We start from the raw sequence: 54,767 nt of genomic DNA on the forward strand, positions 1-54,767 counted from the left end.
GAGGATGAGCTACGCGCGATCCTTGCTTCGCCAACCTACCCTGCCGCCACACGGTGAAACCTCGCCCGGCTCGCTTGAGCGGCGGGCCGGGCCTTTCCGAACAACCGCCTTGTGTCGAAACGAACATCGCCTCATCATCATGGTAGGCAATGGAGCACACGCATGACGAAACCCATTTGGAAGCGTCGCGCCACGTTAGTCCAATTGGCAGAAAACGGCAAAATTGTGCAGCCCGGAGAGCTGAACGAGTTGCTGGACAACGCAGTCGCACTTATCGGAAGGGGTGTGGATATCGAGATCCGGCTTCGCGGCCACGCCGCGATAAAGGGCGAGGAACTGATAGCGCTAGCGAACGCCCCCGAGCGTCCGCAAACTATGATGTCCAAGCTCAAAGCGATGAAAGCAGCCGGTCGCTTCTAATCCCCTGTGCCGACGAACTGAGACCGCGCATCGTCAAAGATGCGGTTCAACGCGTCGATCATCGCTTCAGCTTCCAAATCCGTGGCTGAGTTGATCGGCCGATCTTCCGTCTGGACTGTTAACAGCGAAAACTTTCGAGCCTGATCGATTTGGTCAGCAGGGTTATCGGGGCCGGAACGCCCCGCCCACTCCGTAAGCATGACGGTCATCAACTGCTCTACAGCGCGCAATCGACCCGACAGGCGTAGTAGCCTAATTTCGCGATTGTCCATGTCCCGCCCCTCTTAGAAACAAGCCGAGTGGGTGTTACCCGAGACGTTACCCGGCGGCCACATCAAAGAACCCGAAAAAGCAGAAACCCCGCCAAGCTGTTGAGCTTAGCGGGGTTTTTGGTGCACCCGGAGCGATTCGAACGCCCGACCCTCAGATTCGTAGTCTGATGCTCTATCCAGCTGAGCTACGGGTGCGTGGGAGGTCGCCTTTAGATGGGGTTTTTCGGGTGCGCAAGTGCGTTGCGCGATTCTTTTGCCCGGCATAGAGCGATTTCCATGAAAAACCGCCGCGCCCTCGCCGTTCCCGCCCTTTTGCTGGCCACTTCGCTGGCGGGCGGTTGCGCCGAACAGACCGTCTCGCGCTATCCCTCGCTTCAACCGCGCGCGATCGAGCGGCGGAGCGATGCGGAAGCGGCCGCAGCCGCCCCCGCCCCACCCGCGCCCGACCCCGCGCTCGACGCCACGCTCGCCACGACCGCGAAGACATTGGCCGATACCGATGCCGCGTTCGGCCCGGCGGCGGACGGCGCGGAGCGCGCCGCTCGGGCGGCACGTGGCGGCGGGGTCGGCAGCGATCGCTGGATCGCCGCGCAGACCGCACTCGCCAAGCTCGATGCGTTCCGCGCGACCACGTCGGCCAGCGTCACCGATCTTGACGAGCTTGCGATCGGCCGTGCGCGCGACGCCAAGCCACCCTACCCCGCGCTCGAATCGCTGAAGGCGCGCGGCGACGCGCAACTCACCGCCGAGATCAACCGGATCGCGGCGATCCAGGCGCTGCTGCCGGCCGCCTGATCGCATATACGATGGCGTCCTCGGACGCGCCGGCGCGGCGGAAGTCGAGGTCTGGGCGGCGCGTCATGCCGAGGCGCTCCATCAGCCGCCATGACGCGACGTTGCCGATCGTGGTCCAGGCGCCGATCTCGGGCGCGTCGGTATTCGCCCAGGCCCAGGCGATGCTCGCTTCCGCCGCCTCGCGCGCATAGCCGCGCCCCCAATGCGAATCGGCGATCCGCCAGCCGGCTTCGTGCATGCCGTAAACCGGCGCATCGGGATAATTGCTGGCGATCCGCACCCCGCACGTACCGACCAGCGCGCCGCCGTCGCGCTCCTCGACCGCCCAATAGGAAAAGCCATGCCGCGCCTGATCGGCCAGCCGCTTGTCGATCAGCGCGTCGATTTCGGCCTGCGTCTTCACCCCGCCCAGATGCGCCATCATCGCCGGGGTGTTGAGGATCGTGGCGAAGGCGGCTTTGTCCGCCGCGCGGCAGGGCCGCAGCCGCAGCCGTGCGGTTTCGATCATGCCCGCTCGATCGCGTAGCTGACCGTCTCCCGAAGCGGATCGTCGACCGCGAAGTTCGGGTGATCGAAACCGCCGAGCCGCACCATGCCGAGCCGTTCCATCAGCGCGCGGCTGGCGGCATTCTGCGCGGCGGTGATCGCGACGATGCGCGGCGCCGCGCTGTTCGCCCAGCCCCAGGCGAGGCTCGCCTCGGCGGCCTCGCGCGCGAAGCCCTGCCGCCAGTGCGCCGCCGCCAGCATCCAGCCGACCTCGACCTCGCCCGCGATCGGCGTGTTCTCCGCGCCCGGTTTGAGACCGCAGAAGCCGATCACGGTGCCGTCCTCGCGCAGCGCGACCGTCCAGAAGCCGAGCCCGTGCGACTGGCGATAGCCCTCATGCCGGGCGATCGTCGCCGCGCTCTGCTCCCGCGTCTTGAGCGGGCCGAGATCGGCCATCACGCGCGGGTCACTCCACATCGCATGCAGCGGCGCGAGATCGGCCGCGACCGGTCGCCGCAGCACCAGCCGCGCGGTTTCGATCATGCGCCCAGCAGGCGCGCCGCGTGCAGCGCGTGGTAGGTCAGCACGCCCGAGCAGCCGGCGCGCTTGAACGCCATCAGCGTCTCCAGCACCACCGCGTCACGCTCGGCCACGCCGGCCGCGACCGCCGCCTCGATCATCGCATATTCGCCCGAAACTTGATAGGCGAATACAGGGACTTGGAACTCGGTCTTCACGCGCAGGATGATGTCGAGATAGGGCAGGCCCGGCTTGACCATCACGCTGTCGGCGCCCTCGGCGAGGTCGAGCGCGACCTCGCGCAGCGCCTCCTCGGCATTGGCCGAGTCCATCTGATAGGTCTTCTTGTCGCCCTTGAGCAGCCCGCGCGAGCCGACCGCGTCGCGGAACGGGCCGTAGAAGCCGCTCGCATATTTGGCGGCATAGGACATGATCTGGACGTTAACCCGCCCCTCACCTTCCAGCGCGTCGCGGATCTGGCCGATGCGGCCGTCCATCATGTCGCTCGGCGCGATGATGTCCGCCCCCGCCGCCGCCTGGTTGAGCGCCTGCCCGACCAGCATCTCCGCCGTCGTGTCGTTCACCACGTAGCCGGCTTCGTCGATCAGCCCGTCGTGCCCGTGCGCGGTATAGGGGTCGAGCGCGACATCGGTCAGCACGCCGACCTCGGGCACCGCATCCTTGAGCGCGCGCGTGGCGCGGCACATCAGATTGTCGGGGTTGAGCGCCTCGCGCCCGTCCTCGCTGCGCAGATGCGGCGGCGTGTTGGGGAACAGCGCGACGCACGGAATGCCGGCGTCGCGCGCTTCCTTCGCCCGCGCGACGATGCCGTCGACCGACCAGCGCGAGACGCCCGGCAACGTCGCGATCGGTTCCTCGATGCCCTGGCCTTCGGCGATGAACAGTGGCCAGATCAGGTCGGCGGGGGTCAGCACCGTCTCGGCATGGAGGCGGCGGCTCCACGGCGTCGAACGGGTGCGGCGGAGGCGAAGCGCTGGATAGTGACTCATGCTCGCCCAGATGCGCCCTCAGCCGTTCGGGTGCAACCGTCCGGTGGGTTCGGCGGTGGCGCGCGCGCCCTCCTTCGCTTCCTCGACGTGCGAGGAGACGGCGAGCACCGCGTCGCGCCACCTGCCGTAGCGGAAATACAGGCTCGCCAGGACCAACGACACGATCGAACTGAGCGGGAACGCCCACCACAACGCATCCGCGCCGAGCAGCGGCTTGCCGAGCATTGCGATGCCGATGCGGAACGGGATCAGCGCGGTGACGAGGATCAGCAGCGGCGCCAGTGTCGCGCCATTGGCGCGCACCGTGCCGAAGATCACCATCGTCGCGCCGAACATCAGGAAGGTCCAGCTCGAGATCAACTGGATGTGCCGCGCGATCGGGATCGCCGGGCTGTGGCTGTCGATGAACAGCCCCATCACCGGCCGGTCGAACAGGATGATCGCGGCGATCACGACGAGCGTGATGACGGTATTGGAGACGATCCCCGCGCGGGTGATCTTGCCGACCCGGTCCCACAGCCCGGCGCCGATGTTCTGCGCGGCCATGCTGCTCACCGCGGCGCCGATCGCCATCGCCGGCATCTGGATATAGTTCCAGAGCTGCTGCGACACCGCATAGGCCGCCGCCGTCTCGACCCCCAGCCGGTTGACCAGCCCGATCATCGTCAGCCCCGATGCCGACATCACCAGCATCTGCGCGGCCATCGGCACGCCCTTGGCGACGATCACCCGCACCAGCGCGGGATCGGGGATCAGCCAGCGCAGTTCCGCGCCGCGCAGCCGGATCGGCAGGTCGCGCGCATAGACGTAGATCACGAGCCCGACCGCCGACACCGCCGACGCGATCAACGTGGCGGTCGCCGAGCCGGCGATGCCCATGTGCGGAAACGGCCCGATGCCGCGGATCAGCAACGGGTTGAGGCCGGCATCGATGATCGCGCTCAGCACCATGAACCACATCGGCGTGAGCGCGTCGCCGGTGCCGCGCAGCCCCATCTGGATCAGCAGGCTCAGCATCGAAAGCGGCAGCCCGAGGAAGATCACGCGCAGATAGACCAACGCCAGCGGCTGCGCGTCCCCCGGCGTCGCCATCAGTCGCAGGATATCGGGCGCGAAGACATAGCCCAACACCGCGATCCCCGCCGCTGCGGCGACCACCAGGCCCACCGCCGACCCGAACGCGCGCCGCGCCGCCTCGATGTCGCGCCGCCCGATCGACTGGCCGATCAGGATCGACGCGGCCATGCCGAACCCGAACACCGCGCCGAAGCTGAGGAACATCACGATCGTAGCGTTCGAGGTCGCCGCCAGCGCGCTCTCGCCGAGAAACCGCCCGACCCAGATCGAATTGATCGACCCGTTGAGCGTCTGGAGGATGTTCGACGCGAGCGTGGGCAGCGCGAACGCGAGCAGCGTCCACCCGATCGGCCCGGTCGTCAGATCCCTGCCACGGCCCCTCGGCGGCTGTGCCACGCGCGCATCCCCTCTTTGCTGAAGGTGGCGATAGGCGAGGTGGCGGGATTCGCAAAGCGCTCGATCCGACCGTCGCCCCGGCGCAGGCCGGGGCCGCTGTGTAACTTGACGAGCGGATCGAACAAAACGCAGCGGCCCCGGCCTGCACCGGGGCGACGGACTAGCCCAACCGCGCCAGCGCCGCCGCGAGCCGCTCCGCCTCGGCGGTCTTCTCGGCATGATCCGCCCGCGCCTTTTCGACAGCCTCGGGCTTGGCGCGCTCGACGAAGCTCGCGTTGCCGAGCCGCCCGGCGAGCGCGTCACGCTCCTTCTCCGCCGCCGCGATGCCCTTGGTGAGCCGCGCGCGCTCGGCGTCGAGGTCGATCACGCCAGCGAGCGGCAGCACGAAGGTCGCCTCGTCGATCACCACCTGCGCCGCGCCGCCGGCGGGCGCCTCGCCCTCGGCGATGTCGATGCGGGCGAGCCGCGCGATCACCGCCTGCTGCCGCGCGATCCGCGCCTGCGTCTCCGCGCCCGCATCGCGGACGTGGCACGGCATCCGCGTGCCCGGCGCGATGTTGAGTTCGGTACGCGCGGCGCGCACCTCGCTCACCAGCCGGATCAGCCAGTCGATCTCCTTGCTCGCCTCCGGGTCGATCGACCGCGCATCCGCCATCGGCCATTTCGCGACGATCAGCTCGCTCGCGCGCGCGCCGGTCTTCGACCACAATTCCTCGGTGATGAACGGCATGAACGGGTGGAGCAGCACGAGGATCTGGTCGAGCACCCAGCCCGCCACGGCGCGCGTCTCGTCCGCCTCCGGCCCGGTCGCTGGCGCATCCATCTGGCCGAGCAGCGGCTTGATGAGCTCGATATACCAGTCGCAGAAGCGACTCCACGCGAACTGGTAGATCGCGTTCGCCGCGCCATCGAAACGATAGTCGGCAAGCGCGAGATCGACCGCCTGCACCGTCTGGATCGTCTCGGCGATGATCCACTTGTTGACGGCCAGGTCCGCGCGCGGCGCCTCCAGCGTGGTCGAGGCGGTGATGCCGTTCGCCTGGCAGAAGCGCGCCGCGTTCCACAACTTGGTCGCGAAATTGCGATAGCCCTCGACGCGCTTCTCATCCATCTTGATGTCGCGGCCCTGGCTTTCCATCGCCGCCATGAAGAAACGAAGCGCGTCCGCACCGTATGTATCGATCAGCCCGAGCGGGTTGACGACATTGCCCTTCGACTTGGACATCTTCTGCCCGTCCGCCGCGCGGACGAGGCCGTGCAGGTAGAGCGTGCGGAACGGCACGTCCTTCATGAAGTGCAGCCCCTGCATCATCATCCGCGCATCCCAGAAGAACAGGATGTCGAAGCCGGAGATGAGCACGTCGTTGGGGTAGCGTCCGTGGAGTTGCGGGCGCGACGCACCACCCTCCCCGTTCGTGCTGAGCGAAGTCGAAGCACGTGCCCCGGGCGATGCGTTCTTGGCATGTCCTTCGACTTCGCTCAGGACGAACGGCGCTTTTTGAAGCGCCGCGCCCTCTCCGTTCGTGTCGAGCGAAGTCGAGACACCCTGCGCAGCGTTCGAGGCGTGTCCCTCGACTTCGCTCGGGACGAACGGCGGCTGGTCTTCGGGCCAGCCGAGCGTTGCGAAGGGCCACAGCGCCGAGGAGAACCACGTGTCGAGGACATCGTCGTCACGCTTTAGAGTAACCGAGTCGGCATTCTCTCCAATATACGATCCCTCAACAATCGCCTTTTGCGAGCCGTAAAACTCAGTTGCGAGAATACGCGCATCTGCCCAGGTTTCTGCGACAAATGGCACATTGTCACCGGGGCCAACGATGTAAGACCCATCTGCTTGAAACTGAGGCACATAATCGGTGACAAGTCCGTGTTCGTCTTTCTTAGGCCCAAACCAAGCCGGTATCCGGTGCCCCCACCACAATTGGCGCGACACGCACCAAGGCTGGATATTCTCCATCCAGTTGAAGAACGTCTTCTCCCACGTCTTCGGCACGATCTTGATCTTGCCCGTCCGCACCGCCTCGATCGCTGGCTTCGCCAGCGTCGCGGCATCGACATACCATTGGTCGGTGAGCCACGGCTCGATCACCACGCCCGAGCGGTCGCCATAGGGCGTCTGGATCGTGCGGTCCTCGACGCGCTCGAGCACGCCGTCCTCTTCGAGCAGCTTGACGATCCGCTGGCGCGCCTCGAACCGGTCGAGCCCGAGCAGGTCGGCGGGGATATCCCCTAGCGACGTCTGCGTCACCTGCGCCTTGGCGTCGAGCATGTTGAGCATGTCGCGCGCTTCGATGCCAGCGCGCCGGCCGACTTCGAAATCGTTGAAGTCATGCCCCGGCGTGATCTTCACCGCGCCCGAGCCAAGTTCGGGATCGGCATGCTCATCCGCCACGATCGGGATCAGCCGCCCGGTGATCGGCAAGCGCACCTGCTTGCCGATCAGCGCCTGATAGCGCTCGTCCGCCGGGTTCACCGCCACCGCCATATCCGCGAGCATCGTCTCGGGGCGCGTCGTCGCGACCGAGATGAACCCCGATCCATCGGCGAGCGGGTAGCGCAGATGCCAGAACTTGCCGGCGATCTCGCGCGTCTCGACCTCAAGATCGCTGATCGCGGTGCCGAGGCCCGGATCCCAGTTCACCAGCCGCTTGTCGCGGTACAACAGCCCCTCGTTATAGAGATCGACGAACACCTTGAGGACGGCCTTGGAAAAGCCCTCATCCATCGTGAAGCGTTCGTTCTTCCAATCCATCGAGCAGCCGAGCCGCCGCAACTGCTGGGTGATCTCGCCGCCGCTCTCGGCCTTCCACGCCCACACCTTCTCGACGAACTGCTCGCGCGTGAAGTCGGTGCGCTTCTGCTGGTGGAGGCCCATCTGCCGCTCGACCACCATCTGCGTGGCGATGCCGGCATGGTCCGTGCCGACCACCCACAGCGCATCCTTGCCCTTCAGCCGGGCGTGGCGCGCGAGGATATCCTGCAACGTATTGTCGAGCGCATGGCCAATGTGCAGCGAGCCGGTGACGTTGGGCGGCGGGTTGACGATCGTCCACGGCTCGGCGCCGGGGCGATCGGGGCGGAACAGCCCGTTCGCCTCCCAATGCGCATACCAGCGCTGTTCGATTTCGGCGGGGTCGAAGGTTTTCGGAAGTTCGCTCATCCGGTGAGCGTTTAGCCGCCCCCGGCCAAAATAAAAGGCGCCGCGTGACGGAAGCGACGCGCGCGCAACCTGTACCTAAGACTACAGACACATTCAGCATCGATACGATTCGCGCGCCCTAAAACGCCGATACCGATCAACGGACAGAGGATGGTTCGATGAAAAGCTTCAAGATCGCCGCCGCGCTCGGACTGATGGTTGCGGGCCTGGGTGTCAGCACCGGCGCTTCCGCCCAGGATTATCGCCGCGATCATCACGGCTATGACCGCCGCGACTATCGCGGTGACCATCGCGGCTGGCGCGGAGACCGCCACGACTGGCGTGGCGACCGCCGCGGCTATTACGGCCCGCACCGCGGCTATTATGGGCCGCATCGCGGCTATGGCTATGGCAACGGCTGGGGCCGCGGCGGTCGCGATTGCCGGGTAACCTGGCGCCATCATCGGCGCGTGACGGTCTGCTACCGCTAAGATCAGACCTGAAATCAGACAAGGGCGGCGGAGCGATCCGCCGCCCTTGTCGCATCAATCGCCGGTCAGGATGCGATCGACCAGTTCCTTCACGGTCGGCACGAAGCCGTTCGAATAGAACGGGTCACGCTTGAACTGATACGCGCCGTGTCCGGCGAACATCAAATTCTGCTCGACATCGCCGCCATGCGCGATGTCCTGCAAGGTCTTCTGGATGCAGAAGCTGCGCGGATCGGCCAGCCGCCCTGTCGAGTTGGTTTCGCTATCCGCCCAGGACGAGAAAGCGCACTGGCTGAGGCAGCCCATGCAATCGGCCTGGTCCTTGCGGATCACCGCCTTTTCCTCGGGCGTGACGAACACGAGCGTGTTGTCAGGCGTCTTCAGCGCATCGGTGAAGCCCGCGCCGAACCACTGCCGCGCGCGCAGCAGATCGTTGCGCGTCACCCAGAAGTTCTTGCCCTTAACGCCGACATCGAGCTGGAAGACATGGTCGCCCGCTTCCTGCGTCGAGAAGGCGATCTGCCGCTCGGAGCGTTCCTCCAGATTGCGCAGGAACGGGTTGCGCACCGCGCTCGAATAGAATCCGGTCGGCGAGAAGCGGTGGAGCAGCACCTCGCCTTCCTCGATATTGGTGAGCCGCGCCTTCCACGCCTCGGGGATCGGGCTTTCCTTCGTCAGCAGCGGGCGCGTGCCGAACTGGAAGGCGATCGTGCCGAGTTCGGGATTGTCGATCCAGTCGCTCCAGTCCCGCAGATACCAGACGCCGCCCGCCATCACGATCGGCACCTCGTCGGAGATACCGCCCTCGCGCATCGTGTCGCGCAGCGCCTTCACGCGCGGATAGGGGTCTTCGGGCTTGCGCGGGTCTTCGGCGTTGGACAGGCCGTTATGCCCACCCGCCAGCCACGGATCTTCATAAACCACCGCCGACAGCCACTGCGACGCCTTCGAATAGGCGCGCTTCCACAGCGCGCGGAAGGCGCGGCCCGAGCTGACGATCGGCAGATAGCTGACGTCGTAGGACGAGGCGATTTCGGACAGTTTGTACGGCATGCCCGCGCCGCAGGTCACGCCGGCGACGAGGCCGCGCGTGCGCTCGAGCACGCCGTGCAGGATGCGCTGCGCGCCGCCCATCTCCCACAGCACGTTGATGTTGATCGCGCCCTTGCCGCCGGCGATGTCGAACGCGCGGCGAACCTGCTGGACGGCGCCCTCGATCGCATATTCGATCAGTTCCTCGTGCCGCTCGCGGCGGGTGAGCGAGCGATAGACCTGCGGGATGATCTTGCCTTCGGGATCGTAACTGTCGGCGTTGACGGCGGAAACGGTACCGATGCCGCCCGCCGCCGCCCAGGCGCCCGCGCTCGCATGGTTGGTCGCCGCCACGCCTTTTCCGCCCTCCACCAACGGCCATACTTCGCGGCCGTTATAGATGATGGGCTTCAAACCTTTGAACACCGATATCTCCCGATAGAAAACTGGCCGAAACAATCCTGGCTCGTGATATAGCGGATCGGCAACGCTTGACGAGACAATTAGGACTCAGCCCAGACAACCGGGCCTTCCGAGTGCCCCGGAATAGAGCGCCGCATAGCGCGCGATCATCGTCCCCTCGTCATATTCGGCGACCGCTTTGGCCCGGTTCTGCTCGCCCAGCCAGCGGCGCGCGGCCGGCTCGGCCCCGGCGATCGCCTGCAACGCATCGCGGATGCGAACTTCGTCGATGGCGTTCTCGATATAGGGAAGGTTGCCGGGCGCGACCATGTTGGGAATGTCCCCGACCGGCGGCGCAACGATCGGCAACCCCGCCGCCATCCCCTCGATGATCGAGATCGGCGCCTGTTCGCTTCGCGACGACAGCGCCATGATGTCGAACAGCCCGACATATCGGTGCGGCTCGGGCAGGAAGCCGGGCATGACGAGTTGGTCTGCCAGCCCCATCGCCTCGGCCGCGTCGCGGATCGCCTCACGCTCCGGCCCCTCGCCGACGATGACCAGCCGCGCGCGCGAGGCCATGCCGCCGACCGCACGGACCAGCAGCGGCAGGTTCTTGACCGGACGCAAGCCCGCGAGCGTGCCGATCACGATCTCGCCGGGTTTGCGGCGGAAACCGGGGATCGCATCGGGCGCGGGCTTCACCGCGTAACGCGCGGTGGCGATGCCGTTGCCGATGCGGTGGACGCGTTCGGCGGGCTGCTTCCACGTCTTGAGCGCGATCGTCTCCAGCGTGGCCGAGGGGACCGCGAGCGCGTGCGCGGCGGTGAGCGCGATCCGGCGGTAGATGTTGCGCTGCGGCTTGAGGCCCTGCGCCTCGTCCTCGTTGAAGCCGTCCTCGTGGTGGACCACCGGCGGCCCCTTCATCCCCGCGACACGGCGCGCCATCACGCCGTCTATGCCACCCCAATTATAGGTCAGCACCAGGTCGAAGCGGCGCATGTAGCGGGCGATCGCCTCATATCGCGCGACCGACGGGCGGCCGGTCAGCGACGGCGGGTTCTGCGCGATCTCATAGGCGATGCCGGGCGCGATGGCATCGCGCGCGCCATATTGGTCGGGCATCGCCGAGACGATCGTGTGGCGCGCGCGCTCGCCGAACGCGTTCATCAGCCGCACCGCGCGCGCTTCCTTGCCGCCGAGGCTGAAGCTGGAGTGGAGGTGGAGGATGTTCACCGCGGGCATCCCTCGCCCCTGCCCGGTTTCGCACCCGGCTTTCAAGGCTCAGGCCGAAAATATCGCCTTGGACACATGCGTGATCCGGCAGGCGAGATCGGCCTCGCCGCTCGCCACGACATAATGGTCACCCGCGTCGGCGATGCCGGTGGTGAACACGACATTGTCGAGGTACATCAAATCCTTGATCGGCTCGGTCAGCTCGGGCGCGGGTTCCAGAACGGCGGTGTCGCTGGTCGCGACCACCACCGACGGATCGTCGCGGTCGAGGATCGACCAATAGGTGCGATAGATGCCAACCACGCCCGATGGCTCGACACCGTGCCACAAGGTCAGCCAGCCGCGTTCGGTCAGCACCGGCGGCGCGCCGCCACCCATCCGCGCGGTGGCGAGCGTCTTGGCGTGCGGGCGGATGCCGGGCTTGTCATACGGCTTCCAGTGGATCGCGTCGGGTGAAGAGGCGAGATTGATCGACGGCCCCGCGCGCCACTCGCTGCCGGGTGGATAGGCGAAATAGAGATCGCCGAGCGGGCGCGTCTGCGCGAAATATTTGCCGCCGATCCGGCCTTCGAAGATCAGCATGTCCTTGTTCTGATGATCGAGCACGATGCCTTCGAGGCGCCAATCGAGCGCGTCGTCCGACGTGTAGAGCGTGGTCGAATGCCGCTCGGGGCTGACCGAGCAGGTCGTCATCAGATAGCGCTCGCCGACCCTGGTGATCCGCGCATCCTCGACGCCGTAGCATTGATAGGGCGCGCGCGGCGCGATCGCGCGGTCATAATGCACCGCGACGACGCTGGTGCCGTCGGCGGACAGTTCGACCGGCAATAGCCATGACAGCGAGGTCAGCGCCATCACCTTCCAGCCGCCGCCGCGCATCATGAACTTGCGCGGATCGGCGGTGTCGACGTGCTCCAGCGGCCACGGATCGAGCACATAACCGCCGTCGTCCCAGCGGATCGCATGGATGTGCTGATCGACGATCGGTTGCTTGAGCGCCTCGGCGACGCGGACCATCAGCAGCAAATTGCCGTTCGGCAGCCGCGTCATGCCGGGGTTGAACGCGCCCAGCACATAGGTCTCGGCGCCGAGCTTGCCGGCGAGCGGCGAGCGCGCGAGATCGACATCGCGCGGATCGAACACGATTGCGTCGAACGCCACGGTCACTCCCCTTCGCTCAGGCGCGGCGCGACGACGATCTGCTGCACCACCGCGCGGCGCGGCTGGGTCAGCGCGTAATGCACCGCCACCGCGATATCCTCCGATCGTAGCATCTTCTCCTCGCGCACCATGGTCTTCTGCTTTTCGGCGTCGATGTCCGGATAGTGCATGTCGGACTGGGTCAGCGCCGGCTCGACCAAGGTCACGCGGATGTTCTTCGGCCCGAGTTCCTTGCGCAGCGCCTCGGCGAAACCGGCGATGCCCGCCTTGATGCCAGCGTAAACGGTCGATCCCGGCCCGAGCACGTGCGCGGACACCGAGCCGATCAGCACGATATCGCCACCCGCCGCGCCCATCGCCTCGGCGGCGGCATGAGCGCTGGTGAGATAGGCGGTGAAATCGACGGCGATGGCATAGCGCAGTTCGCTGTCGCTCATGTCGGTCAGGCCCTCGGCGGGGATCGCCGCATTGATGACCGCCACGTCGAGCCCGCCCAGCCATTCGCTCGCCGCCTTGACGTAGCGCTCGGGGGCGCCCGGCTCGCCGAGATCGACGTTGAGGCCGGCTCCGGTGCCGACCTCGCTGATCCGCCCGACCGCGTCGGCGAGATGCTCGGGCGTGCGGCCGCAGACGTGCAGCCGCGCCCCTTCGCTCGCCAGCAGCACCGCGATGGCCCGACCGATGCCGGTGGTACCGCCGGTGACGAGGATGCGTTTGCCGGAAAGGGTTGAAACGGCGGTATGCGCGTCGGCGAGATCAAGCATGCAAAACTCCCGTTCGGTGGTACGGGAGAGACGGTTCAGGCCGCCACCGGTTCCCCTATCCGCGCCAGCAGCCGGTCGATCGCCGCCACCGCGACCGGCTCGGAAAGGGTCGGCGCGTGCCCGGTTTGCGGCACGGTGACGAGCTCGGCCAGATCGAGCGTCTCGGCCATCCGCGTCGCGGTCGCATCGGACAGCAGATCGGAAAGCGCGCCGCGGACGATCAGCGTCGGCACGCCCTCCAGCCGGGCGAGCGCGCGCCACATATCGGGGCCGGCCTCGTTGCCCGGAACGCGGAACGGCTCGGCGATCTTCATGTCGTAATCGAGCACGATGCGGCCGGCGCTGTTCACCCGGTACAGCCGCTTCGCCATCACCAGCCAATCCTCGATCGTGTAGTCGGGGAAAGCGTCGGCATTGCTTTCCGCCACCGCGCGCGCGGCGTGCATCCAGGTCGGCCAGGTGTTCGACTTGCCGACATAGCCGCGAATGCGCAGGATGCCCGCCGGCTCGATCTCCGGCCCGACGTCGTTGATGAGCGCCCCCGCCAGCCGCTCGCGCGCGGCGCCCGCCAGCAGCATCGTCAGGATGCCGCCGAGCGACGTGCCGAACGCGATGAAGCTCGAAACGCCGAGTTCGGCGAGCAGCGCCTCGATGTCCTGGACATAGGTCATCGGCACGTAGCTCATCGGATCCTTGGCATAGGCGCTTTCACCCCGCCCGCGCAGATCGAGCGCGATCACCCGCCATTCGCCGGCGAGGCGCGGGGCGAGATCCTCGAAATCGCGCGCGTTGCGCGTCAGCCCCGGAATGCAGATGATCGGCGGTCGATCCTCGCGGCCGGGATAGGCGCGATAATGCAGCCGCAGCCCATCGTTCGACCACCAGTATCGGTTTTCATAGGCGGGCATGGTTGCGTCCTCGGCTGTGGCGCACCCATATCGCGGCATGAACGAAACCCCGCAAGCATATCGCCCCGATCCGCGCATCCTCGAACTGGGCGATGCCGTGTACGACGTTGTTGAAGCCGCGAACTTCCCGGAAACCCGGCTGCGCTTCCGCAACGATCGCGCCGCCGACGAGGTCGGGCTGGCCGCACTCAGCGACGCCGAATGGACGCGGCATTTCGGCCGCTTCGCGCCGCTGCCGGACAATCTGCCGCGACCGCTCGCGTTGCGCTATCACGGCCATCAGTTCCGCTCGTACAATCCCGACATCGGTGACGGGCGCGGCTTCCTGTTCGCGCAGATGCGCGACCACGGCGGCCGCCTGATGGACCTCGGCACCAAGGGCAGCGGCCAGACGCCGTGGAGCCGTTTCGGCGACGGCCGCCTCACCCTCAAGGGCGGGGTGCGCGAGGTGCTCGCGACCGAAATGCTCGAAGCGCTCGGCGTGGGGACCTCGCGCAGCTTCTCGCTGATCGAAACCGGCGAAGCGCTCGAGCGCAACGACGAACCCTCGCCCACCCGCTCGGCGGTGCTGGTTCGGCTCAGCCACAGCCATATCCGCATCGGCACCTTCCAGCGGCTCGCCTATCTGCGCGATGACGAGACGATGACGCGGCTGATCGGCTACGTGCTGCGCAACCTGTACGGCGAGGAGCCCGGCGACGAACCGGCGACCCGGCTGCTCGATCTGGTGGTGCGGCGCACCGCCCGGCTCGCCGCCAGCTACATGGCGGCGGGGTTCGTCCATGGCGTGCTCAACACCGACAACATCAACGTCACCGGTGAGAGTTTCGATTATGGCCCGTGGCGGTTCCTGCCGACCTGGGATCCGGCTTTCACCGCCGCCTATTTCGACCATGCCGGTCTCTATGCGTTCGGCCGCCAGCCCGAGGCGATCCACTGGAACGCGATGCAGCTCGCGGTATCGCTGCGCACGGTAAGCGAGGCGGCGCCGCTGATCGCGGTGCTCGAGACGTTCGGCGATCATTATCAAACCGCCGTGAGCGAGGCGATCCTGTGGCGGCTCGGCCTCGTCCCGCGCGGCGCCGAGGAGGACGCCGCGCTGGTCGGCGCGGTCGAACGCGGCTTGCGCGCCGAAATGCTGCCGGTCGACCGCTTCTTCTTCGATGCCTTTGCCGGCCACTTGCCCGACGGCGACGCCTTCGCCGAAGCCCGCGCGCGCGTCGCGCCTTATGCTGCGCGCAAAGCCCGCGACCACCTTTATTGGCGCGACGACACGCCCTGCGCGATGGTGATCGGCGAGGTCGAGGCGATCTGGTCGGCGATCGCCGACCGCGACGACTGGTCGCTGTTCGCGAGCAAGATCACCGCGATCCGCGAGATGGGCGCGGCGCTGGCGTGATGCGGATGCGGTGGATTTCGGTGCCGAATTCGGGCAAGGGCACGCGCCATGTCCGCGTATGAACTGATCTCCTTCGAACCGGCGACGAACGCCGAACTGTGGCGTGGCCAATCCGGCGATGTCGATGCCGAGGTCGCCATCGCCCGCGAAAGCTGGGCGAACTGGGCGTCACGTCCGCTCGCCTACCGCACCGAGGCGCTGCGCCGCTTCGCCAACGTCGTGCGCGGCCGCGCCGATGCCTTCGCCGATCTGATCGCGCGCGAAACCGGCAAGCCGCTGTGGGAGGCGCATACCGAGGTCGAAACGGTCATCGCCAAGGTCGACATCTCGATCAAAGCCTATGCGGAGCGCACCGCGCAGCGCCGCCTCGACGCGCCGATGGGCAGTCGGATCGCTCTGCGCCACAAGCCGCACGGCGTCCTCGCGGTGTTGGGGCCGTATAATTTTCCCGCGCACCTGCCCAACGGCCATATCGTTCCCGCGCTGCTCGCCGGCAACGCGGTGGTGTTCAAACCGTCCGAGAAGACGCCGGCGGTCGGCGCGTTCCTCGTCTCCTGCTTCCATGAAAGCGGCGTGCCCGAGGGGTGCGTGCGGCTGCTGCTCGGCGGCCCGGACGAGGGCAAGGCGCTCGCCGCGCACGAGGGCATCGACGGGCTGCTGTTCACCGGCTCGGCGCGCACGGGCATCGCGCTCAACCGCGCCTTCGCCAGCCGGCCGGAGAAGATCCTCGCGCTCGAAATGGGCGGCAACAACCCGATCGTGGTGTGGGAATCGCCCGATGTCCACGCGGCGGCGGTCATCATCGCGCAGTCGGCGTTCATGAGCGCGGGCCAACGCTGCACTGCCGCGCGCCGGCTGATCGTCGATGAACGCGTTCACGATGACCTGATCGACGCGGTGTGTGCGCTCGTCGGCCGCATGATCGTCGATGCGCCGCACGCCAAGCCCGCCCCGTTCATGGGTCCGGTGATCGACAACGAATCGGCCGATCTGCTGAGCGAGAGCTTCCTCGAACTGATGATGCGCGGCGGCCGCCCGATCCGTCATCTCGAGCGCCCCCGGGCGGGCTTGCCGTTCCTCTCCCCCGCGATGATCGACACCACCGACATGGCCGAGCGCCCCGACGTCGAGTTGTTCGGCCCGATCCTGCAGGTGATCCGGGCCAAAACGTTCGAGGATGCGATCGTCGAGGCGAACAATACCCGTTACGGCCTGTCGGCGACGCTGCTCAGCCAGAATCCGGCGCTTTACGATCAGTTCTGGGCGAACGCGCGCGCCGGCATCGTCAACTGGAACAAGCCGACCAGTGGCGCCTCGTCCGCCGCGCCGTTCGGCGGCATCGGCTGGTCGGGCAACCACCGGCCGAGCGCCTATTATGCGGCGGATTATTGCGCCTATCCGGTGGTTTCGAGCGAGGCCGAACAGGCCCGCGCGAGCATCGGCGTCGGCCTGCGCGACGCCTGAGCACGGCTCGTCGCATCGCTTCGGCGGGCTGCGACGAGCCGCGGAACCTCCCTGTCGGATAAGCGATTGAGCGACCGTGACGACCGAAACACCAGACTCGACCCGCTCTCCGCGTTCCAACAAGCTCCGCCAGCAGGCCAGCAACTGTCTGTCGATCGCCGTCCGCGAAAAGGCGCCCGACTTCGCCGCCGAACTGATCGACGAGGCGATCCGCCTCGCCCAGCGCGCGCGCGAACTGGACATGCCCAAGCGCTGAGCGACGCACGATTCTCGCCCTTTGGGCGCGCGTTCGAACCCGGGCGGTCCACCGTTCGGCGTCTCGACTGAAGGACCGACGCAAAGTTTCCCTACCCGCCGCAAAAGCAGGCATCGGTTGTACGGCCCGGCCAATTCGCGCATCGGGCGCACATGGCTACGCTGCTAGATCCCCACGCGCGCGGGCGCGTCATCCTCGTCGGCGCGGGTCCGGGCGATCCCGGCCTGCTCACCGTGCGCGCCGTCGAGGCGCTCAGATCGGCCGACATCGTCGTCCACGACGGGTTGATCGATCCGCGCGTGCTCGATCTCGCGCCCGCTGCGGCACAGCGCATCTCGGTCGCCAAGCGCCGCGCGCGGCACACGCTGCCGCAGGAGTCGATCAACGCGCTGATCGTCGCGCATGTGAAGACCGGTGCGATCGTGGTGCGGCTGAAGGGTGGCGATCCGTTCATCTTCGGGCGCGGCGGCGAGGAGGTCGAGGCGGTGCGCGCCGCCGGGCTGCCGGTCGAGGTCATCCCCGGCGTGTCGGCCGCCCTCGGCTGCGCGGCGGAGGCGATGCTGCCGCTTACCCACCGCGACTATTCGAGCGCGGTCAGCTTCGTCGCCGGGCAATGCAAGGGGCTCGCCGATCAGGATTGGTCGGGGCTCGCCGGCAAGGGCCGCACGCTCGTCATCTACATGGGCGTCGCGACCGCAGCCGACATCGCCGACAAATTGATGCGCGATGGGGTCGCCCCCGACATGCCGGTCGCCACGCTCGAACGCGGCACGCTCGCCGGCGCGCGTGCGCTGCGCACGCTGCTCGCCGATCTCGGTGCGATGGTGGAGCGCGAAAAGGTGGCGAGCCCGGCCATCATCGTTGTAGGCGAGGTCGTCGATCTGTCCGACGCCCACGAGCGGCTCGGACGCTGGGCGACGGTTGCCGAGGGGACGTTCGCGTGAAGCTGCTGACGGGGAATGATTTGCCGACCGGGGACGTGATCTGGTGGACCGGCTCGGGCTGGTCGCGCCATGTCGCCGACGCCGCCGATGTCGCCAGCGAGGGCGAGGCGCTCGGCAAGCTCGAGGAGGCCGCGCGCCGCGTCAACGGCCCCTATGTGATCGAGGCGACGCTCACCCCCGACGGCCCCCGCCCCGCCCACATCAAGGACCGCGTCCGCGCGCTCGGCCCGACCGTGCGGATGGACCTGACGCTCGCGCCGGAGGCGTCGCCACAGGTGGTGCTGTGATGGTTCACGCGGAGGCGCGGAGGCGCGGAGTAGAAGGCGTGTTCGCGCAGAGGCGCGGAGGACGCAGAGGCGTCAGCGCAACGGTGCGGACGGAAGACTTCCCAGCGGCCGAGGGAAAAATAAGCGCGCTGCCGCCCGCGATTCGCTCTTTGCGCCCTCTGCGCCTCTGCGCGAACCCATTCTCTTTCTTCTCAGCGCCTCCGCGCCTCCGCGTGCCAAAAGTCAGGGCTTTCTGATGTACCAGTACGACACTTACGACCAGTCGATCGTCGATGCCCGCGTCGAGGAATTCCGCGATCAGGTGAAGCGCCGCCTGTCGGGCGAGATCACCGAGGACCAGTTCAAGCCGCTGCGGCTGATGAACGGCCTGTATCTCCAGCTTCACGCCTATATGCTGCGCGTGGCTGTGCCCTATGGCACGCTGTCGGGCAAGCAGATGCACATGCTCGCGCATGTCGCGCGCAAATATGATCGCGGCTATGGCCATTTCACCACGCGGCAGAACATCCAGTTTAACTGGATCAAGCTCGATCAGGCGCCCGACATCCTCGCCGAACTGGCGACGGTCGAGATGCACGCGATCCAGACGTCTGGCAATTGCATCCGCAACATCTCGTCGGACCAGTTCGCCGGCGCCGCCGCCGACGAGGTCACCGATCCGCGCCCCTGGGCCGAATTGCTGCGCCAGTGGAGCACCTTCCACCCGGAGTTCACCTATCTGCCGCGCAAGTTCAAGATCGCGGTGATCGGCGCCGATGAGGATCGCGCGGCGATGCGGCTGCATGACATCGGCATCCAGTTGCTCACGCGCGACGGCCGGCTCGGCGCGAAGATCTATGTCGGCGGCGGCATGGGGCGCACCCCGTTCGTCGCGCCCGAGATCAAGGATTTCGTCACCGCCGACGATCTGATGAGCTATCTCGAAGCGTGCCTGCGCGTGTACAATCGCTACGGCCGGCGCGACAACATCTACAAGGCGCGGATCAAGATCCTGATCCACGAGATCGGCGCGGCCGAATATGCGCGGCAGGTCGAGGAAGAGTTCGCGCATGTGAAGACGCTGGGCATCGACCCGCCGCTCGCCGAGTTGGAACGGATCAGCGCCTTCTTCGCCCCCCCCGCGTTCGACGCCGACGCGCCCGACACGATTGACCGCAGCGATCCCGATTTCGCGGTGTGGGTCGATCAGAACGTGCGCCCTCACAAGCAGCCCGGCTATGCGATTGTCACGATCAGCCTCAAACCGACTGAGGGCATCCCCGGCGACGCCTCGGCGGACCAGCTCGATGTGATGGCCGATCTCGGCACGCGCTACTCGTTCGACGAGCTTCGCGTGACTCATGCGCAGAACATCGTGCTGCCGCACGTCCGCAAGGCCGATCTCTACGCGGTCTGGCAGGCGCTCGACGCCGCCGGCCTCGCCACCGCCAACCTCGATCTGATCGGCGACATCATCGCCTGCCCCGGCCTCGATTATTGCGCGCTCGCCAATGCGCGCTCGATCCCCGTCGCGCAGAAGATCGCCAGTCGCTTCGCCGATCTCGGCCGCCAGCGCGAACTGGGCGAACTGAAGCTCAAGATCAGCGGCTGCATCAACGCCTGCGGACACCACCACGCCGGGCACATCGGCATCCTCGGCGTCGATAAGAAGGGCATCGAGAACTACCAATTGTCGCTTGGCGGATCGGGCGCGGAGGACGCCAGCATCGCCAAGATCACCGGGCCTGGCTTCGACGAGGACGGCATCGTCGATGCGGTCGAGACGGTGACCAACGTGTATCTGGAGCGGCGCGAGGCGGGTGAGCGGTTCCTCGATACCTATCGGCGCGTCGGAATGGAGCCGTTCAAGGTGGCGCTCTATGGGTGATCCCCAGACCGTCGCCCCAGCGCACGCTGGGGTCTCCCGCGGCTCCTGCCGTGCCCTCCCCAACAAGACCCCAGCTTCCGCTGGGGTGACGGATCGTTGCCAATGACCGACTCCCCCCTCCGCTTCCGCGACGACGCCCCGCACGAGGAGCCCGCCGTAACGCTCGACGCCTTCCTCGGCCAGACCAACGCGACCGCCGTCCGCATCGAACCGGGTGACGACGTCCGTGCGCTGCTCCCGCACCTCGGCCAGCTCGCGCTGGTCGAAGTGGCGTTCCCGGCCTTCCGCGACGGGCGCGGCTATTCGGCGGCGCGTATCCTGCGCGAGGCGGGCTACACCGGCGAATTGCGCGCCGAGGGCGACGTGCTGGTCGATCAGATCGTGCCGATGCGGCGGTGTGGCTTCGATAGTTTTGCTCCCCGCACTGAAATCGATTCTGCCACGCTGCACGCCTCGTTGTCGCGCTACGAGCACGTATATCAGGGGGCGGCTGACGGTGCCGTGCCTGTTTGGAAACTGCGTCATGGCCAGCCCCGCTCGTAAGCTCGACATCATCGACACGCGCCCCGCCTTCACCCAGGCCGATGCCGACGCGCTCAACGCGCGGTTCGCGGGCGTCGATGCGCAGACGATGCTGACGACGCTGTTCGCGGAAGGGCTGCTCGGGCGCGTCGCGGTGGTGTCGTCGTTCGGCACCGAAAGCGCGGTGCTGCTCGATCTCGTCGCCAAGGCCGATCCGAGCGTGCCGGTGATCTTCGTCGATACGCTCAAGATGTTCCCCGAGACGCTCGCCTATCGCGACACGCTGGTGAAGCGGCTCGGCCTACGCACATCCTGGTCGGTCGAACCTGACCCGGCCGTGATCGCCGCGAAGGATGAAAAGGGGCTGCGCTGGTCCTACGATCCCGATGGCTGCTGCGAAATCCGCAAGGTCGAGCCGCTCAAGCGCGCCAAGCAGGATCTCGATAGCTGGATTTCAGGCCGCAAGGCGTTCCAGTCGAGCACGCGCCAGAACATCGCGCGTTTCGAGATCGAGGACGGCCGGCTCAAGATCAACCCGCTCGGCGACTGGGTGAAGGCCGATCTCGAGGCCTATTTCACCGCGCACGACCTGCCGCGTCACCCGCTCGAAGCCGATGGCTATCTGTCGGTCGGCTGCCAGCCTTGCACTAGCAAGGTGCTCCCCGGCGAAGACCCGCGCGCGGGCCGCTGGCGTGGATGGGAAAAGGTCGAATGCGGCATCCACGTCGCCGAGAAGCCCGGCGAAGAACCGGTGTTCTGAGCGCGAGATCGAACGCAACCTACCCGTTCGTGCCGAGCGAAGTCGAAGCACGTGTCACGCGCGCCGCGCTTCAGGCACGTGCTTCGACTTCGCTCAGCACGAACGGATGAAAGGCGGCCGAGGACGCGAACCGCCCCCTGATCCCATCAGACCCTAAACTCACCTCCGCAGAGCTCAATACCCCACATAATCGCTGAACCGGGTGAACATCGGCTCGAACTTGAGGATCACCTTGCCGGTCGCGCCGTGGCGCTGCTTGGCGACGATGAACTCGGCGAGACCGAACACGCGCTCCATCTCGCTCGCCCATTGCGCGTGATCCTCGAAGATCTTGGCGCTGTCCCCCTCGACCGGGCGCTTCGGCTCCTTGGCGGCGACATAATAATCCTCGCGGAACACGAACATCACCATGTCCGCGTCCTGCTCGATCGACCCCGATTCGCGCAGATCCGAAAGCTGCGGACGTTTGTCCTCGCGCTGCTCGACCTGGCGGCTGAGCTGCGACAGCGCGATCACCGGCACGTTCATATCCTTGGCGAGCGTTTTCAGCCCGCGCGAAATCTCCGAGATTTCCTGAACGCGCCCGTCGCCCGACGCCTTGGCCGATCCGGTCAGGAGCTGGAGGTAATCGACCACCACCAGCCCGATCTCATTGTTGTGCCGGCGCTGGAGCCGCCGCATCCGCGTGTGCAGCGCGGCGATCGACAAACCGGCGGTGTCGTCGATGAACAAAGGCAAATTCTCCAGCTCGGCGGCGGCGGCGGCAAGCTGGTTGAACTCGGTCTTGCTGATCTTGCCCATGCGCAGCGCCTCGCCGCTGATCCGCGCCTGCTCGGCGAGGATACGCGTGGCGAGCTGATCGGCCGACATTTCGAGGCTGAAGAACGCGACCTTGGCGCCGACCGATTCGCTGTGTGGCAGCCCGTCGGCCCGGTCGCGCATGTAGCGCTGCGCGGCGTTGAACGCGATGTTGGTGGCGAGCGCGGTCTTGCCCATGCCCGGTCGCCCGGCAAGGATCATCAAGTCGCTATGGTGCATGCCGCCGATCTTGCCGTTGATCGAATCGAACCCGGTGGTGATACCCGAAAGGTTACCGCCCGAGTTGAGCGCGCGCTGCGCCATCTTCACCGCGAGCGTGGTCGCCTGCGCGAAGCTTTTGACCGCGCTCTCGCTGCCGCCGTCGGCGGCGACTTTGAACAGCTCCTCTTCCGCCAGTTCGATCTGCGCGCGCGGATTGACCTCCTCGGAGGTATCGAGCGCGCGATCGACCAGGCTGCGCCCGACCGTCACGAGCGTCCGCAGCATCGCCAGATCATAGATCTGCTGCGCGAACTGGCGCGCGCCGATCAGCCCGGCGCCGCTGCCGGTCAATTGCGCGAGATAGCCGGGGCCGCCCAGTTCCTTCATGCCGGGGTCGGCATCGAACAGCGGCCGCAGCGTCACCGGCGTGGCCAGCATGTCGGTGCCGCGCAGCTTGCGAATCGCCGCGAAGATGCGGCCGTGCAGCGGCTCGAAGAAATGCTCGGGCTCGAGCTTGTCGATCAGATCGTCGGCGAGCCGGTTGTCGATCATCATCGCGCCGAGCATCGCCGCCTCGGCCTCGACGTTCTGCGGAAGGACGGGTGCCTCGGGGGCGGACGGTACGGGGGTTGCGAATGCGGTAGCCATCGCCGCTCTCTAGCCCGCCCGCCCGCGCGCTCAAACCCGCTTGCGCCGGATCGGACGTGCAAGGTGTGGATAAGCTGGTGATTGTCGGGCGGCGACTTCCCCGATAGGGCCGCTGGGATGGCGGACCCGCGCATCATCCACGTCTCGCTCGACGAGGCCACGATCCTGTGGCGCTCGGCCGATATCGAGCAAGAACGGCGGATCGCGATCTTCGATCTGATCGAGGAGAATTATTTCGCGCCCCAGCGCGCCTATGCGGACGGCTATGCCGGGCCGTACCGGATCGAGCTGGCGGTCGAGGAAGGCCGGCTCGGCATCGCCATCCACCGCGAGGACGGCACGCATCTCGAAACCTATGTGCTGGCGATGGGGCGCTTCCGGCGGTCGATCAAAGACTATTTCGCGATCTGTGACAGCTATTACCAGGCGATCCGCAACGCCACGCCGCAGCAGATCGAGACGATCGACATGGCGCGGCGCGGGCTGCACGACGAAGCCGCCGCGCTGCTCAAGGAGCGGCTGGCCGGCAAGATCGAGATCGACTTCGCCACCGCGCGGCGGCTGTTCACGCTGATCTGCGTACTTCACATCCGGAATTGACGGCGATGCGGCTCAACACCTGGGCGAAGCGGCTCGCCGCGATGGGCGTGGTGGCAGTGCTGCTGATCGCGCTCGCCTGCGCCGCCTGGGCGCTCGCGCTGCAATGGCGGCCTGGCGTGAAATACCCGATCCAGGGCGTCGACGTGTCCGACGCGCAAGGTGAGATCGAATGGTGGTCGGTCCACGGCGCCGGCGCCGATTTCGCCTATGTCCGCGCGACCAGCGGCGCCGCCGGCCGCGATATGAGGTTCGCCGCCAATTGGGATGCCGTCCCCAAGACCGGCATGCGGCGCGGCGCGATGCACCGCTATTCGCTGTGTCATCTCGCGGTGGATCAGGCGAACAATTTCAACACCACCGTTCCGCGCACGCTGGACGCCTTGCCCGCTGCGGTCGAACTCGGTTTCACCGACGATTGCGCCGCGCGGCCCGATGCGCCGGCGGTGATCGCCGAGCTGCGCCGCTTCCTGACGATGGTCGAGGCACACACCGGCAAGCCGGTGCTGCTCAAGATCAGCCGGCCGTTCGACGCCGCCTATCGCGTGACTGCGGCGTTCGACCGCCCGGTGTGGGCGACCGGCAACTTCTTCCCGCCCGATTATGCCGCCCGGCCGTGGCGGATGTGGCAAGCGAACGACATGCGCCGGATCGACGGCATCGAAGGCCCGGTCAATTGGGATGTAGTACGACCATGAATGAACCCCCCGTTCTCGACGACATGATGCGCGACCGGCTGATCGTTGCGGCGCGCGCGGCGGCGCGCAACGCGCACGCGCCCTATTCGCGGTTCGGGGTCGGCGCGGCGGTGCTGCTCGCGGACGGCGGCGTCGTGACCGGCGCGAATTTCGAGAACGCCAGCTACGGCCTGTCGCTGTGCGCCGAGACGGTCGCGCTGGCGACCGCGAGCAGCGCCGGGCGGCTACGCGATGTCGTCGCGGTCGCGGTGATCGGCGGGGCGATGGACACAGGCGGTGTGCCGCGCGGGGTGGCGGTGGTCGGGCCGTGCGGGCGCTGCCGCCAGGTCATCAACGAAGCCGCGCAGATAGGCGGCCGCGACGTGACGATCTGGTGCGCGGCGGCGGAAGGCGACGCGGTCGAGCGCTATGCCCTGTCGGAGCTTTTGCCGCATGCCTTCGGCCCGGCCGATCTCGGCATCGGCGGCTGATGGCGAAGGCGGATCGTCTCGCGCGTCTTGATGACCGGCGCATCGAACTGGAAACCGACTATCGCGAGGCGCTGATCGCCGTGCTGCGGGTGACAGCGGCCGGGAAATGGGGCTTGTTCGGTCACACCAGCGACCGCGGGACGCGCGCGGCCGCCGCCCCCATCCTCGCCGAACTGGCCGAGATCGGCGAGACCATCGACAAGGCTCGCGCGCAGCTCGGTATGCCACCGTTCGCGCTTCAGCAGGAATTCCTCGCATCGCGCGGCCGGGTCTCGCCGCAGGCGCCGGGCGAGCCGAAGCAAGCCCAGGCGTGGCTCGACCGGTTGGCGTAGCGCCGACGGGTCTTGCCCTGCCCCGCCTTTCCGGCGAAAGCGTGCGCCCCAACAGGAGCGCTCAATGTCCGTGATGTCAGACCGCTGGATTCGCGAGCAGGCGCTTACGACCGGCATGATCGAACCGTTCGTCGATGGGCAGAAGCGCGACGGCTGCATCTCCTACGGGCTGTCATCCTATGGCTATGACGCGCGCGTTTCGGACGAGTTCAAGATCTTCACCAACATCGACAGCGTGATCGTCGATCCCAAGGATTTCGCGGCGAACAGCTTCGTCGATCGCAAGACCGACGTGTGCGTGATCCCGCCGAACAGCTTCGCGCTGGCGCGGACGGTCGAATATTTCCGGGTGCCGCGCGACGTGCTGGTGATCTGCCTCGGCAAATCGACCTATGCGCGCTGCGGCATCATCGTCAACGTGACCCCGCTCGAACCCGGCTGGGAGGGGCATGTCACGCTCGAATTCTCCAATACCACCCCGCTCCCCGCCAAGATCTACGCGAACGAGGGCGCATGCCAGTTCCTGTTCCTGCAGGGCAACGAGCCGTGCGAGACGAGCTATGCGGACCGCGCGGGCAAATATATGGGGCAGCGCGGCGTGACCTTGCCGCGCCTCTGACGGCGCAGCCAGCGGGATCGTCCGCACCGCCTCCCAGCAGCTCAACAAAAAAGGCGGCCCCGAAGAGCCGCCTTTGGAACCTGGAAGTTACGCCGGAACGATCAGAAATCGTTGCGATACTGCTCGTTGCCGATGAAGCCGAGCTTCGAGACGCCCGACCGCTTGATGACGGCGAGGACGGTATCGACCTTCTCGTACTTCGCATCCGGATTGGGCTGGAAGTGCAGCTCCGGCTCCGGGTTCATCGTCTTGGTCTGCTCGAGATACTGCTGGAGCGTCACAAGATCGACCGGGCTGCCGTTCCACTGCACCACGCCGGCGGAATCGACGATCACCTTGTTCTTGGTGGCGTCGATCGGATTGGCCGGGTGATTGCTGTTGATGGGCAGATCGACCTTCACCGCATGCGTCTGCGGCGGGATGGTGATGATGAACATGATGAGCAGAACCAACATGACGTCGATCAACGGCGTCGTGTTGATGTCCATCATGGGATCGCCTTCACCGCGACCAGAACTCATTGCCATATCGAAAATTCCCTAAAACCGCGGTCCCAAAAAGACGACGTGGTGATCATTCGCCGGGGACGACGTTGGGCGGCGGCTGCGAAATGAAGCCCACCTTCGCGAAGCCCGCCATCTGCATCGTGTAGATCGCGCCACCGATGCACTTGTAGGGCACGTTCACATCGCCGCGGATGTGCGCCTCGGGCAGATCGTCCGGGGTCAGGTTGGCAGCGCCGCCGAGCCGCTTGACTTCGGCTTCGAGCTTGTCGACCGCGCGCTTCAGCAGTTCCTCATGCGTCACCCGCGTGAGGTTCCAATAGACCGCGCAATTGCCGCTGCCGTCTTCGATCACGGACAGGCTGACGTTTTCGGGCTTGGTCGTCGTCGGATCGTATTTCACGTCCGGCAACTTCAGCTTGATGTTCTGAACCACCACCGGAACGGTGATCAGAAAGATGATGAGGAGCACCAACATGACGTCCACGAGCGGCGTCGTGTTGATGTCCGACATCGGCGTATCGCTGTCAGTTGGTGCGCCAGTGCTCATCGCCATGGACGGCTATCCTATTCTCAACAGTCGTAGCGCCGGAGCATTCTCCGGCAGCGGAGGGTGGGAGCCGCCGCATGAACGGCTCCCATATGCTGCTTACTTGGTAACGGTGGTCGCAGGCTTGGCCGGAGCCACCGGAGCCTTGCGCGCGGCGATCGTCGGCTTCACCGCGCCGTCCGACGCGATATAGCCGAGCACGTCGTTCGAGAACGCGCTGAGGTTCTCGGCGATCGCCTTGTTGCGGCGCTGCAGGTAGTTGAACGCGAGCACCGCCGGAACCGCGACGACCAGACCGAAGGCGGTCATGATGAGCGCTTCACCGACCGGACCGGCGACCTTGTCGATCGACGCCTGGCCAGCCTGGCCGATCTTGATGAGCGCGCGGTAGATACCGAGCACCGTACCGAACAGACCGATGAACGGCGCGGTCGAACCGACCGTGGCGAGGAAGGCGAGACCGCCGCCGAGCTGCGAGTTGATCGCGGCTTCCGAACGGGCGAGCGAACCATGGACCCAGTCGTGCGCTTCGACCGGATCGGTCAGGCGGCCGTGCTGCTCCTGCGCGGTCAGGCCGTCATCGACGATCTGACGGTAGGCCGAGTTCTTCTCGAGCTTCGCCGCGCCTTCGCGCAGGCTGTTGGCGGTCCAGAACGAGGCGCCGACGCGCTTGCCCTGGTTGATGACCTTCTGCTGCTCGAACAGCTTGGTGAACAGGATGTAGAGCGTGAAGAAGAGGAAGATGGTCAGAATGATCGCGACGGTCCAGGTGACCGGGCCGCCTTCGTTCAGCGAGTTCATCAGGCCGAAGTTGTTCTCGGGCGGCGTCGCCCCGGCAGCGAGAATGGTGGTGAGCATGCGGTAACTTCCCTCTCAATAAACCCCCGGCGCCCAATCGCAGGTGCGCCGGGGAAGATGATTATTCAGGCAAAACCCATTTGACCGGCAGCGTCGTCGTCGAAACGATCGGCGTGCCCGAGGCATCCATCGCGGGCGAATACCGCACGCGACGCTTGGCGATGCTGCACGTGGTCGAATCGAGGTCGGAGTTTCCGCTCGACGTCGTCACTTGGCAGTCGGTCACGCGGCCATCCGTGCCGACCGTGAGCCTCGCCACGACCCGACCCTGAGCTTCGGCGCGCAGCGCCGCGGCGGGATATGCGTCGGGACCGAAGAACTGGCCCGGGTTGCCCTTGAGGCCGGCGGCCTTCGACACGACCGGCGGCGCGGGCGGCGCTGGCGGTGCCGGCGGAGCGGCGCGCGGCGTGATCTGGATTGCCGGCGGCGGGGTCTGTACCGTCTGGATCACCGGCGGCGGCGTCTGGACCTGCACGATCGGCGGCGGCGACACCACGGGCGGCGGCTGCACCTGCGGCTGATCTGGCGGCGGCGGGGGCGGCGGTTTATCCGGCGGCGGCGGTGGCGGGGGCGCCACGTCGAACGTATTGAGCTTCTCTTGCGCCTTCTTGATGTATTTGAAGGCAAGCCCGTTCACGAATGCCCACCCGAATGCCGCGACCACGATCGAAACGATCACGATCGAGACAATACGGCTGCCACTTGTATCTCGATCAGCGTAAGCCATTCAGTAACGAAACTCCTCTGTATACGACGGCGGCGCTTTGTACCGTGCCGTAATGCCCGCTCGTAACTGCCCTTGCGTGGGCTAGTGTATCCTGGACAGGCCAAACCTGTATCGCGGCGAAAACCGCGAAGCAAACGCTTTGTCCCCGCAAAAAGCCCTAGCGCGCCTCCGTGGCAGAATTATTTCTGTATCCAGACGAAACGATCGGCTAACCAGCAAGAATGGCGAAGATTCCCACAATCGCACTTTTTTGCGCGGTCGCAGCATTGTCTTGCCCTCCCGCGGGCGCCCAGCAGCCTGTCGAGCGTGCCGATCCGGCGCCGATGGCGACTTTGTCCTATACCCGATTCGCGGACCTGATTGTTAACGCTCCCACGATTGTCGACGCGGCCATCCGCAGCGTCGCGCCGATCAAGGGCCCCGCCGCGGCGGATGTCCGCCCCGGCTATGCGCGCGTCTATATAGAGGCGGATGTCGCGGCGCTGATCCGCGCGCCGGGCGCGCTACCACCGACGATCGGCTATGTCGCCGATGTGCCGCTCGACGCGCGCGGGCGGATGCCCAAATTGCGCAAGCTGCGTGTCTTGCTGTTCGCCCGCCCGGCGCGACAGCCCGGCCAGATCCAGCTCGTCGCGCTCGACGGGCAGCGCGACTGGTCGCCCGAGGCGGACGCGCTCACCCGCAGGATCGCCACCGAAGTGGTCGCAGCGGGCGCGCCGCCCGCGATCACCGGGGTCGGTCATGCGTTCCACACCCCCGGCGCGCTGCCGGGCGAAGGCGAGACGCAGATCTTCCTGACCACCGCCGATGGCAGCCCGGTCTCGCTCAATATCGTGCGCAAGCAGGGCGAGCCGCCGCATTGGTCGGCGTCGATTGGCGACCTCGCCGATCCAAATGCCGCCGCGCCGCAGCACGACACCTTGCTGTGGTATCGCCTCGCCTGCGGGCTGCCGACGGCGCTCCCCGACAGCAGCACCGCCGGGATCGACCCGTCCGAGGCGGACATCGCGCGCGAGGATTACAAGGTCGTGCTGGACTCGCTCGGCCGCTGCGACCGGTAAGACCAGTTTCGGCCGCGCGTCAGCGGCGGTGGCGAACCAGCGTGATTCCGATCGATTCCCCCGCCTCGGCGATGGCGAGCTTGACGATCTTCACCTGAACCCGCCGCACCCGCTGGTCCTGCAGGAACAAGGTGTCGGCGATATGGTCCGCCACCGCCTCGATCAGCGTGAAGTGGACCCCGGCGGGCAGCGCGGTCGTCGCGGCGCGCTTGAGATCGAGATAGTTCTTGGACATGCCGAGCGGATCGTCGGGCGCGAAATGCGCCGGGCAGTCGAGATCGACCGAGAGCGAGATGCGCAACGGCTGCGGCAGGTGGGTTTCTTCGGAATAGATGCCGGTCAGCACCTGTACTTCGAGATCATGTACTTCAAGGCAGAGCCGGTCGTCCAAAGCGTGCGTCCTAAAAGGTCGAATTTCCACGCGCCATAGCAGATGCGGCGGCGGTGGGAACCGCCCCCGCATATTCGGCTTGCGTTGGCGCGCGGCGGCGCTAAAGGGCGCGGCCCCGGCCGCCCGTTGCCGGCCACGCTGCGGACGATGCCTGTGATCGTTATCATTCCCCTCGCCGAGATCGAAGCCGACGCGGTCGAGCGGTTGCTGGACCGTGCGTTCGGCCCAGACCGGCACCGCCGCACCGCCTATCGGATTCGCGAGGGCACCAGCGCCGTTCCCGCGCTCAGCTTCGCCGCGGTCGAGGACGGCGCGCTCATTGGCACGATACAATGCTGGCCGGTGCGGCTGGCGCGCGACGACGGCGGCAGCGATCCGCTGGTGATGGTCGGGCCGATCGCGGTCGAGCCGGCGCGGCAGGGCGAAGGTGTCGGCCAGCGGCTGACCCGCCACGCGATCCGCGCCGCCGAGGAGTCCGGCGCGCCCCCGCTGATGCTGATCGGCGATCCGGAATATTATGGCCGCTTCTTCGGGTTCGATGCGCGCGCGACGGCGTTGTGGCGCGCGCCCGGCCCGGTCGAGCAGCGCCGCCTGCTCGCGCGCGGCACCGCGCCCGAGGGTGCCGGCATGCTCGCGCCGCGCATCCCAGCGCTCACCTGAGTCCGCGCGCCGGATTCCGGGCCCCCGACTTTACGCGACCGCCGGGCTGGCTTACCGGCTGCGCCATGCCGATGGACCCCATGCCCGATCTATCCGCGCTCTCGCTCGCCGAGATCGCGCGGCTCGCCGAAGACCAGAAACTGCCGCCGATCGAACGGTGGAACCCCACGCATTGCGGGGACAGCGAAATGCGCATCGCCCGCGACGGCACCTGGTATCATCAGGGTTCGCCGATCGGACGCGAGGCGATGGTGCGGCTGTTCTCGACGATCCTCCGGCGCGAGCCCGATGGCAGCCATGTGCTCGTCACCCCGGTCGAGAAGCTCGACATCGAAGTCGAGGACGCGCCGTTCGTCGCGGTCGAGCTGAAGGCGGACGGCGCGGGCGCGGCGCAATCGCTCGTCTTCCGGCTCAACACCGGCGATCTCGTCACCGCCGGGCCCGATCATCCGCTGCGCTTCGTCGCGGGTGAGGATGGCCCCCGTCCCTATCTCGCGGTGCGCGGCGGGATGGAGGCGCTGGTCGCGCGCCCGGTCTATTACGAACTCGCCAACCTCGCGATCGCGGGAGGCGACGAACCGCCGGGCCTGTGGAGCAAGGGCGCGTTCTTCCCGCTGGAGCCGGCCGAATGACGCTGGTCGAACGGCTGCGCCACGCGCTCGCCGCCGGCCATGCCCAGGATACCACGCTGCTGACCGGCGATCACGTCGCGGGCGAACCGATCGATACCGGCGCGGACATCGGCGCGGCGGTGCTGGTGCCGGTCACCGATCGCGACCGCCCCGGCGTCATCCTCACGCGCCGCACCGACACGCTGAAGCGCCACGCCGGGCAGGTCGCCTTTCCCGGCGGGCGGATCGATCCCGAAGACGCCGACGCGGTCGCCGCCGCGCTGCGCGAGGCGGAGGAAGAGATCGCCCTGCCCCGCGACCGCGTGACCGTCGTCGGCGAGAGCGATCCGTATCGGACGATCACCGGCTTCCGCGTCACGCCGGTGGTGGCCGTGGTCCCGCCCGATCTCGTGCTGGTGCCGAGCGCCGTCGAAGTCGCCGAGGTGTTCGAGGTGCCGCTCGATTTCCTGCTCGATTCGGGGAACCACCTCGAAGTGGCGGTCGAGTGGCAGGGCCACGACCGCCATTATTACGAGATCCTGTGGGGCGGCCAGCGCATCTGGGGCGCGACCGCGGCGATGATCGTCAACCTGTCGCGGCGGTTGCGATGGGCGGGTTGATGCTGCCCCCTGCGGCCTGGCGCGCGCGGGCGGGCCTCGATCGGCTGTGCGCGGCGCTCGGGCCGGGCGCGGCGCGCTTCGTCGGCGGCGCGGTGCGCGACACCTTGCTCGGGATCGACGTCGCCGACATCGATCTCGCCACCGAACTGCCCCCCGAGGACGTGCTCGATCGGTTGCGCGCCGCCGGCATCAAGGCGGTGCCGACCGGCCTCGCCCACGGCACGATCACCGCCGTGCTGCCGGACGGCCCGGTCGAGGTGACGACGCTGCGCCGCGACGTCGCGACCGATGGCCGCCACGCCACCGTCGCCTTCACCCAGGCGTGGGAGGAGGATGCCGCGCGCCGCGATTTCACGATCAACGCGCTCTATGCCGATCCGATCACCGGCGAGGTGTTCGATTATTTCGGCGGGGTCGCGGATCTCGCCGCGCGGCGTGTGCGCTTCATCGGTGATCCGCTTCAGCGCATCGCCGAGGATCATCTGCGTATCCTGCGCTTCTTCCGCTTCCATGCGCGCTTCGGCGAGACGGTCGACGCGGCGGGACTCGCGGCGTGCGCGGCGCGCGCCAACGATCTGATGGCGCTCTCGCGGGAGCGGATCGCGGCGGAATTGCTCAAGCTGCTGCTCGCCGACCATGCGGTGCCGACCGTCGCGCTGATGATCGGCCACGGCATCTTCCGCCCGGTGCTGCCCGAGATCGTGGCGGCGGACCGTCTCGCCCGGCTCGCCGCGCGCGAGGCCGGGAGCGGCACGGTGCCCAACCCGATCCGCCGCCTCGCCGCGCTGTTGCCCGCCGACGCGGCGATCGCGGAAGATGTCGGCGCCCGGCTGAAGCTCTCCAACCTCGATCGCCGCCGTCTCGTCAGCGCGACGCAGCCGGCCGGCGATGCCCCCGCGCGGGCGATCGCCTACACGCTCGGCCCCGATCTCGCGATCGACCGGCTGTTGCTGTCGGACCGCCCGCTCGCAGATGTCGCGGCGATCGCCGGATGGCAGCCGCCGCGCCTGCCGGTGAGCGGCGGCGCGCTGGTCGAACGCGGCGTGCGCAAGGGGCCGGAGGTCGCCCGGCTGCTTCGCGCGATCGAGGCGGAATGGGTGCGCGAGGACTTCCCCGCACAGCCCCGGCTCGACGCGATCGTTGATGACGCGCTCGATCAGTGGCGGCGGGTCTCCAGCAGCGCATAAGCGTCGGACGCCTCGAGCGGGCGCGCATAGACGAACCCCTGCGCATAGGTGCATCCCAACGCCGCGAGCGTCTGCGCGAGATCGCTCGACTCGACGCCTTCGGCGGTAGTCTGCATGCCGAGCGCTTGCGCCAGGCTGAGGATCGCACGCACGATCGCCACCTTGTCGCGATCGGCGAGCATCCCGGTCACGAAGCTGCGGTCGATCTTGAGCACGTCGATCGGCAGCTTCTGGAGATAGGCGAGGTTCGAATAGCCCGTGCCGAAATCGTCCATCGCGATCGTCGTGCCCAGCCCTTTCAGCCCGTGCATGATGCCCGCGATCCGATCGGGATCGGTGACCAGCGCGCTTTCGGTCAGTTCGAGCGTGAAGCGCGATCCCGGCAGGCCGTGCGTGCTGAGCGCACTCTCCAGCAGCGGCGTGATGCTGTCGCGCTGAAGCTGGATCGCCGACAGGTTGACCGCGATCTTCACCCCGCAATCGGCGCCGAACCGCGCGTCCCAGTCGGCCAGCGTACGCACCGATTCCTCGATCGCCCAGCGGCCGAGCGGCACGATCAGCCCCGATTCCTCGGCGACGGGGATGAAATCGGAGGGGAGAAGCTCCATCCCCGTATCGTCCTTCCAGCGCGCGAGCGCCTCGAACGACACCAGCCGACCCGAGGAGAGATCGTAGATCGGCTGGTAGTTGAGCCGCAACTGGCCGCGGTCGAGCGCGCGGCGGAGCGCCGTTTCCATGCCGAACTGTTCGCGCGCGATGTCGAACGCCTGCGGTTGATACGCTTCGGCATGGCCGCTGCTCTTGGAGCGCTTCACCGCGAATTGCGCGTGGCGGATCAACTCCTCGGGATCGTCGAGCCGCGCCGCGCCGAAGGCGACGCCGACCGAACAGGCGACGCGAATCTCGAAGCCCGACAAGCGGAACGGCGCGGCCAGCGCGCCCATGACGCGCTTGGTGACCTGCGCGACATCGCTGGCGCCGTCTTCCACGGTCATGAAGATCGCGAATTCGTCGCCGCCGCTGCGCGCGAGCACGTCATGCGCGCGCAGGACGCCCTTCAGGCGCCGCGCCACCGTGATGAGCAGTTCGTCGCCCGACGTCGAACCGAGGCAGGCGTTCACCCGGCTGAAGCGATCGAGATCGAGCATGATGACCGCGTAGCGGAATCGCGCAGGCGCCTCGTCGAGCAGATGCTCGACCCGGTCGCTGAAGCCGGCGCGGTTGGGCAGCCCGGTCAGGCTGTCGGTCAGCATCGCGCGGCGCAGAGTGTCCTCGGTGCGCAATTCGGCGGTCTGATCGACGAAGGTGACGAGGCAACGCCCGTCGGCATTGCGCGCGAGGCGCGCCATCGCGACGCGGAAGTGCCGACGCTCGGCATGGTCACCGAGCTGGAGCGGGAAATCCCCTTCCAGCCGGTCGCTCTCCACGAACGCAGCGACCCGCTCGCCGATCAGGTCGAGCAGTTGCACGCCATCGACCGCGAGCCCTAGGCCCGCCCGCGTGAACGGCGGGTTGGTGACGTCGATCGTGATCGCACCGGCCTTGGCGCGGATCATCATCGCCGGGATCGGCAACAGGCCGATCAGCCGCGAGGACATCTGGATGGTGGGCACGATGCCGAACACCCGCTCGACGATGCCGAGCGGCGACAGCGCGCTCGGCACGAGAGGCTTATCAAGTCCCATCGCCATCGGCGCTACGGCATACCGGTCAAGAGCATCTGACACGTCCTTTCGTCGCAACCGAAACGATACGCAAGAAGCGTTTGCTTCAGAAGCGATTATCGCGCGGGAACCCGTTCGGTGGCATCCGCCCGGCGGCGCCGCGCGCCGATCGCCAGAAGGTCAGGTCCGTTTCGGTGCGGGTTCGCCCGCTCTCGCCGCCCATCGTCCAGCTAAGCCCCTGCGCGAGCACGAAGGGGATCGCATCGGAAAGGCCGCCATCGTTGTAGCGTTGGAACTGCACCCCCTGCCCGCGCGCCATTTCGGGCAGTTCGGCGAGCGCGAAGACGAGCAGCCGGCGGTTCTCGCCGATCACCGCGATCTGGTCGGCGGTCGGATCGACCGGCCGCACCACCTTCAGCTTGGCGCCCGCGCGCGGGGTGACGACGGTCTTGCCCTTGCGCGTCTCGGCCAGCGTCTCCGCCACCGGCACGATGAAGCCGCGCCCGTCGCTCGCCGCGACCAGCAGTTTCTCCGCCATGCTCGCGCGGAACAGGCCGACGATCTCGATCGCGCCGTCGAGATCGATCATCAGCCGCACCGGCTCGCCGAACCCGCGCCCGCCGGGCAGTTTGTCCGCGCCGAGCGTGAAGAAGCGGCCATTGTCGGCGGCGAGCAGGATCTTGTCGGTGGTCTGCGCGGTCAGGCTGAACAGCGGACCATCGCCTTCCTTGAACTTCGCCGCCGCGATCCCCGCCGCGTCGAGATGCCCCTTGATCGCGCGAATCCAGCCGCGCTGCGACAGCAGGATCGTGACCGGCTCGCGCTCGATCATCGCCTCGAGCGGGATATCGCGTGCGGGCGCGGCTTCCTCGATCGTGGTGCGGCGCTTGCCGAGCGCGGTTTCGGGGCCGTAGCGGTCGCGCAGCTTGCCGAAGTCGCGCTTCAACCGCGTGCGCTGCCGCGCCTCGCTGCCGAGCAGCGCCTCCAGCGCGCTCCGCTCGCTCTCCAGCCCGTCGCGCTCCTTGCGGATCTCCATCTCCTCGAGCTTGCGCAAGCGCCGCAGCCGCATGTCGAGGATCGCCTCGGCCTGCCGGTCGGTCAGCCCGAATTCGGCGATCATCACCGGTTTGGGCTCATCCTCGGTGCGGATGATTTCGATGACGCGATCGAGGTTGAGGTAGGCGATCAGATAGCCGTCGAGCAGTTCAAGCCGGTCGGCGATCTTGGCGAGCCGGTGCTCGCTCTTGCGGCGCAGGATGACGAACTGATGCTCGACCCACGCGAGCAGCGCCTCACGCAAGCTCATCACGCGCGGCGTGCGCGTCTTGTCGAGCACGTTGAGGTTGAGGCTGAAGCGCGATTCGAGATCGGAGAGGCGGAACAGGCTCTCCATCAGCAGTTGCGGATCGACGCTGCGGCTGCGCGGCTCGATAACGACGCGGATTTCGCTGTCCGATTCATCGCGGATGTCGGCCAGGATCGGCAGCTTCTTCTCGTTGATGATCGCCGCGATCTGCTCGATCAGCTTGCCCTTCTGCACGCCGTAGGGGATTTCGGTGACGATCGCGTTCCACGTGCCGCGCCCCTGATCCTCGACATGCCAGCGCGCGCGCACGCGAAACCCGCCGCGCCCGGTGCGATAGGTCTCGGCAAGCGCGGCGGGCGAATCGACGACGAGGCCGCCGGTCGGGAAGTCCGGCCCGCGCACCAGCGCCCCCACCGCCGCATCGTCCGCCTCGGGCTGATCGACCAGCAGGATCGCCGCCTCGTACAGTTCGGCGACGTTGTGCGGCGGGATGCTCGTCGCCATGCCGACCGCGATGCCGGCCGCGCCATTGGCGAGCAGATTGGGGAAGGCGCCGGGGAACAGCTCGGGCTCGTTGTCCTCGCCATTGTAGGTCGGCCGGTAATCGACCGCATCCTCGTCGAGCCCATCCATCAGGTCGATCGCGACCTGTGTCAGCCGCGCCTCGGTGTAGCGATAGGCGGCGGCGTTATCGCCATCGATATTGCCGAAATTGCCCTGCCCGTCGACCAGCGGGTAGCGCATCGCGAAATCCTGCGCGAGCCGCACCATCGCGTCATAGACCGACTGGTCGCCGTGCGGATGATATTTGCCGATCACGTCGCCGACGACGCGCGCGCTCTTCTTATAGCCCTGCGCCGGATCGAGCCTAAGCAGCCGCATCGCCCACAGCAGCCGGCGATGCACCGGCTTCAGCCCGTCGCGGACGTCGGGCAGCGAGCGCGCGGTGATCGTCGAGAGCGCATAGACCAGATACCGGTCCGAAAGTGCGCTGTCGAACGGGGCGTCGAGAATGCCGATCGGCGGGGTGTCGGGCGGCAGGTCGGTGTTGGCCATGTGTTCCGGTTAATCGGGTTTGCCGCGCGAGGGAAGCTCTCACACCGGCAGCGGCACGCCCCGCGCCAGTTCCGCCAATAGCCATTCGCGGAAGCGCTTGATCTTCGGCACGTTCCGCCGAGCCTCCGGGTACACCAGCCAATAGGCGTGGCCCCGGGTCGAGACCTGTTCGAACGGCCGCACCAGCTTGCCGTCGGCGAGGTCGTTGCGCCAGAAGAACGGCGTCAGCATCGCCATGCCCTGCCCGGCGATCGCCGCATGCCCCTCATGCGCCTGCGAATCGAGCCGCACGCCGGGCGGCGGCTTACCCTCGGGCACGTCCACCCCAGCCTCACGCAGCCAATAGGGCCACCAGATGTCATGCCGGCTGATGATCGGCAGCCGCAACAGATCCTCGGGCGTGAACGGGCCATAGCGCTTGAGGAAGCCGGGGCTGCACATCGGCGTGAAGTCGATCTCGATCAGCTTGTGCTCGGCGAGATCGGGCCAGCCACCCACGCCGGCGCGGATCGCGACATCGACGTCGTCGGTCACGAAATCCGCCATCGCGTCGCTGGTCAGCACCCGCACCGCCGTCTCGGGATGCGCGACCTGGAAGCTGCCGAGCCGCCACGCCAGCCAGGCGTTGGCGAACGTGTTCGAGGTCGAGATCGTCAGCAGCGCGCCGTCGTCGGCGCGCACGGCGGCGAAGGCGGTGTCGAGCGTGTCGAACGCGCCCGTCACCTGCGGCGACAGCCGCCGCCCCGCCTCCGTGAGCAGCACGCGCTTCTTCTCGCGCCGGAACAGCGGCACGCCGAGCCGCTCCTCGATCAATTTGATCTGATAGCTGACCGCCGCCTGGGTCATGCCGAGTTCGGCGGCGGCGGCGGTGAAATTCTCATGCCGCGCCGCCGCCTCGAACACCCGGACGGCGGCGAGAGGCGGAATGCGGCGCATGCCCGTTTGATAAGCCCAGCTTGTCGATCATGTCGAGCGCTTTGTTGGCGCTCCCATGCGCATCGTGCCATTACGGTCCCGCGCGCACCGAATTGGAAACGAGGAGGATTGCCATGCACGACGATTTTCACGGACCCGAATGGGCCGACCAGCACAGACGAGTTAGCGACATGATCCATAAGCTTTTCACGGCGACGATGGCCGCCTTCCAGCGCCTGAACGAAGACCAGTTCGCCGCCCCGTGGCGGCGCGAGGTGAAGCGGAAGGAGTGCCGCTGAGGCTGTGACCGGGCGCACTTGTCGGCCTCCCGCGATTGTTTATGTTACAGTGTAACGTACTCGGAGGGGGCAACGATGCGCTTGGTCTGGCTGGTAATCGCGAGCGCCACATTGGCGGGTTGCGACAAAGCGGGTCACACGGCGAAGATGAACACGTTCGACGTTGCCGCACCGGCTGCGGACACGTCGGGTGCGCCGAAGATCGCGTACAGCTATTCGGTCACCTACCGGATTGACGCCGGCAGCATCGCCGGAGTGCAGGCGAAGCAGGTCGCGCTCTGCACCGCCCTTGGCGGCGCGCGCTGCCGGATCATCAAGACGAGCGTCGGAACCGACACCATCGAGGGCGGCACGAACGGCCAGACCAGCTTGCTGGTAGCGGCTGGCATCGCCAACGGTTTCAATGCCAAGCTCGACGCTGTCGTCGTTGCCGCCGGCGGAACGGTCCAGTCGCGCTCGACCAATGCGGAAGATATCACCAAGCAGACCATCGACACCGACGCCCGTGTCCGCGCCAAGCAGGCGCTGGCCGATCGGCTGCTCGCGCTGATCCAGCATGGCAGCGGCAACGTCGGCGATCTCGTCGCTGCCGAAAAGGCGTATTCGGACACGCAAGAAGAAGTCGATGCGGCGCGCAGTCTTCAGGCGGAACTGCGCCAACGCGTCGCGATGTCGCAGATCGACGTGGACTATACTTCATCCGATCCACGCTCGATATTCGCTCCCGTCCGACGCAGCGCTCGCACTGCCGGCGAGTCGTTCGGGAACAGCCTGGCGGCGTTGCTCACCTTCGTGATCGTTGCGCTGCCGTGGGTCGCTTTGCTGGCGTTGCTGCTCTGGCTCAAGCGGCGACTCGGCTGGCGCTGGTCGTTGCGTAAACGCATCACCCGGCGCCGGACAGACGCTGCCCCGCCAAGCGACTGATTGCGCGCCCCGCGCGCTTTCGGTATAGCGTCAAGCCTTCCCGCCCCGGCCGCGCGTCCCGCGATGCCGGGGCCGCTCATTTCAGGGGTATCGCCGCATGGCTCGCCGCCGCCAGATCTACGAGGGCAAGGCCAAGATTCTCTACGAGGGTCCGGAGCCGGGCACGCTGATCCAGTATTTCAAGGACGACGCCACCGCGTTCAACGCCCAGAAAAAGGGCACGATCAACGGCAAGGGCGTGCTCAACAACCGGATTTCCGAGCACATCTTCACGCTGCTCGGCCAGATCGGCGTGCCGACGCACTTCATCCGCCGGCTCAACATGCGCGAGCAGTTGATCCGCCAGGTCGAGATCGTGCCGATCGAAGTCGTGGTGCGCAACGTCGTCGCGGGGTCGCTCGCGAAGCGGCTCGGCATCGAGGAAGGTACGCCGCTCCCGCGCACGATCATCGAATATTATTACAAGGACGATGCGCTCGGCGATCCGATGATCACCGACGAGCATATCTCGGCGTTCGGCTGGGCGAGCCAGGAGGAGATGCACGACATCGCCGACCTCGCGATCCGCGTTAACGATTTCCTGAGCGGGCTGTTCGCCGGGATCGGCATCCGCCTGGTCGACTTCAAGCTCGAGTTCGGACGCATCTGGGACAATGATTTCGGCCGGATCATCCTCGCCGACGAGATCAGCCCGGATGGGTGCCGCCTGTGGGACATCGCGACCAACGAGAAGCTCGACAAGGATCGCTTCCGCCGCGATCTCGGCGGCGAGGTCGAGGCGTATCAGGAGGTCGCGCGCCGGCTCGGCCTGCTTCCCGAAGGCGCTGAGAACGCGGTCCTCGATCTCGAACAACACCGGCTGAACCGCGGCAAATAGGCGCGCGGGCGGCGTGATTCGCCGGCTCGCGAGCGCGCCCGCCACGCCGTTCGCGGCGTTGGCGGCCGGCTGGCTGCTGACGTGGCTGCGGGTGGCGACACCCGCCGCGCTCCACGACCCGTCGGTGCTGTATTGGCGCGGCTGGCAGGACCAGTCGCTCTACGTCCGCTCGGCGACCGCGCTCGCGCGCGGCGATTTCGCGGCGTCGGAGCATTGGTATCCGCTGCTCTATCCGCTGCTCGGCACGCCCTTCGTCGGCCTGTGGCCGAGCCAGCCGTTCTTCATTGCAAACCTCGCCTGTTACCTGCTCGCGTTCGCAGGATTCCGGCGGGTCGCCGCCGCGTTCGGCGTGCGGCGCTGGCCGGCCGCCGCGATCTTCGCCGCCACCACGCTCGTCCAGTTCGTGTTCGCCAAGCCGTGGATCGAGCCGTGGACCACCACCGCCTCGGCGGCGCTGCTGTGGCTCGCGTTCGGCATGGCGACACGCCTGTGGACGGAGGCGATGCCGAAGCGCCGCGAGGCCGCTATCCTCGGCATCGCCGTCGCGCTCACCCCGTTCGCGCGCCCCGGCGACGCGCCGATCGCGCTGATCGCGGCGGGGTTGGGGCTGGCGGCGGCGCTGCGCGCGCCATGCACGCCTCCCCCTCGCCGGGGCGTAGTGTTGACCGCGTTCCTCGCCGGCGGCACCGCCTTCGCGCTCGCGGCGATCCCGTGGCTGCTCGTGTATGGCCCCGGCCTGAGCCCCTATATGCTGTTCTCGGCGCGCTACGGCTTCAACTTCGCGTGGCTGGGCTGGAAGGCCTATGTCATCCTCGTCGATCCGCACGCGTGGTTCGGCGGCGGCACCGGGCTGCTCAAGGTCGCGCCCTGGCTGATTCTCGGCGCGGCCGGTCTGGTGCAGGCCTGCGTCACCGGCCCACGCGACCGCCGCGTCCCCGCGATCGCGCTATCCGCCGCCGCCGCGCTCTACACCTGCCTGATGCTCGCCTATGTGGATTTGCTGCCGACCGGGCTGTGGCGCTACAACAATGTCCATTATTTCAAATGGCTGCTGCCGCTGTTCGGGCTGTTCGCGGTGCGCTTCGTGATCGTCGGCGCACGCCGCCCGGCGACGCTCGCGTCGATCGTCCCGTTCCTGCTTTTGCTGTGTGTGAAGATCGTGCCGGTCCCCGTCGGCGCCGATGATCCCGCCCGCCTGCTGATCTTCAGCCAACCGCGCGGCAGCGTCTGGAGCGATCTGTATTTCGCGACCGCCTGGATCACCGACGCGCACGGCGAGCAGCGCAATTCGTTCGACTATCACCAGATCCTCGACCCTGCCGAGGTTCGGACAGTCGCGCTGCGCCGGCCGTTCGCAGGCGACGAGCGCTGGATCGGTGACGAACGCATCGCCGCGCAACTCGCCGGCACCGATACCGGCGGCTATGCCCCGCTCTACCTCACCGGCCCATGGCCGCGCACGCCCCTGCGCCGCTACGGCGCGCGCGTGACGCTGGGCTGGCCGAGCGCGCTGTTCTGACAAGACTTGCGGCGCCCGCCCGCCATCGCCATAGCGCCCGCAACCTTTTCAAGCAGGATAATGCTCATGAAGCTCCGCATCTTCGTCACGCTGAAACCGGGCGTGCTCGATCCGCAGGGCAAGGCGATCCACAAGGCGCTCGACGGCCTCGGCTTCGCCGGGGTCAACGATGTCCGCCAGGGCAAGCTGATCGAACTCGACGTCGCCGATGATACCGATGACGCCAGTATCGACGCGATGTGCCGCCAGTTGCTCGCCAACACCGTGATCGAAAACTACCGGATCGAACGCGCATGAAGACCGCCGTCATCGTCTTTCCCGGTTCGAACTGCGACCGCGACATCGCGGTCGCGCTCGAATCGGTGACCGGCCGCAAGCCCGAGATGGTCTGGCACGGCGACAGCGCGCTGCCCGACGGCGTCGGCCTCGTCGCGCTGCCTGGCGGCTTCTCCTACGGCGATTACCTGCGCTCCGGCGCGATCGGCGCGCGCTCGCCGATCATGCGCGCGGTGGTCGAGGCGGCGGACAAGGGCCTGCCCGTGCTCGGCATCTGCAACGGCTTCCAGGTGTTGACCGAGGCGGGGCTGCTGCCCGGCGCGCTGATGCGCAACACCGGCCTCAACTTCGTGTGCCGCGAAGTCGCGCTGACGGTGGAGAACGCGCAGACCGCCTTCACCAGCCGCTACGCCCAGGGCGAGACGATCACGATTCCCGTCGCGCATCATGACGGCAATTATTTCGCCGATGCCGAGACGCTCGACCGGATCGAGGGCGAGGGCCGCGTCGCGTTCCGCTACGTCGGCAGCGTCAACGGCTCGGCGCGCGGCATCGCCGGGGTGCTCAACGCCGGCGGCAACGTGCTCGGCATGATGCCGCATCCCGAACGCCGGATCGAAGCGGCGCACGGCGGCGACGACGGCCGCCGGCTGTTCGAGGGGCTGCTCGAAACCGTCGGCGCCTGATCGCTTCGCCCTCGCTCGCTCAGGTCATCGTCCGGTTCCGCCCGGCGTGTTTGGCGCCGTACAGCGCGTCGTCGGCATCCCCCATCGCCTTCGCCAGCGTCGCATAGTCACGCGCCACCGCCATTCCGCACGAGAAGGTGAGCGCGTGGCCGGCCCTCGCCGCGATCGGATTGGCGCGCAGCCCGGCGCGCAAACGCTCGATGATCTCACGCGCTGTATCCAGACCGGTGTCGGGCAACAGTACCGCGAACTCCTCGCCGCCCCAGCGCGCGCTCAGGTCGGAACGGCGTAACGCGCCGCCCAGCCGGTGCGCGAACTCGCGAAGCACCTCGTCGCCCGCGTCATGCCCGAAGCGGTCGTTGATCGCCTTGAAATGATCGAGATCGAGCATCGCCACCACGGCGGTGCGCTCGCGGTGGAGCAACGGCGCGACCGCATCGAGAAAGCCGCGCCGGTTGCGAAGCCCGGTCAGCATGTCCTTCTCGGCGGCGTCGGCGAGCCGCTCGATTCGCGCGCTCGTCTCGGCGGCGGCGCGCGCCACCCCGCGCAGCAACTCACCGACGAGGTCCGGCCCGCCCTCGGGAACCTCCGCGATCCGCTGGCCGCGCTGGAGCATCCGCAGCAGCGTGGTCGCGTGCGCGACGGGGGCGAGCAGCGCCCAGATCGCGCCGATCGCCGCTGCGGTGCCGGTGATGGTCGCGGCGAGCAGCGGCACGAACAACCGCCAGTCCCATTGCCGCACGACGGCTTCGGTGATGCAGAAGGCGATCAGCGGCAGATGGACCGCGCCGAAGCACAAGGTGAACAGGCGCAGGTGGAAATTGCGCGGAAACAAAAACCGCGTGGCATCGTAAAATCGCATCGTCTTGGCTTCCCGGGAATACGGCACGGGCGAGCCCGTCGCGCGGCGGCAGCGACGCTAAAGAAGCGTGATTTCCCAAATGCTAACGCCGCGCCGTGCCGCTGAACGACGCCGGCGCGACCGCGTTCCGTGAAACCGCTCAGACGCCTGCGTGGAACGGCGAGAAATCGGTCCCGCGATCATAGACGTCGATACCCTCGCGGCGCTTGAGAAAGCCCACCACCGCGTAGGTGACCGGGGTCAGCAGCACCTCCCAGCCCACCTTCAGCACGAACTGGCTGGCCATCACCATCAGCATCGCCTGTACCGGCCAGTCGGGCAGTCCGTAGAAGGCGAGCGGATAGAAGACGAGGCTGTCCGCCCCCTCCCCGACGATCGTCGAGCCGATCGTGCGCGTCCACAGCCATTTGCCGTCGGTCAGGATCTTCATCCGCGCGAGCGCATAGGAGTTGAGCAGATCCCCGACCCAGAAGGCGCACAGCGAGGCGAACGCGATCCGCCCGCCGATGCCGACATCGACATAAGGGAAGGCCGAAACCACGTGCGGCGGCGAACCGAACACGTATTCGTAGTGCGCCTGGCCGCCCCAATCGGCGGCGGGCGGCAGCGCCACCGTCGTCCACTCCATCGCCACCAGAAAGGCGAGCGCGACGAACCCCGCCCACACCACGCGGCGCGCGCGGGCGTACCCATAGACTTCGGTCAGCACGTCATCGAGGATGTAGGAGAGCGGAAAGAACAGGATGCCCGCCCCGAACGGCCACAGCCCGATCCACGGCAGATCGATCACCGCGCGCTTGCCCGCGCCGACCACGTTCGACAGCACGAGGATCACGACGAAGGCGACCATCACGAAATCATAGTAGCGGAACTGCCTGCCCCGCAGATCCGCCGCCACCACCTTGTCGAGCATCATCGCGCCCCCTTCGCGGATTTGGTAATATCGCCGTTTCGCAACGGCGCAATCCGCGCTAACCGGGGCAAGGCGCGCGCCCGTAGCTCAGTTGGATAGAGCAAGGAGCTTCTACCTCCTTGGTCGGGGGTTCGAATCCCTCCGGGCGCGCCAGTTGCCCGATGGGTCTTGAAGGATCTGCGTTTGTCCGTACCCGAGCGAGACCGTGACGTTCGCGCCGAGGCCCGGCTGATCCTGCGGCAATGGCTCGCATCGGCGGAGGACGCGGTGCTTTCCGCGATCGACGCGCTCGGGCGGCAGGCGATCGCCGCCGCCGCCGAGGCGAGCGGGCGGCTGGAACGCGGCGTGGGGACGACCGCCGCCGCCGAACAGGGGCTCCAGACCTTGCAGACGCTCGCGCTGAGCATCGCCGAGCCGCCGCCCAAACCCGCGTGGTCGCTGTTCCCCGGCCGCGCCGTGGCCGAAACGCCGACGCCCCCCGCCGCGCGGATCGAGGCGCTGGTCGACACGCTCGCGCGCGAACGCGATTCGCTCACACGCGCGCGGATCATGATCGACACCGATCGGGCCAGGCTCCGCGCCGCCGCGGAGGCGCTCGACGAGGCGATCGAACTGATCCGCGCCTGCGCCAGGGCGGTCGAATCGGCGGCGCGCGAAATCGCGCTCGATCGGCCCGATCGCGCGCGGTTCCTGCGCGGCCCCGCCGCCGAGCGCCTGCTGGCGCGCGAACAGGACGTGCTCACCCAGGCCGCCGTGACCCAGCAGGGCATCCTCACGCTCGATCTGCTCGCGAACAGCCAGGATGCGCTCGCGCAGGCGCTCGACCGCGCCCGCGAGACGAGTATCGCCGCGCTGCGCACCGCGCTCGCCGCCCGCCGCGCGGTCGCGGGGAGCGAGGCGCTCTCCCGGCAGGCGGCGGCGCTGGAACGCACCGCCGATGCGGCGCGCGATGCGCCCACCGCCGGCGACGCGCTGCACCGCGCGCTCGACGATGCGATCGCGCAGGCACGCCGCGCGATCGACGCGGCCGAGGCATCGCGCGGCGCCCTCTAGCGCGCCGTCGAGTCGATGCTCTACCGTGGCCGCGACGGCGCAGGCGTGAGTATGATGAGTTGACGGGATTCCTGGACAGACTGGCGGAATGGCTGAGCGGGCCGATCGAATCCTCGCCGACGGTGACCGGCGCGCCGCCGTCCCCCGCCCCGCCCGCTGGCCCGGTCATCTCCGCCGACGATCCGCGCCTGCCCGAAACCTCGCGCCCGCTGGTCGCGCGCCTGCTCGCGCTGATCGCCGAGATCGAGGCGCGAACGCGCGACGACACGCTGATGATCTCGGCGGCGACCGAGGTGCGGCAGATGCGCGACGATCACCTGCCCCGCCTGATCGAAAGCTATGCCGAGATTCCGCCCAGCCACCGCGCCGAGATCTTCCGCCAGACCGGGCGCTCGGCGAGCTACAATCTCAACCAGGGCTTCGAACGCATGATCGCCCGGCTGGAGGCGCTGTCGCGCTCGCTCGCGCAGGAGGATCTCGACAGTTTCGCCGACAACCTGCGCTTCATCGAGAATCGCTACGGCAAGGGCGACGATCCGCTGCGATAGCGAGGTCTTCCCTGACCGTTCGTGTCGAGCGAAGTCGAGACACCTGCACTGTCCCTCGACTTCGCTCGGGACGGACGGATGTGGGAGCTTACCCCAACCGCATCGTCGGCGTCAGCCACACCGTCCCGCGCCCGCGGAACAGATACACCAGCCCCTCGCCGCTGCGCCACGCGTTGCGCAGACCCCGCACGAGCGGGCGAAGCTCGACCTGCAAGCCCGCCGAATACATCAGCATCAGATCGCCATCGACGATCAGCTCCTTCTGGCCGTCGAGCTCGACCACCTCGATCTCATCCGCCGGCACCGGCGATTCGACGACGAACGCGCCCGCGCCGGTCAGCTTGGGCTGCATCAGGCCATTGCCCGAGAGGATGCCCTGCACCGAGCGGTGGATATGGGTCGAGAGCGCGACATTGGCGTCGCAGGCGTAGAACGCGCCGTCGTCGAGGATCAGCGCATCCTGCGGGCCGTCCATCGCGGCGAGGATGAAGTGCTTGGTCGTCACTTCGGTCCAGACCTCGCCATAGCCGGCGTAGCGCGTCGCGAACGCGCTCTCGCCCGATCCCGCCGAGGTGATCGCCCGCGAGAGGAAGCCGCCCGCCCCGGCGTTCTTCTGGATATCGACCTGCAGCTTGCCGTGGGCATATTGCAGCGCGCCCGGCTCGAGCAGCGCAGCGCCGCCCTCCAGCACGATGCGGACCTGCCGCGCCGTCGCCGCGTGCGGCGGGTGCAGATGGATCACCGGAGCGGTGCCACCGCTCGCCGATGCGGCGGGCAGCGGCATGTTGAGCACATGGCTCTTGCGCTCGAACTGATAGACTTCGAAGCGCACGCCGGCGCTGGCCTGCTCGTCGATGCGGGTACGAAAATCGCTCATTGGTCGGCTCCTGTGATGAGGCGCAGCGCGGGCTGCGGGTCGGCGATTCCATAGAGCGCCGCGCGTTCGAGCAGCCGTTCGGCCCAGGCGCGGTGCGTTGCCGGCTCGCACATCGCGCCGTCATGCGCGAACACGGCCGGCGCGTCGTCGGCGAGCATCAGCCGCGCCTCCTCGATTTGCGCGGTCGGCACCGCGAGCGCGGCGTGGATCACCGCGATCTGATCGGGATGGATCGCGGTCTTGCCCTGCAACCCGTGCTCGATGTCGCGCGCAACCTCCTCGCGCAGCAGCGCAACATCGGCGAACCGCTCGAACACCGGCGCGCTGAGCGCGAAGCCCCACGGCGCGAAGCTCGCGACGAGGCTGGCGATGATCCCGCCGAGCGGCCCGTCATAGGCGGTGCGCCCCGCCGGGCGGCGCAAGCCCATCGCGCGCAGCAGATCGTTGCCGCCGATCCGGAGCGCGACGATGCGATCCTGCACCACCAGCAACTGGTCGCGCAGGCGCCGCATTTCGTGCGGGTCGCACGCTTCGCGCGTCTCCAGCGTCGGCATCAGCCGGTGCCGGTCATGAAACGGCAGCGCGAGATAGGCCGGCATGGTGTCCGCATGCGCCTTGGGGATGACGAAGCCGGTCAGCCGCTCGACCCCCGGCATGCACAGCACATGCTCGAGCATCGCCGCGTCGCGCGGGCGCACGAACAGCAGCGGCTCGCCCGGCCCCGCGCCGCGCGCCAACAGCGTGCGCAGGAACGCCGCGAGATGCGCCAGCGCCAACGGCACGTCGCGATCGAGCACCGCATCCTCGAGGCACAGCACCGCCGATCGCAGCCCGGCGATCCGGCGACCGCCAAGCAGTGCCTCGGCGAGATCGTCGCGCGTACACGGCATGTACAGCGTCGCGCCGAGCGCGAGCGCGGGAAGCGGGTCGAGGGTCATGCATCGTGTCCCAAAGTGCGGATGATCGCCACCGCGCGGTAGCGCGAGCGCTCACCGAGCGGCTCGACCGGAATCTCATGTTCGGCGGCGAGATGGAGCAGATGCGCGACATCGGCGTCACCCGGATCGCGCACCAGCAGGCGCTCGGGCATGCGCCTGAGCAACGCGCGCGTCGCCTCGGCGATGCCGGGTTTGATCCGGTTGCGGTCGCGCGTGCCCGCATGCGCGAGCAGCGCCGCCATCATCGCCTCGCACCCCGCGCGCAGCGCCGGTCGGCGATCGGCGTGGTCCGCGATCGGCCGGGGCGCGGCGGCGGCGGCGAGCGGCGCGATGCCATCGACGAAGGCGCGCGACAGATCGGCGTGGGCGAACTGCGGATAGGTGACGCAGGCGTGGAAATCCTCCGGCCCGACCACGTCGGCGTTGAGGATCGAGCGGCTCACCAGCCCCGAGACGATGCCGTTGAGCAGCCCCGACGCGATCAGATAATCGTCGTCGGTCGCGGCGAGGTCGGCCTGCCCCGCCGGATCGGCGATCACCGCGAGTTCGGGCGCGAAGCCGAACGGGCGCTCGGCGAGCGCGGCGCGGAGTTCGCCCGCGATCGCGCCCTTGCCGGTCCAGCCGTCGACGAACACCGCGTCACGCGGATCATGGCGTGCCGCGATATGAGCGAGCGCGTTCCGGTCGATGCCGCGATCGCGGATGATGCTGACGGAATAATGGCTCGCCCGGTGTCCCCAGGCGCGCAGCGTCCGCGCGAGCAGCACCCCGATCGGCGTGCCCGCGCGCGCCAGCGACACGATCACCACCTCGCGCCCCGGCCGCCGCTCCGCGAGATGCGCGGCGAGGCTCGCGACATCCTGCGCCAACCGCGCGCCGTTGCGCGCCAGCGCGGCGTGGTACAGCGCGAGATAGTCGGCGCCCGGCACGCTCTCCGGCGCGATCATCTCGGAATAATGCCGCCGGCCCGATTGGATCGCCGCTTCCTTCGCCGCGACATCGGTCGCAGGCATTGCCACCGGCTTGAGCAGGAAGGTGACGTCGGCGGGATCGTAGCTGCCGGAGAACGGCGCGGCTTCAGCCGACATCGAACAGGCCCCCCGCGAGTTGCGAGCGCGGCGGCATCATCGCGAAGTCGCACAGCGCCATGAACGGCGCATCGGTATGGCTGTCCCCCACGCCGATCACCGGCGCGTCGGGGAAGCGCGCGCGCAGCGCCGGCAGGATATGCGCAACGGCATGCGCCTTGCCGAGATAGGGCGGCATCAGCGCGACATTGTTGCCGTTGCGATGGTCGGTCCAGCCATCGGGCAACGCGGGGATCGCGGCATCGACCACCGCGAACAGCGCCTCGGCATCGGCATCGGCGTGCTTGGCGAGCGTGTAGAGCGGCAGATCGCCCTCGTTCAGCACGCGCGCGTTGATCGCGACGCCGCGCGCGCGCGCCTCGGTGGCGATCGCGTCGGCGAACACGGCCAGCGTCTCGGCATGGGGGGCGGCGCGCAGGGCAATGATCTCAGCCCAGCCCGAATCGATCGCGCCGGTATCGTCGAGGATCACCCCGCCATGCGCACACACCGCCGCGCGGAACGGAATGTGCGCCCGTCTGAGCGCATCGAGGCTGCGCGCGGTGACGGGCACGAGATGGGTGGTTTCCGCCAGCCACTCGAGGAACATCATCTGGCGCGGCGTGGCGTAGCTCAGCGGTGCCCCGTCCTTGGCGAATCCAAGGGGGGTCAGCCGCTCGACCGGCACGTCGGGCGGGCATTTTCGGAGTGTCTGGAACAATGTGTCGTCGAGATCGACGAGCGCGATCGCGCGGATCATGCCGACCAGCCGATCGTCGTCGCGTCGAGCGCGGCGATCAGCGCCGGGTCGAGCGTGTCCGCGCCGGTCTCGTGCGCGATCAGCGTCATCCGGCCGTCGGCCGGATCGGCATTGTAGAGATAATTGGGCACGCCGGTTTCATAATTGTCGGAGAAGCGCAGCTTGCTGGCCATCGCCAGGCCGATCCGCGCCGGGCTGCGGCTGGTCGCCTGCACGACCACGTCATGCCCCTCGGCGGCCAGCCGCTCGGCAAGGCGGAAGGGCAGATAGGTGAACTCGCCGGTGCCGAGCACGCGCACCGGCCCGGTGATCTCGGGCACGGCGCTAACCGGCGGCGGCGCCACCGGCGCGGCGATGCCCAGCCGCCCGAAATTGCGATGCGACCGCATCCGCCCGAGCGACGCCGCCGCCTGATCGAACCGCGCATCCGCCACCGCCACCGCGCCCTGCGTCCACTCCAGCCGCCCGCCGAGCAGCGCCGCCACCGCGGTCGGTCGCGGCATCCGCGCTCGCCAGTCGCGTCCGCGCGACCAGTCGGTCAGCGTCGCCACCACGATCTCCTCGACACGCGGCCATGCCGCCACCAGCGCCTCGGCGAGGTTGCACAAGGTCGTGCCGGTCGAAATCTCGTCATCGACGATCACCAGGCTGCGCGGCTCGGGCAGGTCGGGGCGGTAGATCAGATGCGCCGAGGCATGGCTGTGCGGCTCCTCGAACCGGCACAGCAATGGATGGTCGAGTTGCTGTCGCGTCGAATGGAGGAAAAACACATCGTCGCGCCCGGTCGCCGCACGCAGTTCCTCATGCACCGTCTGGCCAAGGCACACGGCGGTCTCCGCGAGGCCGATCACCATCATCGGGCCGGGCAGCCCGGCGGGAATGCGCGCCGCCAGATCGCGCGCGCTCTCGCGGATCAGATGCGGCGGCGTCGGCAGATGCCGCCCGAGCACGCGCGACACGACGAGGAAGCCGCGCCTGGGGTTCTCGCGCGCGGCGAATGCGCACAGCCGGTCGAGCGGCCACGCGGCCTCCTCGACCGCGATGTCGAGCCGCCCGGTCGGCAACTCCACCGCGCGCGTCTCTTCGGCGATGCTCAGCATTCGCACGTCACCCGCGCGATCATGTCGCGCGCCTGGCGCACGACGGCGGCGCGGCCGATCACGGCATTGCCGTGCGCCATCTGCGGCTCGATGCCGAACGAATCGAGGAAACTGAGGATCATCGCGCCCTTGATGCCGAAATTGATATTCTCCGCGCTCGCCCCGGTCTGGCGCACGCGGTCGAGATTGAGCGAGGAACATACCAGCCCGATCAGATGCCCCGCCATGTCGAGAATCGGACCGCCGCTGTTGCCGCTCGCGATCGGCGCGGTGAATTGGAACAGGCTGCTGTCGTTGCCGATCCCGGTCAGCGCCGCGATGTTGCCCGCGCTCGCCTGCGGCCCGGTGCCGAGCAGCCCCTGCAACGGAAACCCCAAAGCGACGACATCCTCGCCGAGATGCAGCCCCACTTCGGAGCGGAACTGCGCGATCCCCGCGACCGGCGCCTCGACCCGCAGCAGCGCGAGATCGTTGCGGCGGTCGGCGAACACCGTGTCGGCGGCGAGCGGCCGCCCGCGCGCCTGCACCGTCACCACCCGCGCATCCTCGACGACATGCGCGTTGGTGAGGATATGGTGGCGCTCGACCGCGACACCGCTCCCGCTCGATGTGCCCGCGCGCGGGCCGCGCTCGCCATCCGGCGCCTCCGGCGGCTGCAATCGCGGGATCAGCCGCATTACCCAGTCATGATCGATCCCATAGGCCGCCGCGATCGCGCTCAGCCCCATCGCGAAGCCCTGGCCGTTGGCGGCGATCCGCCACCCGCCCTGGTGCCGATAGCATTCGATCAGGATGACGGCGGCATCGGGCCGTGTGCGCAGATCGGCCGCGAAGCGCATGTCGCCCAGCTCGACCGCCACCGCCCGCCCGATCGGCCGATTGCCGCGATCGAAAGCGATCAGAAGCAGCCGCTCGACCGCGCCCGGCATCTCGTCGAGCGCGACGTGCAGCCGCGCCGCATCCTCGAACCGCGCGGCGGGGCGCATCTCCCGCGTGACCGCGTCGATCGGCGCGAAGACCGGCGACACGCGCCGGTCTGCCCCCAGCGCGATCAGCGCCAGCGTCGGCGGGTCGCCGCCACCTCCGGCGAGCGCGAACATGCCCGCGCCGGAGATGGCGGCCCGTTCGCCCGCGACCAGATCACGCATCGGCGGGCGATGTCCTGCGGGTCAGACGTTGACGCCGAACGACTGCGCGAGCGGCCCGAGCCCGCCGGCGAAGCCCTGCCCGATCGCCTTGAACTTCCACTCGCCATTGTTGCGGTAGAGATCGCCGAAGATCATCGCCGTCTCGGTCGATGCGTCTTCGGACAGGTCGTAGCGCGCGATCTCGGTGCCGCCGTCATTGTTGACGACGCGGATATAGGCGTTCGAGACCATGCCGAAATTCTGGCGCCGCGCGTCGGCGTCGTGGATCGTCACCGCGAAGCTGAGTTTCTGGATCTCGGCGGGCACCTGATCGAGCGTCACCACCACGACCTCGTCGTCGCCGCTGCCCTCGCCGGTCTGGTTGTCGCCCTGGTGGACGACCGCGCCGTTGGCACCGTTCTTGTTGTTGTAGAACACGAAATCCGCGTCCGAACGGACCTTCCCGCTCTCGCTCAGCAGGAAGACGCTGGCATCGAGATCGAACCCGGCGCCGTCGGTCACGCGCGTATCCCAGCCGAGGCCGACGCGCACGACCTTGAGGCCGGGCGCCTCCTTGCTGAGGCTGACGTTGCCGCCCTTCGAAAGTGAAACTGCCATATCCAACTCCTTGTCCGGCCGATATCAGCCGATGTTGACGCCATAATTGCGCGCGAGCGGGGCGAGGCCGCCCTTGAAGCCCTGCCCGACCGCGCGGAACTTCCATTCGCCGTTGTTGCGATAGACTTCGCCGAAGATCATCGCCGTCTCCGTCGAGGCATCCTCGGCGAGGTCATAACGCGAGATTTCGCGGCCCGTCGCATCGTTCACGATGCGGATGAACGCATTGGAGACCATGCCGAAGCTCTGGCGGCGCGCCTCCGCCTCGTGGATGGTCACGGTGATCGCGATCTTCTGCACGTCGGCGGGCACGCGGGTCAGCTCGACCTTGAGCGCTTCGTCATCGCCATCGCCCTCGCCGGTGCGGTTGTCGCCGGTGTGCTCCACCGACCCGTCGCCAGAGCGCAGATTGTTGTAGAAGATGAAGTCGCTGTCGCTGCGCACCTTGTCGCCCGCGGCGAGCAGGAAGGCGCTCGCGTCGAGGTCGAAGTCCGCGCCGTCCGACGTGCGGGTGTCCCAGCCGAGCCCGATCAGGATCTTGCTGAGATTGGGTTCCTCCTTCGACAGACTGACATTGCCGCCTTTGGTGAGGCTAACCGACATGGTGGTGTCTCCTGCTTACGAGTTGTTGAGCCGCTCGCCGGTGGCCACGATCGCGTCGTCATCGTCGTCACCCTTGGCGCGCAGCGACGCGACGAAGGCGAGGCCGATCAGCCCCGCGCCGATCAGCCCGGTCACCGTCTCGGGAATTTCGAAGCGCACCGACAGCAGCATGATCGTCGCCAGCGCGACGATCGCGTAGAACGCGCCATGCTCGAGATACCGATATTCGGAGAGCGTGCCGCGATCGACCAGCATCACCGTCATCGACCGCACGAACATCGCGCCGATGCCGAGGCCGAGCGCGATGATGAACAGGTTGTTCGAAAGCGCGAACGCGCCGATCACGCCGTCGAACGAGAAGGACGCGTCGAGCACTTCGAGGTACAGGAACGCCGCCAGCCCCGATTTCGCCGCCGTCACCGCGACCGCCTGGCCGCCGGCATGCGCCGGGCCGCCCTGCGCATCCTCCTCGCCATCGGCCTGTTCGAGCACCGCGCCGATCGCCTGCACGGCGATATAGGCGACCAGCCCGAAGATGCCCGAGGTGATGAAGGTCATCGCCTCCTCGGGCGCGATCAGCCGCGAAATGCCGTAGAGCGCGAGCAGCACGATGCCGATCGCCAACCCGGAAATGCGCGACAGGCCCGAGAATGGCCGCTCGATCACGCCGATCCAGTGCATGTCCTTGTCCTCGTCGAGGAAGAAGGTCAGCCCGACCATCGCGAGGAACGCGCCGCCGAACCCGGAAATGCCGACATGCGCGCCGGTGATGATCCGCTCGTAGGTGACCGGATCGGTCGCGGCGAGCTTGAGCGCCTCGATCGGCCCGACCTGCGCGGCGATCGCGACGATCACCAGCGGGAACAGGATTCGCATCCCGAACACCGCGATGATGATGCCCCACGAGAGGAAGCGGCGGCGCCAGATCGGATCCATGTCGCGCAGCACGGTCGCGTTGACGACGGCATTGTCGAACGACAGCGAGACTTCGAGCACGCCAAGCACCAGCACGATCCACAGGATGCCGAGCGTGCCCGCGACATCATGCGTGATCGCCCAGCCCAGCACCGCGCCGATCGCGAGGCACAGCGCGGTGAAGAGCAATGATCCCCTGAAATATTTGAACACCATCATCCCCCGGTTCGCCGCGTGCGGCCTCAATCCTTGCGCCCGGCGACCCAGCGCAGGCCCCAGCCGAGCGATTCGTCGAACATGCGCGTATCATGGAGATATTCCACGATCCGCGTAACCTTGATTGCACCCGCGTCATTTTCGATCAGCACGATCCCGCACAGCCTGCGGTCGTCGCGCCCCTCGGTCAGCCGCACCTCGATCGGCGGCTGGTCCGGCATGGTGACGAGCACCACGCCATCGGTCTGCTGCCAGTTGGGCACGCCCGAATAGATGTTGGCGAACACCGCGACGCGCTTGATCTGCGCCCAGAACGCGCCGTTGATGCGCAGCGTCTCGCCCGCCGACACATCGCCGGTGCGGTCATCGCCCGACAGCGCGATATAGGGCGCCTGATCGAACGACCCGAACGCGTTGCCGAGCGCCTGCACACCGCCCTTGCGCCCGTCGATGAGCTCGAAGAGGCAGCCGATGTCGAGATCGATCGCG

At 67.7% G+C, this 54,767-nt stretch carries 61 protein-coding genes and 2 tRNA genes (1 of these 63 running past the window's edge); 30 read left to right on the forward strand and 33 right to left on the reverse strand.

Going from position 1 to position 54,767, the window contains the following annotated elements; all coding sequences use genetic code 11:
- Positions 1-162: 162 nt before the first annotated feature.
- Positions 163-420, forward strand: a complete 258-nt coding sequence (locus tag PX554_RS03400) for a hypothetical protein (protein WP_275498998.1) — start codon at positions 163-165, stop codon at positions 418-420.
- On the opposite strand, the gene PX554_RS03405 is transcribed toward PX554_RS03400, so the two are convergent.
- Together PX554_RS03405 and PX554_RS03410 are read right to left on the reverse strand one after the other, a co-directional pair.
- A complete protein-coding gene (locus PX554_RS03405) occupies positions 417-692 on the reverse strand; it encodes a hypothetical protein (protein WP_275499000.1) in 276 nt (91 codons plus the stop codon). The genes PX554_RS03400 and PX554_RS03405 overlap by 4 nt on opposite strands.
- A 118-nt stretch (positions 693-810) precedes the next feature.
- Positions 811-887: transfer RNA gene (locus PX554_RS03410), tRNA-Arg, on the reverse strand.
- A gap of 81 nt (positions 888-968) precedes the next feature.
- Here PX554_RS03410 and PX554_RS03415 point away from each other — a divergent pair.
- Positions 969-1,487 carry a hypothetical protein gene (locus PX554_RS03415; protein WP_275499003.1) on the forward strand — a complete coding sequence of 173 codons (519 nt, stop codon included), beginning with the start codon at positions 969-971 and terminating at the stop codon, positions 1,485-1,487.
- Here the strand turns inward: PX554_RS03415 and PX554_RS03420 are convergent.
- The 5 genes from PX554_RS03420 to PX554_RS03440 all read right to left on the reverse strand — a co-directional run bounded on the left by PX554_RS03420 (position 1,444) and on the right by PX554_RS03440 (position 8,135).
- Positions 1,444-1,995: a GNAT family N-acetyltransferase gene (locus PX554_RS03420; protein WP_275499005.1), complete on the reverse strand. Its 552-nt coding sequence runs from the start codon at positions 1,993-1,995 to the stop codon at positions 1,444-1,446. The two genes, PX554_RS03415 and PX554_RS03420, sit on opposite strands and share 44 nt — an antisense overlap.
- Positions 1,992-2,516, reverse strand: a complete 525-nt coding sequence (locus PX554_RS03425) for a GNAT family N-acetyltransferase (protein ID WP_275499007.1) — start codon at positions 2,514-2,516, stop codon at positions 1,992-1,994. The genes PX554_RS03420 and PX554_RS03425 overlap by 4 nt, the downstream gene beginning before the upstream one ends.
- Positions 2,513-3,502, reverse strand: a complete 990-nt coding sequence (gene hemB, locus PX554_RS03430; protein ID WP_275499009.1) for a porphobilinogen synthase — start codon at positions 3,500-3,502, stop codon at positions 2,513-2,515. The genes PX554_RS03425 and hemB overlap by 4 nt, the downstream gene beginning before the upstream one ends.
- 18 nt (positions 3,503-3,520) lie before the next feature.
- Positions 3,521-4,975, reverse strand: coding sequence for an MATE family efflux transporter (locus PX554_RS03435; protein ID WP_256326031.1), 1,455 nt, complete (start codon positions 4,973-4,975; stop codon positions 3,521-3,523).
- A 160-nt stretch (positions 4,976-5,135) separates the two neighbouring features.
- The gene (locus PX554_RS03440; RefSeq protein WP_275499015.1) at positions 5,136-8,135 is read right to left on the reverse strand and encodes a valine--tRNA ligase; all 3,000 of its coding nucleotides are present in this window, start codon (positions 8,133-8,135) and stop codon (positions 5,136-5,138) included.
- Between the two features lie 158 nt (positions 8,136-8,293).
- On the opposite strand from PX554_RS03440, the gene PX554_RS03445 reads away from it, so the two are divergent.
- The gene (locus PX554_RS03445) at positions 8,294-8,605 is read left to right on the forward strand and encodes a hypothetical protein (RefSeq protein WP_275499017.1); all 312 of its coding nucleotides are present in this window, start codon (positions 8,294-8,296) and stop codon (positions 8,603-8,605) included.
- Positions 8,606-8,659: 54 nt separating this feature from the next.
- Here PX554_RS03445 and PX554_RS03450 read toward each other — a convergent pair whose 3' ends face one another.
- From PX554_RS03450 to PX554_RS03470, 5 genes are all read right to left on the reverse strand, one after another.
- Entirely contained in the window at positions 8,660-10,063 is a 1,404-nt protein-coding gene (locus PX554_RS03450) for an NAD(P)H-dependent flavin oxidoreductase (RefSeq protein ID WP_093220226.1), read from the reverse strand.
- Positions 10,064-10,147: 84 nt separating this feature from the next.
- Positions 10,148-11,284, reverse strand: a complete 1,137-nt coding sequence (locus tag PX554_RS03455) for a glycosyltransferase family 4 protein (RefSeq protein WP_275499028.1) — start codon at positions 11,282-11,284, stop codon at positions 10,148-10,150.
- A gap of 39 nt (positions 11,285-11,323) precedes the next feature.
- Positions 11,324-12,442 (reverse strand): glycoside hydrolase family 130 protein, encoded by a 1,119-nt coding sequence (locus PX554_RS03460; protein WP_275499030.1) that lies wholly within the window; start codon positions 12,440-12,442, stop codon positions 11,324-11,326.
- Complete coding sequence (locus PX554_RS03465) at positions 12,439-13,200, reverse strand: SDR family oxidoreductase (RefSeq protein ID WP_275499032.1); 762 nt, start codon at positions 13,198-13,200, stop codon at positions 12,439-12,441. Before PX554_RS03465 ends, PX554_RS03460 begins: the two co-directional genes overlap by 4 nt.
- Positions 13,201-13,235: 35 nt before the next feature.
- Positions 13,236-14,108, reverse strand: coding sequence for an alpha/beta fold hydrolase (locus tag PX554_RS03470; RefSeq protein ID WP_275499034.1), 873 nt, complete (start codon positions 14,106-14,108; stop codon positions 13,236-13,238).
- 37 nt (positions 14,109-14,145) lie between these two features.
- Here PX554_RS03470 and PX554_RS03475 point away from each other — a divergent pair, with 37 nt between their 5' ends.
- From PX554_RS03475 to PX554_RS03510, 8 genes are all read left to right on the forward strand, one after another.
- Positions 14,146-15,507 (forward strand): protein adenylyltransferase SelO family protein, encoded by a 1,362-nt coding sequence (locus tag PX554_RS03475; protein ID WP_275499037.1) that lies wholly within the window; start codon positions 14,146-14,148, stop codon positions 15,505-15,507.
- Positions 15,508-15,555: 48 nt separating this feature from the next.
- Complete coding sequence (gene astD / locus PX554_RS03480) at positions 15,556-16,971, forward strand: succinylglutamate-semialdehyde dehydrogenase (RefSeq protein ID WP_275499038.1); 1,416 nt, start codon at positions 15,556-15,558, stop codon at positions 16,969-16,971.
- A 76-nt stretch (positions 16,972-17,047) separates the two neighbouring features.
- Positions 17,048-17,227 carry a hypothetical protein gene (locus tag PX554_RS03485; protein WP_093220243.1) on the forward strand — a complete coding sequence of 60 codons (180 nt, stop codon included), beginning with the start codon at positions 17,048-17,050 and terminating at the stop codon, positions 17,225-17,227.
- Positions 17,228-17,379: 152 nt separating this feature from the next.
- Positions 17,380-18,171: a uroporphyrinogen-III C-methyltransferase gene (cobA, locus tag PX554_RS03490; RefSeq protein ID WP_275499041.1), complete on the forward strand. Its 792-nt coding sequence runs from the start codon at positions 17,380-17,382 to the stop codon at positions 18,169-18,171.
- Positions 18,168-18,458: a DUF2849 domain-containing protein gene (locus tag PX554_RS03495; protein ID WP_275499043.1), complete on the forward strand. Its 291-nt coding sequence runs from the start codon at positions 18,168-18,170 to the stop codon at positions 18,456-18,458. The genes cobA and PX554_RS03495 overlap by 4 nt, the downstream gene beginning before the upstream one ends.
- Before the next feature lie 235 nt (positions 18,459-18,693).
- The gene (locus PX554_RS03500) at positions 18,694-20,325 is read left to right on the forward strand and encodes a nitrite/sulfite reductase (protein ID WP_275499045.1); all 1,632 of its coding nucleotides are present in this window, start codon (positions 18,694-18,696) and stop codon (positions 20,323-20,325) included.
- Between the two features lie 102 nt (positions 20,326-20,427).
- Complete coding sequence (locus tag PX554_RS03505) at positions 20,428-20,868, forward strand: DUF934 domain-containing protein (RefSeq protein ID WP_275499047.1); 441 nt, start codon at positions 20,428-20,430, stop codon at positions 20,866-20,868.
- Positions 20,849-21,607 carry a phosphoadenylyl-sulfate reductase gene (locus PX554_RS03510; RefSeq protein ID WP_275499049.1) on the forward strand — a complete coding sequence of 253 codons (759 nt, stop codon included), beginning with the start codon at positions 20,849-20,851 and terminating at the stop codon, positions 21,605-21,607. Before PX554_RS03505 ends, PX554_RS03510 begins: the two co-directional genes overlap by 20 nt.
- 174 nt (positions 21,608-21,781) lie before the next feature.
- Here PX554_RS03510 and PX554_RS03515 read toward each other — a convergent pair whose 3' ends face one another.
- The gene (locus PX554_RS03515) at positions 21,782-23,275 is read right to left on the reverse strand and encodes a replicative DNA helicase (RefSeq protein ID WP_093220256.1); all 1,494 of its coding nucleotides are present in this window, start codon (positions 23,273-23,275) and stop codon (positions 21,782-21,784) included.
- Positions 23,276-23,392: 117 nt separating this feature from the next.
- Between PX554_RS03515 and PX554_RS03520 the strand changes: the two genes are divergently transcribed.
- From PX554_RS03520 to dcd, 5 genes are all read left to right on the forward strand, one after another.
- The gene (locus PX554_RS03520) at positions 23,393-23,875 is read left to right on the forward strand and encodes a UPF0262 family protein (RefSeq protein ID WP_275499052.1); all 483 of its coding nucleotides are present in this window, start codon (positions 23,393-23,395) and stop codon (positions 23,873-23,875) included.
- Between the two features lie 5 nt (positions 23,876-23,880).
- On the forward strand, positions 23,881-24,570 hold the full coding sequence (locus PX554_RS03525; protein WP_275499054.1) for a glycoside hydrolase family 25 protein: 690 nt from the start codon (positions 23,881-23,883) through the stop codon (positions 24,568-24,570).
- A complete protein-coding gene (locus PX554_RS03530) occupies positions 24,567-25,040 on the forward strand; it encodes a cytidine deaminase (RefSeq protein WP_338061564.1) in 474 nt (157 codons plus the stop codon). The genes PX554_RS03525 and PX554_RS03530 overlap by 4 nt, the downstream gene beginning before the upstream one ends.
- On the forward strand, positions 25,040-25,372 hold the full coding sequence (locus PX554_RS03535; protein WP_275499057.1) for a hypothetical protein: 333 nt from the start codon (positions 25,040-25,042) through the stop codon (positions 25,370-25,372). Before PX554_RS03530 ends, PX554_RS03535 begins: the two co-directional genes overlap by 1 nt.
- Before the next feature lie 64 nt (positions 25,373-25,436).
- Complete coding sequence (gene dcd, locus PX554_RS03540) at positions 25,437-25,991, forward strand: dCTP deaminase (RefSeq protein WP_093220268.1); 555 nt, start codon at positions 25,437-25,439, stop codon at positions 25,989-25,991.
- A gap of 101 nt (positions 25,992-26,092) precedes the next feature.
- Here dcd and PX554_RS03545 read toward each other — a convergent pair whose 3' ends face one another.
- From PX554_RS03545 to PX554_RS03560, 4 genes are all read right to left on the reverse strand, one after another.
- The gene (locus PX554_RS03545; protein WP_093220270.1) at positions 26,093-26,518 is read right to left on the reverse strand and encodes an ExbD/TolR family protein; all 426 of its coding nucleotides are present in this window, start codon (positions 26,516-26,518) and stop codon (positions 26,093-26,095) included.
- Between the two features lie 46 nt (positions 26,519-26,564).
- On the reverse strand, positions 26,565-27,050 hold the full coding sequence (locus PX554_RS03550; RefSeq protein WP_176786986.1) for an ExbD/TolR family protein: 486 nt from the start codon (positions 27,048-27,050) through the stop codon (positions 26,565-26,567).
- Between the two features lie 93 nt (positions 27,051-27,143).
- Entirely contained in the window at positions 27,144-27,902 is a 759-nt protein-coding gene (locus PX554_RS03555; protein WP_093220276.1) for a MotA/TolQ/ExbB proton channel family protein, read from the reverse strand.
- Between the two features lie 61 nt (positions 27,903-27,963).
- Positions 27,964-28,629, reverse strand: a complete 666-nt coding sequence (locus tag PX554_RS03560; protein WP_093220279.1) for an energy transducer TonB — start codon at positions 28,627-28,629, stop codon at positions 27,964-27,966.
- 323 nt (positions 28,630-28,952) lie between these two features.
- Between PX554_RS03560 and PX554_RS03565 the strand changes: the two genes are divergently transcribed.
- Positions 28,953-29,690 carry a hypothetical protein gene (locus PX554_RS03565; RefSeq protein ID WP_093220282.1) on the forward strand — a complete coding sequence of 246 codons (738 nt, stop codon included), beginning with the start codon at positions 28,953-28,955 and terminating at the stop codon, positions 29,688-29,690.
- A gap of 19 nt (positions 29,691-29,709) precedes the next feature.
- Here PX554_RS03565 and PX554_RS03570 read toward each other — a convergent pair whose 3' ends face one another.
- Entirely contained in the window at positions 29,710-30,081 is a 372-nt protein-coding gene (locus tag PX554_RS03570; RefSeq protein ID WP_093220285.1) for a dihydroneopterin aldolase, read from the reverse strand.
- A gap of 153 nt (positions 30,082-30,234) precedes the next feature.
- Here PX554_RS03570 and PX554_RS03575 point away from each other — a divergent pair, with 153 nt between their 5' ends.
- The 4 genes from PX554_RS03575 to PX554_RS03590 all read left to right on the forward strand — a co-directional run bounded on the left by PX554_RS03575 (position 30,235) and on the right by PX554_RS03590 (position 33,159).
- Positions 30,235-30,741, forward strand: coding sequence for a GNAT family N-acetyltransferase (locus PX554_RS03575; RefSeq protein WP_093221738.1), 507 nt, complete (start codon positions 30,235-30,237; stop codon positions 30,739-30,741).
- 65 nt (positions 30,742-30,806) lie between these two features.
- Entirely contained in the window at positions 30,807-31,373 is a 567-nt protein-coding gene (locus PX554_RS03580; protein ID WP_093220287.1) for a DUF1285 domain-containing protein, read from the forward strand.
- Positions 31,370-31,972, forward strand: coding sequence for a CoA pyrophosphatase (locus tag PX554_RS03585; protein ID WP_093220290.1), 603 nt, complete (start codon positions 31,370-31,372; stop codon positions 31,970-31,972). The genes PX554_RS03580 and PX554_RS03585 overlap by 4 nt, the downstream gene beginning before the upstream one ends.
- A complete protein-coding gene (locus PX554_RS03590; RefSeq protein ID WP_275499060.1) occupies positions 31,960-33,159 on the forward strand; it encodes a CCA tRNA nucleotidyltransferase in 1,200 nt (399 codons plus the stop codon). Before PX554_RS03585 ends, PX554_RS03590 begins: the two co-directional genes overlap by 13 nt.
- Here the strand turns inward: PX554_RS03590 and PX554_RS03595 are convergent.
- The 3 genes from PX554_RS03595 to gcvA form a co-directional block, all read right to left on the reverse strand.
- Positions 33,129-34,757, reverse strand: a complete 1,629-nt coding sequence (locus tag PX554_RS03595) for a putative bifunctional diguanylate cyclase/phosphodiesterase (protein ID WP_420833420.1) — start codon at positions 34,755-34,757, stop codon at positions 33,129-33,131. The genes PX554_RS03590 and PX554_RS03595 overlap by 31 nt on opposite strands.
- Before the next feature lie 172 nt (positions 34,758-34,929).
- The gene (gene parC, locus PX554_RS03600) at positions 34,930-37,185 is read right to left on the reverse strand and encodes a DNA topoisomerase IV subunit A (RefSeq protein ID WP_275499061.1); all 2,256 of its coding nucleotides are present in this window, start codon (positions 37,183-37,185) and stop codon (positions 34,930-34,932) included.
- Positions 37,186-37,224: 39 nt separating this feature from the next.
- Entirely contained in the window at positions 37,225-38,121 is an 897-nt protein-coding gene (gene gcvA / locus PX554_RS03605) for a transcriptional regulator GcvA (RefSeq protein ID WP_093220298.1), read from the reverse strand.
- A 113-nt stretch (positions 38,122-38,234) separates the two neighbouring features.
- Between gcvA and PX554_RS03610 the strand changes: the two genes are divergently transcribed.
- The 6 genes from PX554_RS03610 to purQ all read left to right on the forward strand — a co-directional run bounded on the left by PX554_RS03610 (position 38,235) and on the right by purQ (position 42,681).
- Positions 38,235-38,399: a hypothetical protein gene (locus tag PX554_RS03610; protein WP_275499064.1), complete on the forward strand. Its 165-nt coding sequence runs from the start codon at positions 38,235-38,237 to the stop codon at positions 38,397-38,399.
- Positions 38,400-38,474: 75 nt separating this feature from the next.
- Positions 38,475-39,323, forward strand: coding sequence for a DUF4349 domain-containing protein (locus PX554_RS03615; RefSeq protein WP_275499066.1), 849 nt, complete (start codon positions 38,475-38,477; stop codon positions 39,321-39,323).
- 97 nt (positions 39,324-39,420) lie between these two features.
- Positions 39,421-40,200, forward strand: coding sequence for a phosphoribosylaminoimidazolesuccinocarboxamide synthase (gene purC / locus PX554_RS03620; RefSeq protein WP_069206569.1), 780 nt, complete (start codon positions 39,421-39,423; stop codon positions 40,198-40,200).
- Between the two features lie 13 nt (positions 40,201-40,213).
- On the forward strand, positions 40,214-41,719 hold the full coding sequence (locus PX554_RS03625; protein WP_275499071.1) for a hypothetical protein: 1,506 nt from the start codon (positions 40,214-40,216) through the stop codon (positions 41,717-41,719).
- 66 nt (positions 41,720-41,785) lie between these two features.
- On the forward strand, positions 41,786-42,016 hold the full coding sequence (purS, locus tag PX554_RS03630) for a phosphoribosylformylglycinamidine synthase subunit PurS (protein WP_275499073.1): 231 nt from the start codon (positions 41,786-41,788) through the stop codon (positions 42,014-42,016).
- Positions 42,013-42,681, forward strand: a complete 669-nt coding sequence (purQ, locus tag PX554_RS03635; protein WP_275499075.1) for a phosphoribosylformylglycinamidine synthase subunit PurQ — start codon at positions 42,013-42,015, stop codon at positions 42,679-42,681. The genes purS and purQ overlap by 4 nt, the downstream gene beginning before the upstream one ends.
- A gap of 19 nt (positions 42,682-42,700) precedes the next feature.
- Here the strand turns inward: purQ and PX554_RS03640 are convergent, their stop codons facing one another.
- Both PX554_RS03640 and PX554_RS03645 read right to left on the reverse strand, forming a co-directional pair.
- Positions 42,701-43,543 carry a GGDEF domain-containing protein gene (locus PX554_RS03640; RefSeq protein ID WP_275499077.1) on the reverse strand — a complete coding sequence of 281 codons (843 nt, stop codon included), beginning with the start codon at positions 43,541-43,543 and terminating at the stop codon, positions 42,701-42,703.
- Positions 43,544-43,682: 139 nt separating this feature from the next.
- Positions 43,683-44,459, reverse strand: coding sequence for a queuosine precursor transporter (locus PX554_RS03645; protein WP_275499078.1), 777 nt, complete (start codon positions 44,457-44,459; stop codon positions 43,683-43,685).
- Between the two features lie 73 nt (positions 44,460-44,532).
- Between PX554_RS03645 and PX554_RS03650 the strand changes: the two genes are divergently transcribed.
- The 3 genes from PX554_RS03650 to PX554_RS03660 all read left to right on the forward strand — a co-directional run bounded on the left by PX554_RS03650 (position 44,533) and on the right by PX554_RS03660 (position 46,057).
- Positions 44,533-44,609, forward strand: a tRNA-Arg gene (locus PX554_RS03650).
- A 30-nt stretch (positions 44,610-44,639) separates the two neighbouring features.
- Positions 44,640-45,509, forward strand: coding sequence for a toxic anion resistance protein (locus PX554_RS03655; protein WP_275499080.1), 870 nt, complete (start codon positions 44,640-44,642; stop codon positions 45,507-45,509).
- Positions 45,510-45,568: 59 nt separating this feature from the next.
- Entirely contained in the window at positions 45,569-46,057 is a 489-nt protein-coding gene (locus PX554_RS03660) for a hypothetical protein (protein ID WP_275499082.1), read from the forward strand.
- Positions 46,058-46,145: 88 nt separating this feature from the next.
- Here the strand turns inward: PX554_RS03660 and PX554_RS03665 are convergent, their stop codons facing one another.
- The 10 genes in view from PX554_RS03665 to PX554_RS03710 are tightly spaced (at most 26 nt apart) and all read right to left on the reverse strand, a layout consistent with a single transcriptional unit that may run on beyond the window.
- The gene (locus tag PX554_RS03665; protein ID WP_275499084.1) at positions 46,146-46,934 is read right to left on the reverse strand and encodes an AIM24 family protein; all 789 of its coding nucleotides are present in this window, start codon (positions 46,932-46,934) and stop codon (positions 46,146-46,148) included.
- Positions 46,931-47,872: an HpcH/HpaI aldolase/citrate lyase family protein gene (locus PX554_RS03670; RefSeq protein WP_275499085.1), complete on the reverse strand. Its 942-nt coding sequence runs from the start codon at positions 47,870-47,872 to the stop codon at positions 46,931-46,933. Before PX554_RS03670 ends, PX554_RS03665 begins: the two co-directional genes overlap by 4 nt.
- Positions 47,869-48,960 (reverse strand): cysteine protease StiP domain-containing protein, encoded by a 1,092-nt coding sequence (locus tag PX554_RS03675; protein WP_093220324.1) that lies wholly within the window; start codon positions 48,958-48,960, stop codon positions 47,869-47,871. The genes PX554_RS03670 and PX554_RS03675 overlap by 4 nt, the downstream gene beginning before the upstream one ends.
- Positions 48,950-49,699: an HAD family hydrolase gene (locus PX554_RS03680; RefSeq protein ID WP_275499088.1), complete on the reverse strand. Its 750-nt coding sequence runs from the start codon at positions 49,697-49,699 to the stop codon at positions 48,950-48,952. The genes PX554_RS03675 and PX554_RS03680 overlap by 11 nt, the downstream gene beginning before the upstream one ends.
- A complete protein-coding gene (locus tag PX554_RS03685) occupies positions 49,696-50,799 on the reverse strand; it encodes a phosphoribosyltransferase domain-containing protein (protein WP_275499090.1) in 1,104 nt (367 codons plus the stop codon). The genes PX554_RS03680 and PX554_RS03685 overlap by 4 nt, the downstream gene beginning before the upstream one ends.
- Positions 50,793-51,947, reverse strand: coding sequence for a trypsin-like peptidase domain-containing protein (locus tag PX554_RS03690; protein ID WP_275499092.1), 1,155 nt, complete (start codon positions 51,945-51,947; stop codon positions 50,793-50,795). Before PX554_RS03690 ends, PX554_RS03685 begins: the two co-directional genes overlap by 7 nt.
- A gap of 21 nt (positions 51,948-51,968) precedes the next feature.
- Complete coding sequence (locus PX554_RS03695) at positions 51,969-52,544, reverse strand: TerD family protein (protein ID WP_275499093.1); 576 nt, start codon at positions 52,542-52,544, stop codon at positions 51,969-51,971.
- Positions 52,545-52,568: 24 nt separating this feature from the next.
- Positions 52,569-53,147 (reverse strand): TerD family protein, encoded by a 579-nt coding sequence (locus PX554_RS03700; RefSeq protein WP_093220338.1) that lies wholly within the window; start codon positions 53,145-53,147, stop codon positions 52,569-52,571.
- A 15-nt stretch (positions 53,148-53,162) separates the two neighbouring features.
- Positions 53,163-54,278: a DUF475 domain-containing protein gene (locus PX554_RS03705; RefSeq protein WP_275499965.1), complete on the reverse strand. Its 1,116-nt coding sequence runs from the start codon at positions 54,276-54,278 to the stop codon at positions 53,163-53,165.
- A gap of 26 nt (positions 54,279-54,304) precedes the next feature.
- Positions 54,305-54,767, reverse strand: partial view of a TerD family protein gene (locus PX554_RS03710; protein WP_275499096.1) — the final stretch only. 716 nt of this gene lie beyond the right edge of the window; only the last 463 of its 1,179 coding nucleotides appear in the window; the start codon falls outside the window, past its right edge; it ends in the stop codon at positions 54,305-54,307.

Origin of the sequence: Sphingomonas pollutisoli (assembly GCF_029167165.1) — a bacterium.
GTDB classification, from domain to species: domain Bacteria; phylum Pseudomonadota; class Alphaproteobacteria; order Sphingomonadales; family Sphingomonadaceae; genus Sphingomonas; species Sphingomonas pollutisoli.

Excerpts from the sequence above, each read along its gene's own strand:
- PX554_RS03400 (WP_275498998.1), top strand. The coding sequence starts at position 163 with ATGACGAAACCCATTTGGAAGCGTCGCGCCACGTTAGTCCAATTGGCA.
- PX554_RS03405 (WP_275499000.1), bottom strand. The coding sequence starts at position 692 with ATGGACAATCGCGAAATTAGGCTACTACGCCTGTCGGGTCGATTGCGC.
- PX554_RS03415 (WP_275499003.1), top strand. The coding sequence starts at position 969 with ATGAAAAACCGCCGCGCCCTCGCCGTTCCCGCCCTTTTGCTGGCCACT.
- PX554_RS03420 (WP_275499005.1), bottom strand. The coding sequence starts at position 1,995 with ATGATCGAAACCGCACGGCTGCGGCTGCGGCCCTGCCGCGCGGCGGAC.
- PX554_RS03425 (WP_275499007.1), bottom strand. The coding sequence starts at position 2,516 with ATGATCGAAACCGCGCGGCTGGTGCTGCGGCGACCGGTCGCGGCCGAT.
- hemB (WP_275499009.1), bottom strand. The coding sequence starts at position 3,502 with ATGAGTCACTATCCAGCGCTTCGCCTCCGCCGCACCCGTTCGACGCCG.
- PX554_RS03440 (WP_275499015.1), bottom strand. The coding sequence starts at position 8,135 with ATGAGCGAACTTCCGAAAACCTTCGACCCCGCCGAAATCGAACAGCGC.
- PX554_RS03445 (WP_275499017.1), top strand. The coding sequence starts at position 8,294 with ATGAAAAGCTTCAAGATCGCCGCCGCGCTCGGACTGATGGTTGCGGGC.
- PX554_RS03455 (WP_275499028.1), bottom strand. The coding sequence starts at position 11,284 with ATGCCCGCGGTGAACATCCTCCACCTCCACTCCAGCTTCAGCCTCGGC.
- PX554_RS03465 (WP_275499032.1), bottom strand. The coding sequence starts at position 13,200 with ATGCTTGATCTCGCCGACGCGCATACCGCCGTTTCAACCCTTTCCGGC.
- PX554_RS03470 (WP_275499034.1), bottom strand. The coding sequence starts at position 14,108 with ATGCCCGCCTATGAAAACCGATACTGGTGGTCGAACGATGGGCTGCGG.
- PX554_RS03475 (WP_275499037.1), top strand. The coding sequence starts at position 14,146 with ATGAACGAAACCCCGCAAGCATATCGCCCCGATCCGCGCATCCTCGAA.
- astD (WP_275499038.1), top strand. The coding sequence starts at position 15,556 with ATGTCCGCGTATGAACTGATCTCCTTCGAACCGGCGACGAACGCCGAA.
- cobA (WP_275499041.1), top strand. The coding sequence starts at position 17,380 with ATGGCTACGCTGCTAGATCCCCACGCGCGCGGGCGCGTCATCCTCGTC.
- PX554_RS03500 (WP_275499045.1), top strand. The coding sequence starts at position 18,694 with ATGTACCAGTACGACACTTACGACCAGTCGATCGTCGATGCCCGCGTC.
- PX554_RS03505 (WP_275499047.1), top strand. The coding sequence starts at position 20,428 with ATGACCGACTCCCCCCTCCGCTTCCGCGACGACGCCCCGCACGAGGAG.
- PX554_RS03510 (WP_275499049.1), top strand. The coding sequence starts at position 20,849 with ATGGCCAGCCCCGCTCGTAAGCTCGACATCATCGACACGCGCCCCGCC.
- PX554_RS03515 (WP_093220256.1), bottom strand. The coding sequence starts at position 23,275 with ATGGCTACCGCATTCGCAACCCCCGTACCGTCCGCCCCCGAGGCACCC.
- PX554_RS03520 (WP_275499052.1), top strand. The coding sequence starts at position 23,393 with ATGGCGGACCCGCGCATCATCCACGTCTCGCTCGACGAGGCCACGATC.
- PX554_RS03525 (WP_275499054.1), top strand. The coding sequence starts at position 23,881 with ATGCGGCTCAACACCTGGGCGAAGCGGCTCGCCGCGATGGGCGTGGTG.
- PX554_RS03530 (WP_338061564.1), top strand. The coding sequence starts at position 24,567 with ATGAATGAACCCCCCGTTCTCGACGACATGATGCGCGACCGGCTGATC.
- PX554_RS03535 (WP_275499057.1), top strand. The coding sequence starts at position 25,040 with ATGGCGAAGGCGGATCGTCTCGCGCGTCTTGATGACCGGCGCATCGAA.
- dcd (WP_093220268.1), top strand. The coding sequence starts at position 25,437 with ATGTCCGTGATGTCAGACCGCTGGATTCGCGAGCAGGCGCTTACGACC.
- PX554_RS03545 (WP_093220270.1), bottom strand. The coding sequence starts at position 26,518 with ATGGCAATGAGTTCTGGTCGCGGTGAAGGCGATCCCATGATGGACATC.
- PX554_RS03550 (WP_176786986.1), bottom strand. The coding sequence starts at position 27,050 with ATGGCGATGAGCACTGGCGCACCAACTGACAGCGATACGCCGATGTCG.
- PX554_RS03555 (WP_093220276.1), bottom strand. The coding sequence starts at position 27,902 with ATGCTCACCACCATTCTCGCTGCCGGGGCGACGCCGCCCGAGAACAAC.
- PX554_RS03560 (WP_093220279.1), bottom strand. The coding sequence starts at position 28,629 with ATGGCTTACGCTGATCGAGATACAAGTGGCAGCCGTATTGTCTCGATC.
- PX554_RS03565 (WP_093220282.1), top strand. The coding sequence starts at position 28,953 with ATGGCGACTTTGTCCTATACCCGATTCGCGGACCTGATTGTTAACGCT.
- PX554_RS03580 (WP_093220287.1), top strand. The coding sequence starts at position 30,807 with ATGCCGATGGACCCCATGCCCGATCTATCCGCGCTCTCGCTCGCCGAG.
- PX554_RS03585 (WP_093220290.1), top strand. The coding sequence starts at position 31,370 with ATGACGCTGGTCGAACGGCTGCGCCACGCGCTCGCCGCCGGCCATGCC.
- PX554_RS03590 (WP_275499060.1), top strand. The coding sequence starts at position 31,960 with ATGGGCGGGTTGATGCTGCCCCCTGCGGCCTGGCGCGCGCGGGCGGGC.
- PX554_RS03595 (WP_420833420.1), bottom strand. The coding sequence starts at position 34,757 with ATGTCCTCGCGGCTGATCGGCCTGTTGCCGATCCCGGCGATGATGATC.
- parC (WP_275499061.1), bottom strand. The coding sequence starts at position 37,185 with ATGGCCAACACCGACCTGCCGCCCGACACCCCGCCGATCGGCATTCTC.
- gcvA (WP_093220298.1), bottom strand. The coding sequence starts at position 38,121 with ATGCGCCGCATTCCGCCTCTCGCCGCCGTCCGGGTGTTCGAGGCGGCG.
- PX554_RS03610 (WP_275499064.1), top strand. The coding sequence starts at position 38,235 with ATGCACGACGATTTTCACGGACCCGAATGGGCCGACCAGCACAGACGA.
- PX554_RS03615 (WP_275499066.1), top strand. The coding sequence starts at position 38,475 with ATGCGCTTGGTCTGGCTGGTAATCGCGAGCGCCACATTGGCGGGTTGC.
- purC (WP_069206569.1), top strand. The coding sequence starts at position 39,421 with ATGGCTCGCCGCCGCCAGATCTACGAGGGCAAGGCCAAGATTCTCTAC.
- purS (WP_275499073.1), top strand. The coding sequence starts at position 41,786 with ATGAAGCTCCGCATCTTCGTCACGCTGAAACCGGGCGTGCTCGATCCG.
- purQ (WP_275499075.1), top strand. The coding sequence starts at position 42,013 with ATGAAGACCGCCGTCATCGTCTTTCCCGGTTCGAACTGCGACCGCGAC.
- PX554_RS03640 (WP_275499077.1), bottom strand. The coding sequence starts at position 43,543 with ATGCGATTTTACGATGCCACGCGGTTTTTGTTTCCGCGCAATTTCCAC.
- PX554_RS03645 (WP_275499078.1), bottom strand. The coding sequence starts at position 44,459 with ATGATGCTCGACAAGGTGGTGGCGGCGGATCTGCGGGGCAGGCAGTTC.
- PX554_RS03665 (WP_275499084.1), bottom strand. The coding sequence starts at position 46,934 with ATGAGCGATTTTCGTACCCGCATCGACGAGCAGGCCAGCGCCGGCGTG.
- PX554_RS03670 (WP_275499085.1), bottom strand. The coding sequence starts at position 47,872 with ATGACCCTCGACCCGCTTCCCGCGCTCGCGCTCGGCGCGACGCTGTAC.
- PX554_RS03675 (WP_093220324.1), bottom strand. The coding sequence starts at position 48,960 with ATGTCGGCTGAAGCCGCGCCGTTCTCCGGCAGCTACGATCCCGCCGAC.
- PX554_RS03680 (WP_275499088.1), bottom strand. The coding sequence starts at position 49,699 with ATGATCCGCGCGATCGCGCTCGTCGATCTCGACGACACATTGTTCCAG.
- PX554_RS03685 (WP_275499090.1), bottom strand. The coding sequence starts at position 50,799 with ATGCTGAGCATCGCCGAAGAGACGCGCGCGGTGGAGTTGCCGACCGGG.
- PX554_RS03690 (WP_275499092.1), bottom strand. The coding sequence starts at position 51,947 with ATGCGTGATCTGGTCGCGGGCGAACGGGCCGCCATCTCCGGCGCGGGC.
- PX554_RS03695 (WP_275499093.1), bottom strand. The coding sequence starts at position 52,544 with ATGGCAGTTTCACTTTCGAAGGGCGGCAACGTCAGCCTCAGCAAGGAG.
- PX554_RS03700 (WP_093220338.1), bottom strand. The coding sequence starts at position 53,147 with ATGTCGGTTAGCCTCACCAAAGGCGGCAATGTCAGTCTGTCGAAGGAG.
- PX554_RS03705 (WP_275499965.1), bottom strand. The coding sequence starts at position 54,278 with ATGGTGTTCAAATATTTCAGGGGATCATTGCTCTTCACCGCGCTGTGC.